Here is a 57,671-nt window from a genome sequence, read left to right as displayed (position 1 = left end):
GATATCTTCGGCGGATTCGTCACGGATGTCCTCGAGCAACGGCAGCTTGCGCGCCAGAAGCAGTTCGGCGATCTTTTCGATCAGCCGCGACTTCTGCACCTGGAACGGAATTTCCGTGATGATGATCTGGTAGCCGCCGCGACCGAGATCCTCGATCTCCCACTTGGACCGGACACGGAAACCGCCGCGGCCGGTCTTATAACTTTCTATGATGCTCTGCCGATCATCGATAATGATGCCGCCGGTCGGAAAGTCGGGACCTGGAATATACAGTTCCACCAGCTTCTCGACCGTCGCATCGCGATCCTTGATCAGATGCAGGGCGGCGTCGCAAAGCTCGTGAGCATTGTGCGGCGGGATAGAGGTCGCCATGCCGACGGCAATGCCAGAAGAGCCGTTGGCGAGCAGATTGGGAAAAGCCCCAGGCAGAACGATCGGCTCGGAATTCGACTCGTCATAGGTGTCGCGGAAATCCACGGCATCCTGGTCGATACCCTCGAGCAGCAGCTCGGAAACCGCCGTCATCTTGGATTCAGTGTAGCGCATCGCGGCCGGGCTATCGCCGTCGATATTGCCGAAATTGCCCTGGCCGTTGACCAGCGTGTAGCGCTGCGAGAAATCCTGCGCCAGGCGCGCCAGCGCATCGTAGATCGATTGGTCGCCATGCGGGTGATAGTTACCCATCACCTCGCCGACAATCTTGGCGCATTTGCGGAAGGCAGCGTTCGGGCGGAGCCCCATCTCGCTCATCGCATAGACGATACGGCGATGCACCGGCTTCAGCCCGTCGCGGACGTCCGGAAGCGCGCGTTGCGTAATCGTCGACAAGGCATAGGCCAGGTAACGCTCTTCGAGCGCGGCCTTCAGATCGACCGGAAGGATGTTGTCGTCGCCGTCACCGGGCGGCGGTGTCAGATTTTTTCCCATGGCCCTTGACTATAAGAGATGACGATTCACAGCAAGAAATCAGCCGAAAGCACCTGTGGATGAAGGCGTTTCAGGCACATTGCAGGATGGCTATCGATACATTTTTGCTGCACTCGCACTCTACATTCATTGTCGTTGGATTTTCACAGAAAGATCAATATAAGTCAGCGCAGTACACGCTCAATCTGTACGTCCCCGCCAATACCACCGGCTCAACGAGGAACGCCATCATGACTTTCTATCGGACCACGCGGCTGATGCTGTGCAGTGCCGCCACCCTGTCTTTCGCCAGCTCCGCCTTTGCGCTCGACGGCAACGATCTGCTGAAGAAGATCAACGACGTCTATAGCCAGCAGGGCGGTTCGATTGCCGCTAGCAGCATCGATGTCGACGGCAGCACAGTGACGCTGAAGGGTGCAAGCGTCAAGGCGGCCGGCATGGAAGACAGCATTCCGCTGGGCGATATCACCCTTGATGGCGTCGAGGAAAACAATGGCGGCTACACGATCGAAGAAATCGATTTTGCGGATGTCGATTTCAAAAAGGACGGTGCCTCCGTTTCCGCCACCGATCTCAAGCTGAGCGGCGTAGAGATCCCGGCCGACGCAAGCAAGGGCGACCTGAGCTCGCTGCTCTACTACAAGAGCGCTCATGCCGGCGCCGTGTCCGTAACGAAGGACGATACCGAGGTGTTCTCGATCGAGGGCGCCGACGCCAACATGAAGAGGCGTGACGACAAGTCGGGCCTCGACTTCGACGCCAAGATCAACGGCATCAAGGCCGATCTCAGCAAGGTCGACGATGCGAAGACCAAGGAAGCGATCGATGCGCTGAAGCTGCAGCAGATCGACGGCACCGTCTCCATGAAGGGCAGCTGGGAAATCGGCCCCGGCACGATCGACATCAGCGAATACTCCTTTGACTTCAGGGACATCGGCAAGCTGAACCTCGCCTTCAGCATTTCCGGCTATACGCCCGCCTTCGCCAAGTCGATGCAGGATGCGCTGAAGACGGTTCGCGCCAATCCGAACCAGCAGGAAGCGCAGCAGTCCGCCGGCCTCGCCATGCTCGGCCTGCTGCAGCAGCTCACCTTCAACAGCGCCCAGATCCGCTTCGACGACGCGTCGATTACGGCACGCGCGCTCGACTTCGCCGGCAAGCAGCAGGGCGTTACCGGCAAGCAGCTCGCCGACACGCTGAAGGCAATGACGCCGATCATGATGGCGCAGCTCAACGTTCCGGAGCTCCAGAATGCCGTCTCCGCAGCGGTCAGCGCCTATCTCGACAATCCGAAGAGCCTGACGGTCACGGCTGCTCCCGGCAAGCCGGTACCTGTGCCGATGATCATCGGCGCCGCCATGGGCGCGCCGACGACAATCCCGCAGGTCATCGGCCTCAAGGTTTCCTCGAACGACTAATCGGTCATTTCCAAAACCATTCTGGAACCCGGCGATCTCGGTCGCCGGGTTTTTCTTTGCCTCGGCTCAGGCTTCCTGCCGCAGTTGATAGGTTTTCAGTTCGTTGAGCGCATGAGACAAGAGGGCGAGCAATTCGTCCGTGGTTGCGCCGTCGCGGGCCTGAACGGACATGCCCTGCACGATCGCGCCCAGAAAACGCGCCAGCGACCGAGCGTCCGCGTCCGGCCGCATATCCCCCTCCGCGATACCGCGCTCGATGCGGGCGGTGAAGATATCCAGCGTCTGCAGACGCATCGATGCGACATGATGGGCGATCGGCTCGTTCTCCTCCGCGCAATTCAGCACCGCGGTGGATATCATGCAGCCTTTCGGGTGTTCCGGCGCCGTGAAGATCTTGGCGGAGTTCGTCAGAAAGCGCTCGAAGGCGGTCACCGTATCCACCTTGTCCTGGAAGGGATTGCCGGGTTCCGGACGGGGCATGCGCCGATATTGATCCAGCGTCTCGCGATAGAGCTCGGCCTTCGAACCGAAGGCGGCATAAAGGCTTTGCGGCGTAATGCCCATCGCCGCCGTCAGGTCGGCAATGGAGGAACCGTCGTAGCCGTGCTGCCAGAAAGTATCCCGCGCGGCGGCAAGAACCGTTTCGCGATCGAAGGCGGGCGGCCGCCCACGCTTGCGTGGCGAAGAATTTTCCTTCTCTTCAATATTTTTCACAATGGTCACTCTAGAATTATTTCCCGACTTGGTTTATTCAGGAATGGTCATTGTGATTATATAAGGTTTTTCCCCATGAGTCTTCCACTGGAAAATTCCGTTCCTCTCAACGACGGCAGCCTTGCTGAAGGTGTCGATGCTGCAATCGATTCCGCGCTAGCGGACAAAAGGCTGGTCGGAACCGTCGTTCTGATCGCTCAGGACGGAGAATTGGTCTACGCCCGTGCCGCCGGCCTGGCGGATCGCGAAAACAAAGTCGCAATGCGGGAAGATACTATTTTCCGTCTTGCTTCCGTCACCAAACCGATCGTCACCATTGCCGCCATGCGGCTCGTCGAACAGGGCCGCATAGGTCTCGACGATCCGATCATCAAATGGCTCCCGGATTTCCGGCCGCGTCTGCCCGATGGCGGCGAAGCCGTTATCCGTATTCGGCATCTTCTCACCCATACCTCCGGGTTGGGCTACACATTCGCCGAGGCGCAAGACGGCCCCTATCACAGGGCTGGCGTATCCGACGGGCTGGACACACCGGGTCGTTCGCTGGCAGACAACCTCCAGCGCCTCGCCAGCGCCCCTCTTCTCTTCGCGCCCGGCCAAAACTGGCAGTATTCGCTGGCGATGGATGTCCTTGGCGGCATCATCGAGAAGGAAACCGGTGGCCGGCTCGGCGATGCGATTGCTGATCTTGTCATGAAGCCGCTAGGCCTTTCCGACACAGGCTTCTACGTGCGCGACCGCAGCCGCCTGGCAGCCGCCTATGTGAATGGTGCTCCCGAGCCGCAACGGATGGGGGACAAGGCTCTCGTTCCGATTTTCGACGGCACGATCCGCTTTTCACCCGACAGGATATTCGACCCCGCTTCCTACCACTCCGGCGGCGCCGGCATGGCCGGAACGGCAAGCGATATCCTTACCATTCTGGACACGATCAGAAAGGGTGGAGCACCGCTGCTGTCGGCCGATACGGTGAAGACCATGATGACAGATCAGGCAGGCGGCCACATGCAGGCCCAGCAGGCCGGCTTCGGCTTCGGTTACGGCTGGTCCGTCGTCCTCGATCCCGTGGTCGCTCAGGTCCCCTTCTCGGCTGGCACGATCAAATGGGGCGGTGTCTATGGGCACAGCTGGTTCGTCGATGCCCAAAAGGGCCTGACGGTGGTCGCGCTGACGAATACAGCGCTCGAAGGCATGTGGGGGCAATTCACGATCGACCTGGCGAAAGCGGTCTATGCCGCAATCTAACTGATATCAGCAGACGAGCAAAAACCCGGCGATTGCGGTCGCCGGGTTTTTGTATTTCATGAAAGTGAGCAACGCGAACATATGTCGCCGCCACAAATGCAACCAATGTTTGCATTTCAATAAAATGTATCCTGTTGCTTGCAATGATAAGCAATTTATTGTTTCAGATGTACACTTTTAATCCGGGACACTCCATCATGATTTTCTATCGGGCAAGGTGGCGGGCGGCGATCAGTGTCGGGCTTCTATTCTCAGCGAGTTCTGCTTTCGCGCTCGACGGTGCCGACGTCCTCAAGAAGCTAAACAACGCCATGGTCGCGCAAATAGGCGACTCAGTCGAAGCCGGAAGCGTCGATGTTAACGGTTCAACCGTCGTTCTGAAAAACGTGAGATATATGCCGCGAGGAAGAACCGCCATTAGCCTCGGAGATGTCGTCATGACCGACGTGACCGAACGGACGGGCGGTTATGCAATCAAGAAGGTGCTCATTCCCGATATTACAATAGAACAAAAGGACTTCAGTGCGAATGCAACGGGGCTAAGGGTGGAAGATCTCGAAATTCCCGCAAATGCGACGTTGAGTGATATCGACTCAGTATTCACTTATCACGCACATGCTGGCCCGGTGTCTGCCCTCAAAGTCGGTGAAAAGTTTTTCTCCATATCCGCTGCCGATTCCGTCGCAACGAAACGTCCAGACGGAAAAGGCGTCGATTCCAGTTTCACAATTGATGGAATTGTTGCCGATCTCTCCCTAGCTCAAATGCCGGTAAGCCCTGAAGCAATTCGATATTTTGGGCTGCAAAATCTGCGCGCGACATTTTCCATGAAAAGCAGCTGGGAGCTTTCGACCGGCAAGTATGATCTGACGGACTACACGATTGATCTGGAGAATATGGGGAAACTGAATGTACAGCTCAGTTTCTCGGGCATCACCCCGGGGCTCTACAGCACCACGGATGCACTTTACTCCTCCTTGACCGGCGCCGAGGACGATGAGAATACCAAGAACGCTAAATATTTGCTGCTTCTCGCGTTCGTTCAGCAGTTGACGTTGAATAGCGCGCAGATTCGCTTTGACGATGCGTCAATCACCAACCGCGCATTCGACTACGTGAGTAAATGGGACCATGTGACGCGCGCGCAATCTGCGAACCGCTTCGCTAAAGAAATGCAGGAGTTAACAGCTGCGCTTGATATTCCCGACCTCCAGCGGATGCTTTCAAGAGCGATTATTGAATACTTCAACAATCCAAGAAGCCTGATGTTTAGCGCCACCCCTGCCCAACCCATTCCGATGTCAGCCGTCCTCGAAGCAGCGAGGAACGCAAAAGAGTCGATCCCGAAGATGATCGACCTGAAAATCACATCAAACGATTAGGTTGGTCGTCTAATCAAGCGCAAAAAACCCGGCATTTCGGTCGCCGGGTTTTGCATTTTGACAAGCTCTTGAAGGACTTAGTCCTTCTTGACTGGCGGCACTGGGCGGATCGCCAATTCGCGCAGCTGCGTCGGCGTTGCGGCCGAAGGAGCGCCCATCAGCAGATCCTGTGCCTGCTGGTTCATCGGGAAGAGCGAGATCTCGCGCAGGTTCTTGGCACCGACCAGCAGCATGACGATACGGTCGATGCCGAAGGCAGCACCACCGTGCGGAGGCGCACCGTACTGGAAGGCACGATAAAGGCCGCCGAAGCGCTCTTCGACGTCCGTCTGGCTAAGGCCGACCTTTTCGAAGGCGGCGACCATGGTTTCCGGCGACTGGTTACGGATCGAGCCCGACGCGATTTCGAAGCCGTTGCAGACGGCGTCGTACTGGAACGCCTTGATCGTCAGGGGATCCTGGTTCTGCAGCGCCTCGAGACCGCCCTGCGGCATCGAGAACGGGTTGTGAGCGAAATCGATCTTCTTTTCTTCCTCGCTCCATTCGAAGAACGGGAAGTCGACGATCCAGCACAGCTCGAAGCGATCGCGATCGATCAGGTTCAGTTCGTCGGCGGCACGGTTACGGGCTTCACCGGCAAACTTGTAGAACTTGGATGGATCGCCGGCGACGAAGAAGCAGGCGTCGCCGTCATCGAGGCCGAGCTGGGTGCGGATCGCATCCGTGCGCTCTTCGCCGATGTTCTTGGCTAGGGGGCCGGCACCTTCGAGCTTCTCGCCTTCCTTGCGCCAGAAGATATAGCCGAGGCCCGGCTGGCCCTGGCTCTGTGCCCAGGCGTTCATGCGGTCGCAGAATGCGCGCGAACCGCCGGTCTTGGCCGGGATGGCCCAGACTTCGACCTTCGGGTTGGAAGCGATCATGTTGGCAAAGACCTTGAAGCCGGAGCCAGCAAAATGCTCGGTAACGGCTTCCATGACGATCGGATTGCGCAGGTCCGGCTTGTCGGAGCCATACTTGCGGATGGCGACGTCATAGGGGATGCGCGGCCATTCCTTGGTGACCGGCTTACCGTCTGCAAACTCTTCGAACACCTGGGTCATGAGCGGACCCATGGTGTTCCAGACGTCTTCCTGCGTGACGAAGCTCATTTCGAGGTCGAGCTGATAGAATTCGCCAGGCAGACGGTCGGCACGCGGGTCTTCATCGCGGAAGCACGGCGCGATCTGGAAGTAGCGGTCGAAACCGGCAACCATCAGCAGCTGCTTATACTGCTGCGGCGCCTGCGGCAGCGCGTAGAAGGTGCCGGGATGGATACGGCTCGGCACCAGGAAGTCGCGCGCGCCTTCCGGCGACGATGCCGTCAGGATCGGGGTCGTATATTCGGTAAAGCCGGCATCGCCCATGTGGCGGCGCATGGAGGAGATGATCTGCGTGCGCTTGACGATGTTCTTGTGCAGCGTTTCGCGGCGCAGATCGAGGAAGCGATACTTCAGGCGCACGTCTTCCGGATAGTCCGGCTCGCCGAAAACAGGCAACGGCAGCTCCTTGGCGGCGGAGAGCACTTCGATCTCCTGAGCATAAAGCTCGATCTCGCCGGTCGGCATGTTCTTGTTGACGGTGTCTTCCGTACGGGCTTTGACCAGGCCGTCGATGCGGATGACCCACTCGCCACGAACGGTTTCGGCGAGCTTGAATGCCGGAGAATCTGGGTCAGCAACGACCTGGGTGATGCCGTAGTGATCGCGCAGATCGATGAACAGCACGCCGCCATGATCTCGGACGCGATGAACCCAGCCGGCAATACGGACGGTCGAACCGACGTCGGACTTGCGCAGGGCGGCGCATGTGTGGCTGCGATAGCGATGCATAGTATATATCCTGGGCTTGGCGGGCGGTGGCGCAAGGACATGCAAACCCCTCGCCCGCCGACGAGAAAATCGGGCGGAAAAGCGCATGGTGCGCCCGATTTGTCAAGGCTCGAACGCCGGAAGTCAGCTTAAAGCTGTTTTCAGTCGCTACCCAAAACAGCATCCGCAAGTAGCTGCTGCGGCAGTTTGGCTACCTCGATGCTATTGCTGAACATTGCGGTCAACTTTAAACAGACATCCATATATCTTCGCCCCCGGAGCCCGACATGCCGATCCTTACCCGCCGCAATCTTTTGAAAGCTTCAGCCGTTGCGGGCGCTTATGGCGTTGGTATCGGGATCGCCGGGAAGTTTGCGGGCAAGGCGGCGGCCGCCGAGCCACTCACGCTGAAGACGGCCAAGATCGAGGCAAACCTTACCGACGGCGGCAAAACCAAGAACGTGCTCACCTATGGGGACGCCGGCATTCCGCCGGTCGTGCGCATGAAGAAGGGGGAACCCTTCGCCGCGCGACTGATCAACGGCATAGACGATCCGACGACCATTCACTGGCACGGCATTCGTCTGCCCAACAATATGGACGGCGTGCCGTTCCTAACTCAGCCTTATATTTATACCGGCGATCATTTCGACTACGCCTTTACGCCGCCGGACGCCGGCACCTTCTGGTATCACCCGCATTGCAATACGCTGGAGCAGATGGGCCACGGCATGACCGGCGTCATCGTGGTCGAGAACCCCAAGGATCCCGCCTTCGATTCGGAAGTAGTGCTCAATCTGCGCGATTGGCGGCTCGGCAGCGACGGACAGTTCATCGCCCAGTTCCGGCCGCGCGATGCGGCCAAATCCGGCACCTATGGCACGGTGCGGACCGCCAATTGGCAGCCGGAGCCGCGATATGACGCGCCTTCCGGCGGGCTGGTGCGGCTGCGCATTGCCATCACCGACGTCACGCGCATCTATTCCTTCCGCATGGACGGCGCCGAGGCGACTGTGATCGCGATCGACGGCAATCCCGTGCCGCAGCGCTTTCCGCTCGATCTTTTGCAGCTCGGACCGGGACAGCGGCTGGAGCTTGCGGTGCGCATGCCCGACAGCGAAGGCGCGGTCGTCAAGCTCGAGGACATCAAAGGGACCAATCCGAAGGTGCTGGCGACGCTACGCGCCGTGGGCGCATCATTGAAGCGAGACATGCGCGATCTGGCGCCGCTTGAAGACAATCCCGTGCAGAAGGCAGATCTCGGTTCCGCCACCCATATTCCGCTGATCCTGAGCTCGACGGCGGAGAATACCGCCGACAACAGCATTTGCGGCTCGCTCGGCTACAGTTTCTGGGCGATCAACAAGGTGCCGTGGCCGGGCGATACGCCCGATCCGACCGCGCCGCTTGCCGAACTCAAGCTCGGCAAGAGCTATATCATAGACATGGAAAACGTCACGCCGCACAGCCATCCGATCCACTTGCACGGAATGAGCTTTACCGTCATCTCCTCTTCGACGCGGCAGGTGCAGCCCTTCGTCTCCGATACCTATCTGATCCAGCCGGATGAAAAGGTGCAGCTTGCCTTCGTTGCCGACAATCCCGGCGACTGGCTACTACATTGCCATATCATCGAACATCAAAAGACCGGCATGACGAGTTACGTGCGGGTGGCCTAGCCGGTTGCGAGCCTCTTCAATTTCCAGTGGCCTTGGTCAAAGCCATCTCTGTTTCCGGCAATTTCAGCGAAAAGCGAAATGCGGCAAGGGCTTTGTCCGCGAAAGTATTGACATATCCGGCTGAAAGGAGAAGGAAGTTAAGAAAGTATTTTACCATTGAATGTGTTGATATGATCGAAACTACCGCCCAATTGGAGGCGGCCTGCCAAGAGCTGGCCAAGTCGGAATTCATCACCATCGATACGGAATTCCTGCGAGAAACGACCTTCTGGCCGGAGCTGTGTTTGATACAGATGGCAAGCCCCACCACCGAAGTGCTGGTGGATCCGCTGGCCAAGGGGCTGGATCTGGCACCCTTCTTCGAACTGATGGCCAATCCATCGGTTTTGAAGGTGTTTCATGCTGCACGCCAGGATATCGAAATCATCTTCCATCGCGGCAATCTCATTCCGCATCCGATCTTCGATACCCAAGTTGCGGCGATGGTCTGCGGCTTCGGCGATTCGGTTTCCTACGATCAGCTCGTCAGCCGCATCAAGAATGTCCATATCGACAAATCCTCGCGCTTTACCGACTGGAGCCGGCGCCCGCTCTCGGAAAAGCAGCTCGACTATGCACTCGCCGACGTGACGCATCTGCGCGACGTCTATCTCTCGCTCAAGGAGCAATTACAGCGCGAAGGGCGCGCCTCCTGGCTGCAGGAGGAGATGGCGATCCTCGAAGCGCGAGAGACCTACGACCTGCATCCGGACGATGCATGGCAGCGGTTGAAGATGCGGCTACGCAAGCCGCAGGAACTGGCCGTCCTCAAGTTCGTGGCCGCCTGGCGCGAACGCGAGGCGCGCGCCCGCAACGTTCCGCGCGCCCGCGTGCTGAAGGATGACGCGATCTATGAGATTGCGCAGCAGCAGCCGAAGGACACCGAGGCGCTGGCGCGGCTGCGCACCATCCCGAAGGGTTGGGAGCGCTCTGCCGCCGGCACTGCGGTGCTTGAAGCGATCAACGCGGCGCTGGCGCTGCCGAAGGCAGAAATGCCGCATCCGCCGCGCCACCAGCAGGCTCCCGAGGGCACGGCAGCGGCTTCCGAACTGTTGAAGGTCCTTTTGAAGCTGATTGCGGAAAAGCATGGCGTTGCGCCGAAGGTCATCGCCAACAGCGACGATCTCGACAAGATCGCCGCCGAGGGCGAGAAGGCCGATGTTGCGGCTCTGACCGGCTGGCGTCGAGATCTTTTCGGCGAGACTGCCCTGCAGCTGATCCAGGGTCAGGTGGCCCTGCGCTTCGTCGGCAAGCGGATCGAGACCATCGCCCTCTAGCCGCTACATTCTCCTTTCCCGCCGTCTTATGATTGCGTATGATTCGTGCATCGAGATGCCGGCTGCCATCACGATTGCGCCGCAAATCTCGTGAAATGAACGTCTTGTGTAATCGTTTTATTCGATGACGTTCCAGTTTGCCGGCGCAATCCCGCGTCGATGACAGGCGTCGCTTCTCGGCGGAAAAGTGAATGGGCATCTTCCATTCGATGCGCAACTGGATCCTGACATCGCTATTCGTCGCTTCGACGGGCGTCATCTACGGCAAGCTATTCTTCCCACAGGCGCCGATGTACATCGGCGCCGTCTTCGCGCTGTTCTGCGGCATGCCGCTGCTGGTCTTCGAACGCCGCATGATCCTGCCGCGGCTGAACGACTGGATGCATCGGCTGCCGACGCCGGCCTTTATCCTTTCGGCCCTGGTCGTCGATTTCCTGCTGATGAGCGTCGGCTACGCCATGGCGGGCAGTATCATGAAGCTTCTGGGGCTGGTCGATGGCTCCTGGGAAGATCTTACGCTGCTGAAGATAGACGTCTATCTTTATGCTGTCGTCGTCACCGCCATTGTCATTTTCATCGGCCGCGTGCGGGAATTGCTTGGGCGCGACGTCTTCTCCAGCCTGTTGACCGGCCGCTACCGCAATCCGGTGCAGGAGGAGCGCGTCTTTCTGTTCATCGATCTCGTCGGCTCGACTGCTTTTGCCGAGGAACATGGCGACCTGAAAACGCAGGAATTCCTCGGTGCGGTATTCGGTTCCATGGCCGAGCCGGTACGGCGGCATAAGGGCGCGATCGACGACTATATCGGCGATGCCGCCATCATCACCTGGCCGCTCCAACGGGGCGTCAAAAATGCCAATTGCGTGCGCTGCGTCTTCAATATCCTCGACGCTATCGAAAAAAACGCCGAAACATGGCTGAAATCCTATGGCAGGGTACCGCGTTTGCGGGCCGCTCTCCACGGCGGCAGCATCGTGACGGCGGAAATCGGCGTCGACCACCACAAGATCGCCTATTTCGGCGACACGGTGAACACGACCGCAAGGCTGGAGTCTCTCTGCAAAACGCTGGAGCGTCAGGTGCTGATTTCAAGCGACCTTGCCAGAAGGATGGAGCTTCCCGAAGGGATCATCAAGGAAGAGCTCGGCGAGCATGCCGTTCGCGGCCGCGATCAGCACCTTGGCGTCATCGCCCTTCACGCGCAGGACCAGCAGGCGCTGAAGACCATTCGCAATATATCGTGAGCAATACACATCGCTAGCTGCAGTCCGATATTGATGCACGCCAGGGCTTCACAGCCTATGGGTTGTCCACAGTCACCAAATCTTCACCTGAGCGTTAATTCACCGACATGGCTCCCCTGTTAAGCGGGATTGTTTTCACCACTTCTCGCCAACAAGGTGACATGATGACCCGAATCCTTTCCGCTTCCACGGCACTTTTCATTCTGCTTGCCGCCTCGGCGCAGGCAGACGAGCAGCAATTCAAGGCAAAGCTCGTCGGCCAGGCGATCCTGCCGGCCAACACCATCACTGCCGCCCCAGCCGATGCGGCAGATTTCTTGAAAACGTCAGGCAAATTCACCACGCCGGATCGCAAGCGCACCGACGCTCTCGGCACCGTGCCGGGCAAGGATGGCGCCCGCGTCACCGACCTGAAGCTGCCCTTCGCCGGCCAGCCGATTCAGGGCTTCTCCGGCATCAAGACCATGCCCGACGGTACCTTCTGGACGCTCTCCGACAACGGCTTCGGCTCCAAACAGAACTCTTCCGACGCGATGCTTTTCCTGCATCAGCTGAAATTCGACTGGGACGGCGGCAAGGTCGAGGTCGTCAAGAATCTGTTCCTGTCCGACCCGAACAAGAAGGCCCCCTTCCCGATCGTTATGGAAGGCGCCGACAAGCGTTACCTGACAGGCGCCGACTTCGACATCGAATCGATCCAACCTGTTGCCGACGGCTTCTGGATCGGCGATGAATTCGGCCCTTACCTGCTGAAATTCGACACGAACGGCCAGCTGACCGACGTCTTCGCAACGACGCTCGACGGCAAGCCGGTCCTGTCTCCTGACAATCCGCTGATCCAGCTGCCCGGCAACCCAACGCAGAAGATGCCGGCCTTCAACCTGAAGCGCTCCGGCGGCTTCGAGGGCCTCGCCATGTCGAAGGACGGCTCCAAGCTCTACGGTCTGCTGGAAGGCCCGATCTACAAGGATGATGGTCAGATGGAGAGCGTCGACGGCAAGACGGCCATCCGTGTCATCGAATTCGATGTTGCGTCGAAGAGCTGGACCGGCCGCAGCTGGCTCTATCCCTTCGCGGATAAGGGTGTGTCGATCGGCGATTTCAACATGCTCGACGAGACGACGGCCCTGGTCATCGAACGCGACAACGGCGCCGGCACGAAGGACAAGGCCTGCGCCGATCCCAAGCAGCCGAAGCCGGATTGCTTCGAGGCTCCGGCCGAGCTGAAGCGCGTCTATAAGATCGAGTTCAGCGACGCCAATGTCGGCAAGTCCGTTCGCAAGATCGGCTATATCGATCTGCTGCGCATCGAAGATCCCGATCACAAGCGTCGCCAGGGCGGCGGCGAAGGCTTTTACGACATGCCCTTCGTCACCATCGAGAATGTCGACCGCGTCGATGCCACACATATCGTCATCGGCAATGACAACAATCTGCCCTTCTCGGCAGGCCGTGCCGTCGATAAGGCTGACGACAACGAGTTCAGCCTTCTTGAAGTGGGCGATTTCCTGAACGCGAAATAAGTCGCGGCGAAACGGCCTCTCCCTGGTTTGCGGGGAGAGGCTTCAAAAAACCTATTCGAAGCGGAAGGCCAAGCGGCGGTTCGTAAGCTTGCCGAGCTGCTGCAGGCGCCCATCCAGTCGCTCGCCCGCAAAATCGTGATACTCGGCGGGGACGACGAATTCGAGGTCTAGATCCGGATTTGTCGAACGGCGGAACGACAGGTTGCGGACAATACCGGGCATTGACGCCGAGAAGAGATAGACGACACGCAACAGGCCGCCGAGCAGCTTGGCCCGCTCGATGTAGAGCGGCGTCGCGATCGTTGCCAGCGGCTCGGTCGCTCCATCGTCGTTCAAACCCTCGAAGCGATAGTAGTTGGCAAGTGCGATGAAGGCGCGGCCGGCATGGGTGATGCCGACGAAGGAGGTGTGGGCGATGATGTTCAGCGCCTGCAGGCCGCGATAATCGGGATGGGCCCGCCAGCTGATGTCGGCAAGCAGGCAGGCTGCCTGGCGATAGCGGCTCTCTTCTTCGGTCTCGGTGATACCGAAAAAGGGCATCATCCGCCCCGTCCAATCGGCAAGCTCGCGGGCATGTTCCGGCGAACGCGCACGCAGGATGGCAAGCTCGCCGGCTGCGGTGAGCAACGGATCGCTGTTGCGCTCCGCCTCCGTCAGCAGCGAATAGAGATAACCTTCACGAACGCCCTGAGCGGAGAAGGAGATGACGGACGGCTTCATAGCGGTCAGTACTTCGCGCATGGCGACCGCGCCGAAAGGCAGCAGCGAACGACGATGCTTGGAAACCGCCTGCAGAGCGGGGTCCTTCGAATCCTTCGATTCGACGATCTGATCCAGAAAGCGGATCATCTCATCGAGCGGCACTTCATAGCCCTGCATCATGTGCAGCGGATATTTGCGGATTTCCATGTGCAGCTTGGCCACGCTTCGCCATGTGCCGCCAACTGCGTAGAATGTCCGGCCCTCGCCCTTGCTCAGGAGCTTCGCGGTCTTGACATGCTTGCGCGCGAAGCTGCGCGCCTTCTCAATCGAGCCGCCAGCATATTCGGAGAGGCGCAGGCCGCCAAGCGGCAGCGTGATGCCCTTGCCGATCTCCCGGTCCTTGATGTCGATCAGCTCCAGCGAGCCGCCACCAAGATCTCCGGCAATGCCATCGGGATGGTAAAAACCGCTGATAATGCCAAGCGCGGAAAAGCGTGCCTCTTCTTCGCCAGACAGCACGCGCACCTTGCGCTGGAGGATGGCTTCTGCCTGATGGATGAACTGCGGACCATTGCTGGCCTCACGCGCTGCGGCTGTCGCCAGCACGTAGATGGTGGATGCGCGCGCCTGATCGGAGAGCGCCTTGAAGCGATGCAGCGCGGCAAGCGCCCGCGCCACGCTTTCCTCGTCCATCTTCCCCGTCAGCGCTATGCCCTTGCCGAGGCCGCACAGCACTTTTTCGTTGAAGAGGATGGTTGGCGACCGCGAATGGCCTTCATAAACGACAAGGCGGACCGAGTTCGACCCGATATCGACAACGGAGACAGGGGCGATGCCCGGAAGACGCCCCTGGGCTTCTGATTCAACCATGCAGGTCCAATTTATTTGTTGCGGCCCGACAGCAGCCCAGCGATGAGTTTCGGTGCGCTGGATTTCAAGGCTTCACCACGGCCGGACAGGCTGGGATTGGTCATGAAATACTGCTGTGCATTGAATGGCTCTTTTCCCTGACGCACTTCCATGCGCCGTGAAGTCCCGTCCGGCAATATCTCGTAGCTTTGCTGATTGTCAATGATATTGCCCAGCATGATCTGTGAAAGCACCTGTTCATGCACGGTCTTGTTGGTGAGCGGCACGAGCGTTTCGACGCGGCGGTCGAGGTTTCTCGGCATCATGTCGGCCGAGCCGATATAGACCAGCGCCTTGTCCGACGGCAGGCCGTGGCCATCGCCGAAGCAGAAGATGCGGCTGTGCTCGAGGAAACGGCCGACGATGGACTTGACGCGGATCCTTTCCGAAAGCCCGGGAATCTGCGGGCGCAGGCAGCAAATGCCGCGCACGACAAGCTCGATATCGACGCCGGCGTTGCTGGCGCGATACAGAGCGTCGATGATCTCGGGATCGACGAGCGAATTCATCTTCATCCAGATCGCCGCCGGACGGCCGTTCCTGGCATGTTCGATCTCGCCTTCGATATGCTGAAGGATGCGAGGACGCAGTGTATAGGGCGAAACCGCGATCTTCATGCCCTGTTCCGGCTCACCGTAACCGGTAATGAAGTTGAAGATGTTCGCCATGTCATGGGCGATCGTCGGATCACAGGTGAAGTAGGAAAGATCGGTGTAAATCTTGGCGGTCACCGGATGATAGTTGCCGGTGCCGAGATGGCAATAGGTCCGCAACTTGCCATCTTCGCGGCGCACAACCATGGACATCTTCGAGTGCGTCTTGAGCTCGATGAAGCCGAAGACGACCTGCACGCCGGCGCGCTCCAGATCGCGCGCCCAGCGGATGTTGGCTTCTTCGTCAAATCGAGCCTTCAGTTCCACCAACGCGGTAACTGATTTGCCGAGATCGGCTGCATCGATCAGCGCGCGGACGATGGGGCTGTCATTTGACGTGCGGTAAAGCGTCTGTTTTATCGCCAGAACATCAGGATCCCTAGCAGCCTGGAGAAGGAACTGGACCACCACGTCGAAGGATTCATAGGGGTGGTGGACGACCATGTCCTTTTCACGGATCGCGGCGAAGCAATCGCCGGCATGTTCGCGGACGCGCTCAGGAAATCGGGCATTGTAGGGCTCGAAACGCAGATCGTCGCGCGGCGCCTTGCAGATTTCGGAAAGCGTGTTGAGCGCGAGAAGGCCGGGCAGAACCGCGATGCGGTTTCCCGGAACGTTCAGCGACTCCACCACGAACTGGCGAAGCTCGAGCGGCATTTCGGAGTCCGTCTCGATGCGGATCACAGAACCGCGGCGGCGGCGTTTCAGCGCGGTTTCGAAGAAGCGCACCAGATCCTCGGCCTCTTCCTCGACTTCGATGTCGCTGTCTCGAATGATGCGGAAGGTACCGGAGCCCTGCACTTCGTAACCCGGATAAAGCCGGTGGATGAAGATGTTCACCACATCTTCGAGCGTGATGTAGCGGATGACGTTGCTAGCGTCAGGCAGGCGCACGAAACGGTCAAGCGCCGGCGGCAGGCGCAACAGCGCCGTCATCGGCTCGCGGCCATTCATGCTCTTCAGCTGCAGCGCGATCGAGAAGCCGAGGTTCGGAATGAACGGGAACGGATGGGCCGGATCGATGGAGAGCGGCGTCAGGACCGGGAAGATCGCCTGTTCGAATTCGGTATGGAGCCACTGTCGGTCGGCATCGGAAAGGGCGGCCGGGCGTACGATCAGAATATCTTCCTTGGCGAGATATTGCTGCAGGACGGCGAGCGAAGCCTGCTGCTCCATCTGCAGATTGTCGATCTCGCGCAGGATATCATCGAGCTGTTCGGCCGGCGTCTTGCCATCTGGGGTGCGCACGAGAATCTTCTGGCGGACCTGGCCCTCAAGACCGGCAACGCGCACCATGAAGAACTCATCGAGGTTCGCGGCGGAAATCGAAAGGAAGCGGACGCGTTCCAGCAGCGGATGGGCGGTGTTCAGCGTCTCTTCAAGGACGCGGCGGTTGAACTGCAGCCAGGAGAATTCGCGGTTGATGAAGCGCTCGGGGCTGGTCAGCAATTCGCTGACCGCAGGTGCGGTCTCTGGATTTTCCTGGTTGGCGTCCTGATGTTCCGTGAGTGCCGAGTCCATGTTCCACCTACCCTCTTTCCAATCCTGTGCCACGTATATCAGTTTGACGACGGAACTGTGACAGTCGATGTCAGCTCAATCCGGCTGACCGGAGCCACCCAGTTCGTTCAAGACCTCGGCTGCCAACAGGCGCGTGATCCTTGTTCCTCGCGCCAATGCCAGCCGGTCCAGCCTGTCGACGATCAGCTGCGCTGCGTTCAGGGAACGCTCCATGCGATTGACGATATAGAGGACGAGTTTGTCATCGATATAAAGCTGGCGATCGGCGAATAGCTTGACGATCACCTGCGACAGCAATTCCTCGTCCGGCTCACCGATCTCGACCACCGTCGCCGCCTTCAGGCGCGAGCGCAGGTCGGGCAGCGTCACCGGCCACGACATCGGCCAGAGCCGGCTCGTCATCAGAAGACTGGTGCCGTTTTCGCGCACACTATTGATGACATGAAAGAGTTCGGTATCGTCAAAACCGAGACGATCCACGTCTTCGAAGATGACGGGCCCGTTCGCCGCGGCAACGGCAGTATCGGAGCCGGCCACCGGGTGAATGTGGACTGCCCCGCATCGCTCTGCCCAGATGCTGGCAAGATGCGATTTGCCGGAGCCGACGGGACCGGCCAGGATGACGACCGGCGACGGCCAGTGCGGCCAGGAATCGACGATCTTCACCGCCGCGCTCAAGGGATCGGCGACGAGCAGATCGTCGCGTCCGTTTGCGGGATCATGCGTAAAGGCCAAGGGCAGCTGCTCGGCGGCCTTGCGCCTTAGATCAGCGTTCTTTGCGTCGGTCATGTCTAGCTATTCTCGGTCTTGCCGGCCTTGGCTCTGCGCGCCTTGCCCGCTTCCGAGCGTCCATAATAGAGATCGCTCTGAAGGTAGCGCGAAAGGGCGAAGCGGACAAGAACGCCGCAGGCGGCAGCGGCCGGGACGGCTATCAGCAGCCCGACGAAGCCGAAGAGCGCGCCAAAGGCAAAAAGGGCGAACATCAGCCAGACCGGATGGAGGCCCACGCTTTCGCCGACAAGCTTCGGCTGCAGCACATTGCCTTCCAGAAACTGGCCGGTGAAGAAGACGACGAGCGTCAGGCCGACCCAGAGATAATCCGGCCAGAACTGAACCAGTGCGACGCCGACGGCCAGAACGAGGCCGACCATCGAGCCGACATAGGGAATGAAGCTGATCATGCCGGCGAAGAGGCCGATCAGCAGACCGAAATTCAGGCCGACCAGCGAGAGACCGACGCCGTAATAGACGCCGAGAATAATGCAGAGCGAACCCTGCCCTCGAATGAAGCCGGCGATTGCCTGGTCGATCTCGCGAGCGATCTGGCGAACGGTGGCGACATGATCGCGCGGGATCCAGTCGTCCACCTTGGCGACCATCCGATCCCAGTCGAGCAGCATATAGAAGGCGACGACGGGTGTGACGACCATCAGCGAGATGATGTTGACCAGCGCCTTGCCAGAGCTCCAGAGCTGCGCGAACAGGCCGCCGACGAAGCTCAAACCTTCGGACATGATGCTGGAGAAATTGTCCTTGATCGCGCCGAGCTGGTTGCGGATCCAATCCGGCAGCACCATCGTCTGCGCCTTGGCGATCAGCTGCTGGATCTGCTGCACATAGGTCGGAATGTGCTGAATGAAATCGTTGAACTGATTGACGATGATCGGGATGAAAATCGTCAGCGCCAGCGCGAAGATCAGTATGAAGGAAACGAGGATCACCACCGTCGCCATCAGGCGGCTGAGGCCGATCCGCTCCAGCCGGTCGGCGACCGGATCGAGAAAATAGGCTACCGCCATGCCAGCGATAAACGGCAGCAGGATCGTGCTGAAGATATAGATAAAGGCGATGAAGACGACGAGCACGATCACCCAGAAGGTGACTTGACGCTTGAGGCTCGCCCCGCTGACCTTTTGCTCCATCGTCTTCCCCGTTGTTTCGCGCCCGTTTGCCGTGTGCTTAGGACATAGGATGATGCCGCAATTATGGTCAAGCCTGCGGCCGGAAATCTGCCTTGAGCAATGGGAAGCGGGGAAAATCGAAGGGTTTGCGGCGCTTGCGCCTTGCATAAAGGCCCCTATCATGCAATGGCGAGCCGATCAAAGCCCTGTCATAATGGACGGGCGGCCATCGGAGGCGGAAGCATGAGCCAGTCTGGAAAAAACGGTCTGACCTATAGCGACGCGGGCGTCGATATCGATGCCGGCAACCTGCTGGTCGAAAAGATCAAGCCTGCCGTCCGTTCGACGCGCCGGCCGGGTGCCGATGGTGAAATCGGCGGCTTCGGCGGCCTGTTCGATCTCAAGGCCGCCGGCTTTACCGATCCGGTGCTGGTGGCCGCCAATGACGGCGTCGGAACCAAGCTGAAAATCGCGATCGATGCCAACTATCACGACACTGTCGGCATCGATCTCGTTGCCATGTGCGTGAACGATCTGGTCGTCCAGGGCGCTGAGCCGCTCTTTTTCCTAGATTACTTTGCCACCGGCAAGCTCGACCCGGATCAAGGTGCGGCGATCGTGGGCGGCATCGCGGCCGGCTGCCGTGATGCAGGCTGTGCGCTGATCGGCGGCGAGACCGCGGAAATGCCAGGCATGTATTCCCATGGCGATTACGATCTGGCGGGCTTTGCCGTCGGTGCGGCTGAGCGCGGCCAGCTGCTGCCCTCGGGCGACATTGCCGAAGGCGACATCATTCTCGGCCTCGCTTCGTCAGGCGTTCATTCCAACGGCTTCTCGCTCGTGCGCAAGATCGTCGAGCTTTCCGGCCTTGGCTGGGATGCACCGGCTCCCTTCGCCGAAGGCAAGGCGCTGGGCGAAGCGCTGCTGACACCGACGCGCATCTATGTGAAGCCACTGCTCAAGGCCATCCGCGAAACCCATGCCCTGAAGGCACTCGCACACATCACCGGCGGCGGCTTTCCGGAGAATATTCCGCGCGTACTGCCGAAGCATCTTGCCGCTGAAATCGATCTTGCCGCGGTGAAGGTGCCGCCGGTCTTCTCCTGGCTTGCCAAGACGGGCGGCGTCGAAGCGAAGGAAATGCTGCGCACCTTCAACTGCGGCATCGGCATGATCGTGGTGGTTGCTGCCGAGAACGTTGAGCCCGTGAAGGCCGTGCTTGAGGCAGAAGGCGAAGCCGTCGTTACGCTCGGCTGCATGGTCGCTCGCGAAGAAGGCGCTCCCGGCACCGTCTACAAGGGCACGCTCGCTCTATGACCACGCCGCGCAAACGCGTCGTCGTCTTCATCTCGGGCGGCGGCTCCAACATGCTGGCTCTTCTGAAGGCCACGAAGGCAGCGGACTACCCGGCCGAGATCGTCGGTGTCATCTCCGACAAGGCGGATGCCGGCGGGCTGGCAAAGGCTGCGGCGGAAGGCGTTGCGACCTTCGCTTTCGTCCGCAAGGAATTTCCCAGCAAGGAAGCCCATGAAGAGGCGATCCTTTCGCAGCTGGAAGCCCTCTCGCCCGATATCATCTGCCTTGCCGGCTATATGCGGCTGCTCTCCGGCCGCTTCATCCAGGCCTACAAGGGCCGGATCATCAACATCCATCCCTCCCTGCTGCCGCTTTTCCCCGGCCTGCACACGCATCAGCGCGCCATCGACGCCGGCATGCGCATTGCCGGCTGCACCGTGCATTTTGTTACCGAGGGCATGGATGAAGGCCCAGTCGTCGGCCAGGCCGCCGTGCCCGTCTTAACCGACGATACCGCCGACAGCCTTGCCGCCCGCGTGCTGACGGTCGAGCATCAGCTCTATCCGCAGTCGCTGCAGCTGCTGGCGGAAGGCAAGGTCAGGATGGAAGACGGCAAGGCCGTGAGCTTTGGCAAAACCCCTACTGTCGATGGGCGGCAGATTTTGTCGCTGCTTGGTGACGCAGGCTAAATAGGGAATTGCAGCGGCAAACAGCCCCCTCATCCGCCCTTCGGGCACCTTCTCCCCGCGGGGAGAAGGGGAGCGTTTCTGGTGGCCTTCGTTTTGTTGACGGCAAGACAGACGGTATCGGCAACTTTCCCTTGGATGCCAAAGTTTCCCTTATAAGGCACTTTTACCGGGATAGATGCGGCTTGCAAAAAACCCTTCTCCCCTCGGGGAGAAGGTGGCCCGAAGGGCCGGATGAGGGGGGGCGGAGCGCCGACCTCCCCCTTCAATTGTCCTCCCTCAAGCAGCCATTGCCATCAGCGGATGCAGCGTGCCGTCGCTATAGACGATGCGGCCGCCGCGGAAGGTGGCGCGGATGCGGTGAACCGAGCCGGGTTCGACGGCGACCAGATCGGCAAGCTGGCCAACAGCAATCTCACCTCGATCCGTCAGACCGGCGGAACGGGCGGCATTGGAGGTTGCCGTCGCAACGGCCGCCGGCAGACCGCCAGCGACAACATCAGCAATCTTGAAAATAGCCGGCACGAAGGCGGCCGGGTGATAATCGGCCGCGATGATGCCGAGCAGGCCGGAGCGAGCCGCGTCCAGGGCGCTGAGATTGCCGGACATGGACTGGCCGCGCAGCGCGTTTGGTGCGCCCATTAGTGTCCAGAGACCGCGGCGGCAGGCTTCCTCCGCCGCCGGTCCGGTCACCGGAAATTCGCTGATCGTCACGCCGAGATCGTGCATCGCCGCCACCTTCTCGGGGCTGTCGTCATCATGAGAGGCGAGCGACAGCTTGTGCTTCAGCGCAAGGTCGACCACTTCATGGAGCTTGCGCTCGATCTCAGGATCCTCGCGCTGCGCAATGCGCTTTGCCACGACTTCCTCGGCCGCCTCACGCGACATGGACCGGCGCTCGGACATGCTGCGGATGTAGCTTTCGATGTCGTTGTACTGCCCCTGCCCCGGTGTATGGTCGGTGAGCGAAACCATATCGACGGAGCCCTCTTCCAGGAGCCGCTCCAGGGTCGGAGCCGCGCCGAGATTGGTGATTTCGTAGCGGGCATGGACGCGATGATCGATCAGGAGCTCCTCGCGCAGCAGGCTGCCGATGCCGCGAATGACAGCCGAAGTGGTTTCGAGCGAACGGACGTGGCCGTAGACGCTTTCGGTCGCAAAGGAGAGCGCTGCAAAGGCAGTGGTGACGCCTGCCGCCGCCAGCTTCTTGTCCAGCTCGTGAATGCCGAAATCGATCGGCATCATCGCATTCGGCCGTGGCGCAATCTCGCGCTCCACCATGTCGCAGTGCAGATCGACGAAGCCCGGCATCAGCAAACGGCCGCCGCCATCAAACGTCGGCTGCTCCACAGGCTCCGAGCGGATTTCGGCAATCACGCCGTCTTCGATGCGCACGGCGCCTCTCTCGACAACTTCATTGGGAAGAACGAGCGTGAAATTGCTGAGCCACATCGGCTTTCTCCTGAAACAGCGTCCATGATCGAAGGAGGCTCGGAAACATTCGAATGTTTCCGGCCAGCACGCCCCGGTAAGCTCGATTCGTGACATTGTGATGAATGGCGAGCAGAGTCTTTACAAAGCTCCCGCTCACCCGTTGGTCTATCTCAAGCTGGCGACATTCAAAGCCGCCCATTGAAGCAGCATGATCGTCTTGGCGTCATAGATATCGCCCTTCTCGATCATCGCCATTGCATCGGACAGGCGAACTTCCAGCACCTCGATATCCTCATGCTCCTCCGCAAGGCCGCCACCATCGGCTACACGGTCGGACGTATCGATCACCGCGGCGAAGAAATGGATAACCTCGGTCGAGGAACCGGGCGACGTCATCGATTTGAAGAGGAAGCGGACGTCGCGCACGCGAAAGCCGGTCTCTTCCATGGCTTCGCGGCGGATCGCGGCCTCTGGATCGTCACCATCGAGCAGGCCGGCGGGCACCTCGATCATCCGGTCGGGAAGACCGACAAGATGGGACGGAAGACGGTATTGCCGGACGAGTATCACCGTTTCGCGCCTGGGATCATAAAGCAGGATGCAGGCCGCCGGTGTGCGATGATAGACCTCGCGCTTCAGCCGATGCTTTTCGCCCTGCGAATCCGTGTAGTCGACCTCAAATGTGCTCAGCCGCGTCCATTGATCCGCCAGCGTCCTTTCGCTGACGATTTCGGCTTTCGCCTTTTCGAATTTACTCATACCACGTCCTTGCGAAGCCATACCTTGTTATCGTGGACAGCCGCACCGCCATAGGGCGCGACGGGATCCGCGCCGGTGAGCACATTGATGCCCTCACCATCGACGTGAGCCTTGTTCGGCCAGAGGCCCTCGGCAATCAGCACACCCGGCTTCACTTCCGCTGTCACGCGGGCGTGGAGGCGAATATCGCCGCGTGTATTGCCGATGCGAACCAGCTCGCCATGAACAATATCAAGCCGTTCGGCATCGGCCGGGTTGACCATCACTTCGGGGCGCCCCTCCTTCTGCCGCGACGTCTTCGTCTCCGCGAAACTCGAATTCAGGAAGTTGCGCGATGGCGAGGTCGCAAGCCGGAACGGATGCTCGGGATCTGCGACCTCGATCACATCGACCTGATCCGGAAACTCCGGCAGCTCGACATGCGGCCCGAGCAATCCGACCGACGCTGGCGGACGGTTCGGCGCCGGCTGGTTGGTCCAATCGGGGCGAAAGCGGAACTTGCCGTCGGGATGGGCAAAACCCTTGATGAAATGGGCCTCCTCGAAATCCGGCTGGCGATCGAACCATTTGTGTTCGAGGAAATAATCATAGTCCGGTAGGCCGCTTCTGGACAGAACCCGGTCGATCATTTCGCGAACGGAGAAGCCGAAGCCGGGGCGATCCGAAACGCCGAGACGCTTCGCCAGCTCCTCGATCACGAAAAGATTGCTGCGAACGGTCGGCGGCGGCTCGACCAGCTTCGGGCCGAGCAGAATGTGGTTCTGACCGCCGGCGCGATAGATGTCGTCATGCTCGACAAACATGGTTGCGGGGATGACGATATCGGCCATGTCAGCCGTATCGGTCATGAACTGCTCGTGCACGGCGACGAAAAGGTCCGAGCGGGCAAAGCCGCGCTTCACCAGCCGCTGCTCTGGCGCGATATTCACCGGATTGGTGTTCTGGATCAGCATGGCGGTCACGGGACCGCGATGACGCAGCGCCACGGCATCACCGGTCAAGGCGCGGCCGATCTGCGACTGGTCGATCATGCGGATATCCATATCCTTCATGGCGCGGCCGGTCAGCTCGCTCGCATCCATGCGGAAGATATCGCTGTTCGAATGGAAGGCGCCGCCGCCCTCATATTGCCAAGAGCCGAGCACCGTCGCGATCGACGCTGCCGCGTGCATGGCGATCGCGCCATTGCGCTGACGGGTAAAGCCGTAGCCGAGCCGGAAATAGGTCTTCTTCGTCGTCCCCACGAGCTTGGCGAAGGCTTCGATCTCATCGACCGAGAGGCCGGTTATGGCCGCGGCCCATGCCGGGGTTTTCGATTTCAGGTGCTCTTCGAGGCCGGCGGGATCGTCGGCATATTTGGCCATGTAATCGCGGTCGGCATGGCCGTCGCGGAAGGCGATGTGCATGACGGCGCAGGCAAGCGCCGCATCCGTGCCCGGCTTGACGATCAGCGCCATATCGGCCTGCTTCATCGTCGGATTGTCATAGATATCGACGACGACGATCTTGGCGCCGCGTTCCTTGCGGGATTTCACCGCATGGGTCATGACGTTGACCTGGGTGGCAACCGCATTGGTGCCCCAGATGACGACGCAATCGGTACGGCCCATCTCGCGCGGATCGGGACCGCGCAGCACTCCCGTCGCCATGGTGAAGCCGGTCCAGGCCGGATTGGTGCAGATCGACGAGAAGAAACCGGAATAGCGCTTGGCATGGCGCAGCCGCTCGATGGAATCGCGCTGCACCCAGCCCATCGTGCCGGCATAGAAATAGGGCCAGATCGCCTCGCTGCCGTCCTTCGCTTCAGCCTTGATGAAGGCTTCGGCGATTTCGTCCAGCGCATCGTCCCAGGAGAGCTCCTGCCAGCGCCCCTCACCCTTGGCGCCGGCACGGCGGAGCGGTTTCATCAGACGATCGGGGTGATAAAGCCGTTCGGCATATCGGGCGACCTTGGCGCAGATGACGCCGGCGGTATAGGAATGATCGTTGGCGCCGCGAACCCGGCCGATTCTGCCGTCTTCAGTCAGATCGACCTCCAGCGCGCAGGTGGAGGGACAGTCATGCGGACAGGCTGTGTGCCCGATGCGCGATTTGGCTTGGATAGGGGTCGCAATGTTCATGAGGTTTGTATATTTCAAGCGGAGACCGGCCACTAGAGACAATCCGGCCCATCTCAACAATTCATGCGGACTTCACCGACAATGAACTATCGGCACATCTACCACGCGGGCAATTTTGCCGATGTCTTGAAACACGCAATCCTCGCGCGCCTCGTCCGCTACATGCAGAACAAGGACAAGGCCTTTCGCGTTCTCGATACCCATGCCGGCATCGGGCTTTACGATCTCTCCTCCGAAGAAGCGCAGAAGACCGGCGAATGGCGAGATGGTATCGGCAGGGTGCTGGAGGCGGAATTGGTGCCGCAAGTGGCGGACCTGCTGGGGCCTTATCTTGCCACCATCCGCGAGCTGAACCCCGAGGGCGGCGTCAGGCTCTATCCCGGCTCGCCGAAGCTTGCCCGCATGCTGTTTCGCCCGCAAGACCGGCTTTCGGCGATGGAACTGCATCCCGACGATTTCCAGCGATTGCATCGGCTGTTCGAGGGCGATCACCATGCCCGCGTTACCGAGCTGGACGGCTGGCTGGCGCTCGGCGCTCATCTGCCGCCGAAGGAGAAGCGCGGCATCGTGCTCGTCGACCCGCCTTTCGAAGAGGAAGGCGAATATGAGCGGCTGATCGAAGGCTTGGCCAAAGCCTGGCGCCGCTTTCCCGGCGGCACCTATTGCCTCTGGTATCCGATCAAGAAGGACGCGCCGATCAAGCCATTTCACGAGGCGCTACAGGCGCTGGAAATTCCGAAAATGCTCTGCGCCGAGCTGATCGTCAAAAGCGATCGCGGCTTCACCGGGCTTACCGGCTCCGGCCTCATCATCGTCAACCCGCCCTTCACGCTGAAGGATGAGTTGCATGCGCTGCTGCCGGCCTTGAAGGATATTCTGGCGCAGGACCGTTTCGCCTCGCAGCGCGCATTCTGGCTGCGTGGCGAACATTGAGATTTCTCACATACACATCTCGCAGGTGATTTCATGAGACTTCTTTGCTCGCCCACCTCCCCCTTTTCCAGCAAGGTGCGCATGGCGGCACGCCATCTCGGCATCAAGCTGGAGGAGATCCATGTCGATACGAATGCCGGTCCGACGCTGCTGATCGACAACAACCCGCTCGGCAAGATCCCGACATTGCTGACCGCCGACGGCGAGGCGATTTTCGACAGCCGCGCCATCATGCATTATTTCGATCGTCGCGAGGGCGGGCTTTACCCTTCGAAGAAGAGCAAGCGGACCGAAATCGAGGTTCTGGAAGCGCTGATCGACGGCACCAGCGAGTGTCTGCTGTCGATCGTCTACGAGCGCCGCCTTCGCGAGCCCGAGAAGCAGCATCAGCCCTGGATCGACCGGCAGTGGACGAAGGTCAGCCGCGCCCTCACCCATCTTGACGCCGAGCCGCCGAAGATCGGCAAGAAGCTGCATGCGGGTCATTTCGCGCTTGCCTCCCTTGTCGGCTATCTGCAGCTCCGCTTCGAAGGGCAGTGGGAAGCGGACCATGCGGGATTGATAGACTGGGCGCGCAAGTTCGAGAAGCATTTCCCCGATTTTCCAGCGATGAAGCCGCAGGTCTAACGCTGTTCGGCTCAGCTCTGGCGAGCAGTCTCGGCCTTTACAAAATCGATAAAGGCGCGCAAAGCCGTCGGCAGCTGCCGGCGGCTCGGATAATAGAGGAAGAAGCCGGGATAATAGGGGCACCAGTCCTCCAGCACGCGGATCAGCCGGCCATCCTGCAAAGCCGGCAGCGCGTGATCCTCGAACAAGAAGGCTAGACCGGAACCATTGATGGCGGCGTCCAGCATGATGTCGAGATCGCCAAGCGTGAGCGGCCCCTGCACCTCGATCTCCAGCTCGATGCCTCCTCGCTCGAACTCCCAGCGATAATAGGTGCCGCTCGCAAAACGGTAGCGGATACAGCGGTGGTCCTTCAGATCATGAGGAGTGACCGGTTTAGGGAAACGCTGAAAATATTCCGGCGAGCCGACGATCGCCGTGCGCTGACGAGGGCCAATAGGAATAGCGATCATGTCGGCCGCGATGCTTTCTCCGAACCGTATGCCGGCATCGAAACCGGCGGAAACCGTGTCCACGAGCGCATCGTCCACGACGATTTCCATTTCGATGGCCGGATAAGCCCTCAAGAACCGTGACACGATTGGCAGCAGCACCATCCTGGCGGCGGGTCGCGGGGCGTTGATGCGCAGCTTGCCGTAGGGCTGGCCGCGGAATTTATCGAGATCTTCGAGAGCATCGTCGATATCGAGGAAAGCGGGGCGGATGCGATCGAACAGGCGCTCTCCGGCCTCCGTCAACCCGACACCGCGCGTGGTGCGATTAACCAGCCGCACATCCAACCTCTCCTCGATCGCGCGCAACGAATGGCTGAGCGCTGAAGGCGTCACGCCGAGCTCCACCGCCGCCTTGCGAAAACTGCGGTGTTGGGCAATCGCCAGGAAGATAGCTAGATCGGTCGAACGGATACGCCGCATTGATGAGAATTTCTCAGCACTTTATGGAAGAGAAAGTAGATTATCTCAACGATGCCATCAAGCTACCTTTCTCCTGCAAGCGAATTCCACCCCTGGAATTGCCAACCCACGAAGGAGAAAATCATGCGTGTTTGGTTCATCACGGGCGCATCCCGCGGCTTTGGCGCCCTCATCGCCCAAGAAGCCCTCGCCGCCGGCGACGCCGTTGTCGCTACGGCCCGCAATCCCGCCGGTCTGGCAGAGAAGTTCGGCAACCATCCGAACCTCCTGCCCGTCGCCCTCGACGTCTCGAACGAAGCGCAGGCTCATGAGGCCGCCGCGGCCGCCGTCAAGCGCTTCGGAAAGATCGATATCCTTGTCAACAATGCCGGTTACGGGCTGCTCGGCGCCGTGGAAGAAGCAACGGCCGAGGAGATCGAGAAGCTCTATGCCACCAACGTCTTTGGCCTGCTGAAGGTGACGCGCGCCATCCTGCCGCATATGCGCCGGCAGCGCTCGGGCCATGTCATCAACATGTCCTCGGTCGGCGGCTACCAGAGCCATGCCGGCTGGGGCGTCTACTGCTCGACAAAGTTCGCGGTCGAAGGCCTGTCGGAGGCAATGGCGGCGGAACTCAAGCCGCTTGGCATCAAGGTCACTGTTGTCGAACCCGGCTTCTTCCGCACCGACTTCCTTGATGAGAGCTCGCTTGCCGTCAGCCCGAGCTCGATTGCCGACTACAGGGACACGCCGGCCGGCGTCATGCGCGATTTCGCCGCCGGTCACAATCACGCCCAGCCCGGCGATCCCAAACGCCTTGCAAAATCGATGATCACGCTTGCCCATTCGGCGAACCCACCGCTGCGCATGCCCTTCGGCTCCGATACAGTTGGCGCGATCGAGGCCAAGAACGAGTATGTCGCCAAGGAACTGGCCGACTGGCGCGAACTGGCCGTCTCGACGGACTTCCCGACGGATGCCGCCTAAACACTCAGAGGCATAACGCAAAAAAGCCGGGGCAAAACCCCGGCTTTTTCTTCAGGCTTAAGCCTTCGGATAATCAGAACTTGACGCCGATACCGACCTTGACGCTCTGTTCGTCGTAGCCGCGAGAGAACCGACCGGAGTCGAGGTCGAAGTTCTTCTTGCCGTAGTCCGTGTAACGGTACTCGAGACGAGCCGTGATGTTGTTGGTGATGAAGGTTTCAGCACCTGCACCGACCGTGTAACCAACAGCCGTCTTGCTGTCAGAGGAGGTGTCGTCGGAGAGCTTGTTCTGGCCGAGTGCCAGACCGGCCGTGCCGTACAGCATGAACGGGTTGAAGTCGTAACCGAGGCGACCGCGAACCGAGCCGTTGACACCGTTCTTGGCGGTCAGGCCGTTGCGGGTGCTGTCGGCGCCGGAGTAGCCGAGGTCAGCTTCGATACCATATACGATCTGGCCCTGCTGCCAGTTGTAGCCGGTGAAGGCCTGGCCGCCCCAGGCGTAAGCGTCGCCGTTGCGGTTGAAGTGACCGGCGTTCCAGTCGCCAGCGCCACCGATGTAGAAGCCGGACCAGTTGTTGACGGCCGGAGCTGCTTCCTGAGCGACGGGCGGCTGCGGAATCTGCTCAACAGCGTCAGCAGCCTGAGCTGCGGTGTAACCGCCGAGAGCGAAAGCGGAGACCATGAGGGTCGTGATAAGAGTACGCATACTTTTCTCCTTTCAGTCCCGTGTGCCCCGCTTACTGTCCTTGACTTCGAAGCGCCACGAGCAATTAAAACATATCCCTCCCGGATCGAGGTTGAAATTGGAATGCAAATGAGGAATTGGAAGAGCCAAAATATGATATCATTGTGGCACAGACGTGGCTGAATTTCGATGTTGCTTCATCGCAACAGAGGAATTGTTAACCCTAATCATCGGTTAAACTGTGTATACTTATTTTAAACTAAATATATCTCAAGTTTTACATAAGAAACCCCAAAGCGCATCATTCGCTCATGCATCTTTTCATATGGTGTATCGACGCCCTATATGAGCATCGATTGGGTAACGACGAGCAAAAGGCGATCTCTTGAGCCAGGAAAAACTACGTACGGCGCTGATAACCGGCGCTTCCAAAAGAATAGGCCTGGCAATTGCCGAGGATTTGTCGGCTAATGGCTTCGCCGTGGCGTTGCATGCCAATCAGTCGCTCGCCGAGGCCGAGGAAATTGCGGCGAAACTGCGGCAAATGGGCCGGAGAGCCATTGCGATCAAGGCGGATCTGCAGAATTTGGGCGAGACTTCAACCCTTGTCGAAAGGGTTGCGGATTCTCTCGGCCCGCTCGATCTTCTGGTGAATAATGCCTCAGCCTTCCTCGGCGATTCCGCCGATCATTTTGACGAAGAAGCCTTCGAGGCGCATTTCGCAATCCACGTGCGGGCGCCGTCGATTCTGGCTGCCGATTTCGTCCGGCAGCTTCCCGAACCGCATCCGGGCCTGATCGTTAACATGGTCGATCAGCGGGTCTGGGCACTCAATCCGCGCTTCTATTCCTATACACTGTCGAAAGCCGCCCTCTGGACGGCGACTCAGACGATGGCGCAGAGCTTTGCGCCGCGTATCCGCGTCAACGCGATCGGCCCAGGCCCGACGGTGCGCAGCGTGCGGCAGACCGAAGAGGACTTTCAAGCGCAGATCGACGGCCTCATATTAAAGGCGGCGCCCGGGCTCGAAGAATTCGGCCGGACCATCCGCTTTCTTTTTGACACGCCCTCGATCACGGGCCAAATGATAGCGCTCGATGGCGGCCAGCACCTTGCCTGGGAAACGCCAGACGTGTCGGAGAGTGCAGAATGAATGGAAGAAAGCTGCCTGACGGCGGCGTTCTCTATGACGAATCAGAGGATATCGAAGACGACATCGAGGTGGAAGGCGATGCCGCAGCCTCCCCTATTGCGCCTGTCGACTGGAACGAAGGCGGAAAGAACGAGACGGGACTGCGCGGCGCCGAGCTGATCGCCGAATTCGTCAAGCGGCTGCCTAACAATCCCGGCGTCTACCGCATGTTCAACGAGGCCGGCGACGTGCTTTACGTCGGCAAGGCCAGGAACCTGAAGAAGCGCGTTTCCAACTATGCCTTGGGCAAGGTGCACTCCAACCGCATCGCCCGCATGGTGCGCGAAACCGCCAATATGGAATTCGTGACCACGCGGACGGAGACGGAAGCGCTGCTGCTGGAAGCGAATCTCATCAAGCGCTTGCGTCCGCGCTTTAACGTTCTGCTGCGCGACGACAAATCCTTTCCCTATATTCTGATTACGGGCGATCATCGCGCGCCGGCGATCTTCAAGCATCGCGGCGCCCGCGCCCGCAAGGGCGACTATTTCGGCCCCTTCGCTTCGGCGGGCGCCGTCGGGCGCACCATCAATTCGCTGCAGCGCGCGTTCCTGATCCGCACCTGCACCGATAGCGTCTTCGAGACGCGCACGCGTCCCTGTCTGCTCTATCAGATCAAGCGCTGTTCCGGCCCCTGCACGCATGAGATCAGCGATGCAGGCTATGCTGAACTGGTACAGGAGGCGAAGGACTTCCTTTCCGGCAAGAGCCAGAACGTCAAGGCGCATATGGCCGAGGCGATGAATGCTGCCGCCGAAGATCTGGATTTCGAACGCGCCGCCATTTTCCGCGACCGTCTGGCGGCGCTCTCGCATGTGCAGAGCCATCAGGGCATCAACCCGGCCGGCGTCGAGGAAGCCGATGTCTTTGCCATCCACCACGAGGGCGGCATTTCCTGCATTCAGGTCTTCTTCTTCCGAACCGGACAGAACTGGGGCAACCGTGCCTATTTCCCGAAGGCCGATCCATCGCTCTCGGGTGCTGAAGTGCTGAACGCTTTCCTCGCGCAATTCTATGACGACAAGCCGGTGCCGCGGCAGATCCTGCTGTCGGAGACGGTCGAGGAAATCGAACTGCTGGCAGCGGCCCTCAGCGAGAAGGCCGGTCATAAGGTTATGATCCTCGTGCCGCAACGCGGCGAGAAGCGCGATCTGGTCGAACATGTCATTGCCAACGCGCGTGAGGCGCATGGCCGCAAGCTCGCGGAAACCGCCTCGCAATCGCGGCTGCTCGAAGGCTTCAAGGAAACCTTCAAGCTTCCCTACACGCCGCAGCGCATCGAGATTTACGACAACTCCCACATCATGGGCACGAATGCGGTCGGGGGCATGGTCGTGGCCGGGCCGGAAGGCTTCGTCAAAAACCAGTACCGCAAGTTCAACATCAAATCGACCGACATCACGCCGGGCGACGACTTCGGCATGATGCGCGAAGTCATGACCCGCCGTTTCTCTCGTCTCCTGAAGGAGGAAGGCAAGCCCGACCGCAGCGGCGAGACCGACGCCAGCGTCGATGCCGCCGATCGCGCCTTCCCCGCCTGGCCCGATGTCATCCTCATCGACGGCGGCCAAGGGCAAATGACGGCCGTGCGCGCCATTCTCGATGAGCTCGGGATCACCGACAGTGTCATCGCCATCGGCGTCGCCAAGGGCGTCGACCGCGAAGCCGGGCGTGAGCGCTTCTTTGCCCCTTCGCGCGAAAGCTTCTCGCTCCCGCCGCGCGATCCCGTGCTCTATTTCATCCAGCGCATGCGCGACGAGGCACACCGCTTCGCGATCGGCTCCCATCGCGCCCGGCGCAAGAAGGAGATGGTGAAGAACCCGCTCGACGAGATCGGTGGCATCGGCCCTTCGCGCAAGCGCGCGCTTCTCCAGCATTTCGGCACCGCGAAGGCCGTGTCGCGCGCCGCGCTTTCCGACCTGATGGCGGTCGAGGGCATTTCCGAAGCGGTGGCGCGTCAGGTCTATAACCATTTCCACGAGGACGCCGCGAAATAGGGAAAGCTCGTCGCAAATTCCACGCAATAGCGGTGAAAAAACAGAAACAATATTGACGATAAACTGACCAAACCATCATCTAGGGTGTGACCATCAAAAAGTGCGGAGCGGTTTTTGGGATCACACTCCATCAGACGACTTCAGCGGGATGGGATCAACAGTGCCCAATCCGGTTCGGTCGAGACAACAGAAACGAAACGATTTCCATGGCTTCGCGCGCTTACAGCATCCCCAATCTGCTCACCTACGGCCGCATTATCTGCGTACCCCTGATCGTTCTTTGCTTCTTCATCGAGGGTAAGCTGGAGGGCTCCGATTTTGCGCGCTGGGTCGCGCTCTGGATCTTCATCATCGCCTCGATCACCGATTTCCTCGACGGCTATCTCGCGCGCATCTGGAACCAGACCTCGAATATCGGCCGAATGCTCGATCCGATCGCCGACAAACTGCTGGTCTCCGCGATCCTGCTTCTAGTCGCCGCCGACGGCACCATTGCCGGCTGGTCGCTCTGGGCCGCCATCATCATCCTTTGCCGCGAAATCCTGGTTTCGGGCCTGCGTGAGTATCTGGCGGCGTTGAAGGTCAGCGTTCCCGTGACGCGCATCGCAAAATGGAAGACGACGGCCCAGCTCGTCGCCATCGCCTTCCTTCTGGCTGGGCCGGCAGGCGACAAGGTGCTACCCTACACGACAGAGATGGGCATCGTCCTGCTCTGGGTCGCAGCGCTTTTGACCATCTATACCGGCTATGATTATTTCCGGGCCGGGCTAAAGCATGTCGTGGATGAGGAATGATGACGAAACTCGTCTATTTCGCCTGGGTGCGCGAGCGGATCGGCAAAGCGGAAGAGGAGATTTCCCTGCCCGCCGATGTCGTCACCGTCGGCGATCTCCTGAGTCATTTGAAGGGCTTGGGCGAGGAATACGAGGCGGCACTTCAATTCCCCCAGGCGATCCGCGTCGCTATCAACATGGAACATGCGGAGCACGATGAGCCGATCGCCGGAGCGCGGGAGATCGGGCTCTTCCCGCCGATGACCGGGGGGTGAGGAGCGGTCGGGCGAAGCCCGAGCATTCGATCCAGTGAATCGATTGCAGCGACGAACGCCCTGAGCCTTAGCGAGGGGTCGGGAGGCACCTCAGCATGTTTGCGAAGCCGATCAAGGAAATTGCGATGATCTCACCATTCGTCAAAGTCCAGCGCGAGGATTTCGATCTCCAGGCGGAGATCGATCGGCTAGCCGCCGGGCGGCGCGATATCGGCGCTGTCGTGACCTTCTCGGGCCTCTGCCGTGACGAAGGGGGCGCGCTCGGTGCCCTCGAACTCGAACATTATCCCGGCATGGCGGAAGCGGAGATCACCCGCATCGCCAATCTCGCCATCGAGCGTTTCGAGCTTCTCGGCCTGACCGCCATCCATCGCTACGGCAAGATCACGCCCGGCGAGAACATCGTTCTCGTCATTGCGGCCGCACCACATCGGCAGGCCGCCTTCGACGGCGCCAATTTCGTCATGGATTTTCTGAAGACCTCTGCTCCCTTCTGGAAGAAGGAGCACGGCAAGGATGGTACCGAAGGCGGCTGGGTTTTGGCCAGGGATGCCGACGATGCCGCGCGAGCCAGGTGGGCCGGCAACAAATAGGCTTCAGGGAACCACTCTTTCACGACGGCTCATGACCAGCAGCAGGACGAGCAGCGAGAAGATGACGAAGTCGCGCCACAGGAACGGGCCGTAGGCACCCCACATCGTCTCCGTCAAGCCAAGGAGCGCTGCCCCGCCCGCTGACTTCAGCGGATCGGAATAGCCGCCGACGGCCGCGATCATCAGCACCTTGAGCCCGAACATTAGCCCTGCCCCGAAATCCATCGTTCCATAGTAGGAAGTAGCCAGCAGGCCGCAGATGGTTGCGACGAGGGCTGACGCAACATAGGCTAGCAGGAAGACGCGGTTGGCGCTGGCGCCGCAAAGCTCAGCGGCAAGGGAATCGTCCGTCACCGCCCGCCAGATACGCCCCCAGCCGGTGCATTTCAGCACATAGGCGCCCGCGAGGATGACAAGGATCATCAGGGCCGTATTGAGCAGCTGGATTTCCGTCAGCGTCACGCGGAAATCGCCGCTATCCCAGAAGACGACAGCATCGTTCAGGAAGGGTGGCAGCCAGATGCCACGCGTATTCGAGGCAAGCCGCGCCGTTTCCATCAGGATGATCATCATGCCGAGTGCCGCGACGATGACCGTATTCGGTGACTTGCGCGACAGCGGCAGCATGATTGCACGGCCGACGAGGAAGCTGGTGCCGATCGTGTAGCCGACGGCGACGACGGCACCGAAGGCAAAGGCGGCCGGCAGAACCAGATACATCTTGGTGTAGCCGACATCGGTAAAGAGCACGAGCATCTGGCCGGCAAAGGCGAACAGCGCGCCATAGGTGATATCGGCCCGCTTCATGACCCCGAAGGCAATGGAATAGCCGAAGGCCAGCGTCGCATACAGTGCAGCGAGCGGAACGGCATTCGCCAGTTGCTGCAGAAGATAAGCCATTCCATCTCTCCGAAGAACCAGCAAATAGTAACTGGCAAAATGAATTTTACCAGTTATAATTTTCGCCATGAGTTTTTCCTGGACCCCACATCGCTTCTCCGGTGGCGCGCTCGCGCTCGATGTCGCCAATAGCGTGATCCTGCGCCATGACGACGGGCGTCGGATCGACCGTTTCGAGGCAGTGGGACAGATGGATAGCTTTCCGAAGGCGGCTGCGAATTTCTGCGCGGAGCGGGCGCTCTTCGGCGATATCCTGCCTATAAAGCGGGAAAACCGGGCCGATTTCATCGCCCTCCGCGAGTTGATCGACCGCTATTTCCGGGCACGCGTTCTTGGCGAGGCTGCAGATCTGCTGCTTGCGGATCTGCTTGCGGCATTGGCGAAAGTTCTGAAACGAGCCTCATCCGGTGGGCTCGATGCCGCCACCGTGCATTCGACGCTGCGCCTCATCGCCATGCCCGATCCCAAACGAATGAAAATATGCCGCAACTGCGGCTGGCTCTTCATCGACCGCAGCAAGAACAAAAGCCGCGCCTGGTGCGACATGGCGGTTTGCGGCAACCGAGCCAAGGCTAGCCGGCACTACCGGCGCAAGAAGGAGGAGACTGCGCCATGAGATTGCGAAGGATCATGCTGACAATGATGAGCGCCGGGATCATCGCCGGCCTGGCGCTGGCCGGCTGCCAGAGGAAAGACGACGAAGGCCCGACCCAGCTCACCGGCCGCCTCTTCGTCTTCAACTATCGGGTGGCGAGCGCGAGCTATATGATCACGCTCAAGAAGATCGCCCCGATCCCGGAGGGAACGACTGCCGTTGCAGAATTCGAAAATCCGGCCGGCGGCGATCCGCTAGTCGTCAACCAGAAGATCTATACGTTCTGGGACAAGATCACGCTGGAAAGCCCGGATCTGCGCTGCGTGCGCAAGGACCGTCCCTACTCGGTCTCGATCAAGCTGGTGGATGCTAGCGACAAGACGATCCAGACGATCAAGACCGAGGTCAAATCCGATCTCGACCAGACCGTGCTGCCGACGAAACCGCTGGTCGTCGGCCCGGTCTATACCGCCAATCCAGATGTCTTCAAGGGCGATGGCAGCGCCGATTACGGGAAGGATATGGCCTGCCCGGCTTGAGAGGCAGCAGCGGGATAGTCTCCTCTTCCCACTCGCGGTAGGACAATCACATATGGGGTGATCAGCGCCGGAAATCCCTTCTCCCCTCGGGGAGAAGGTGGCCCGAAGGGTCGGATGAGGGGGTTACGATTTGAATTCATGAATTTTGGTGGTCTTGGCGGGCACCCCCTCATCCGCCTTGCGGCACCTTCTCCCTAAGGGGAGAAGGAGGACGGCGGCGATTTCAGTTCATATGCGATACCCCCTGCCGCCCACGGGGAGAGGGAGTCTAATTTGACGGCACGAAAAAGCCGGGAGGCGAAGTCCCGGCTTTCATGAGTCATTTCAAATCGTTCAGCGTTAAAGCTGAAAGGCTGATTCAGCCGACGATTTCAGTTTCGGAGAACCAGTAGGCGATTTCGACGGCAGCCGTTTCCGGAGCGTCCGAGCCGTGAACGGAGTTTTCGCCGATCGACAGAGCGAAGATCTTGCGGATCGTGCCTTCGGCAGCGTTGGCCGGGTTGGTCGCGCCCATGATTTCGCGGTTCTTCAGGATGGCGTTTTCGCCTTCCAGAACCTGAACGACGGTCGGGCCGGAGGTCATGCCTTCGACGAGTTCGCCGAAGAACGGGCGTTCCTTGTGAACGGCGTAGAAGCCTTCAGCTTCGCGCTTGCTCATCCAGACGCGCTTGGAGGCGATGACGCGCAGGCCGTTGTCTTCAAAAACCTTGGTGATGGCGCCGGTCAGGTTGCGCTTCGTCGCATCCGGCTTGATCATCGAGAAAGTACGTTCAATCGCCATGGGTCCATTCCTTGTAATCAGAGAAAAGTGGGCGGTCTTTACCTGCCCCAAGGCCCGAAAACAAGGGGGATCGGCCAATTTCACGCCGCTGTCACAGTCCGAGCAGCTGATTCGCGATCCGCTGGGTGGCGAAGCGGCTGTCCGCCACCAAACTTCGCGATAAAATCACCACCACTATAAGAGGAGACGCATATGCTCAAACATTTCAAGATGCTTGCCGACTATAATCGCTGGGCCAATGTCCAGGTCTACAATGCCGCAGCAGACCTCAGCGACGCCGAATTTCACGAAGACCGCGGCGCCTTCTTCGGCTCGCTCCACGGAACGCTCAATCATCTGCTGATAGCGGACCGGCTGTGGATGCACCGTTTCAACGGCACTGGCGGCGTACCTGCGTCACTCGATACCGTCCTACATGACACCCTTGAAGGCCTTTACAGCTTACGGGAGGCGGAAGATCGAAATATCATTACTTGGTTGGAAACGCTCGATGCCGATGCACTTGCCTCCGACATCACCTATACCTCGATCCTGCGCCCGGGCGCCATCACCGTTCCCCTCCATGCGGCGGTATCCCATATGTTCAACCATCACACCCATCACCGCGGCCAGTGCCACGCTATCCTCACATCCATGGGCAAGCCGTCACTGGTGCTGGACCTCCTGCATTTTCTGCGCAGTGAAGGACAGCACTGGATGTAGCCAAGGGGAGAACCGTCGTTTCCCATCTTCGCCCAGACGTTGATCACATGCCTCATTTTGTTGCGCTGCGGCGAGGATCGGCCGTCTTGTTCATGTTCCCTTAACCTGCCGACCTGCAGATTGATAAGATATATCAGCTCACGGTCCAAAGGCAGGCATGAAGAACTCGCAGACAAGCGTTTCGGCATATTCCATCGATGACGATGAAACGGAAACCGAGCTTGAGGTTATCGGCCGCTTCATGACGCGGCTGAAGGTGAAAAACCTGCCGCGCAACTATCAGCTCTTCTATGAAGCGCTCTATGGCCAGGACCGCTGTCTTGCCGAAGAGATCGAGGCGCTTGGCCCCCTTCCCCCGCAAAGCGGGCTCGACGAGATTGGCCTGAAGCATCGCCTTGTCAGCCATTGCGGGCTGGTGGCGCGCAAATCCGAGAGCGACGCGGCCGAGATGCTGCGCGAAGTCGCCGATCAGCTCGCCAAGGGGCTGATGAAAAAGCAGCATTTTGCCCGCGAGATCGACACGACTCCGCATGCCAATGCTGCACTCGACAGCCTCAATGCCTCGCTCAGCAATCTCATGCTCTATGAAACGGAGCTGACCGAGCGGCTGCGTAACTGCGCCAATCTCTCGAAATCCTCGCAGAAGGCCGGCGCCTAAGCGCCGTCCCGCTCTTGCCTTCAGCGTCGAGTTCGGCCAAAACCGCGCCATGATTTCGATTTCAGACCTTTCCGCCCGCATTGCCGGCCGCCTTCTTATCGACCATGCCAGCGTGACGCTTCCGGCGGGCACGAAGGCTGGCCTCGTCGGCAAGAACGGTGCTGGCAAATCCACGCTGTTCAGGATCATCACCGGCGATCTCGCTGCCGAGAGCGGCTCGGTCTCGATCCCCCGCAATGCCCGCATCGGCCAGGTGGCGCAGGAGGCACCCGGCACCGAGGAGCCTTTGATCGATATCGTCCTGGCAGCCGACAAGGAACGCTCCGCATTGCTTGCGGAAGCCGAGACCGCAACCGATCCGCACCGCATCGCCGATATCCAGACGCGGCTTGCCGATATCGATGCGCATTCGGCTGAAGCGCGCGCCGCCAGTATCCTTGCCGGCCTCGGCTTCGACCATGAGGCGCAGAAGCGCCCCGCCTCCTCCTTCTCCGGTGGCTGGCGCATGCGCGTTGCGCTCGCGGCCGTCTTGTTTTCCGAGCCGGATCTGTTGCTGCTCGACGAACCGACGAACTATCTCGACCTTGAAGGCACGCTCTGGCTGGAGGACTACATCCGCCGCTATCCGCACACGGTCATCATCATTTCGCACGACCGCGATCTGCTGAATACGGCCGTTAATTCCATCGTGCATCTCGACCAGAAGAAGCTCACCTTCTATCGCGGCTCCTACGATCAGTTCGAGCGGCAGAAGGCTGAGGCCGACGAGTTGCAGATGAAGGCGAAGGCGAAGAACGATGCAGCCCGCAAGCACCTGCAGAGCTTCATCGACCGCTTCAAGGCCAAGGCCTCGAAGGCGCGGCAGGCGCAATCGCGCATCAAGGCACTGGAGCGCATGGGAACGGTCGCCGCCGTCATCGAAGACCATGTGATGGGCTTCAGTTTTCCGGAACCTGAAAAGCAGCCCGCCTCGCCGATCATCGCAATCAGCGGCGGCGCCGTCGGCTATGAGCCGGGCAAGCCGATCCTGAAACGGCTGAACCTGCGCATCGATGCCGACGACCGCATCGCGCTGCTCGGCTCCAACGGCAACGGCAAATCGACCTTCGCGAAGTTCATTTCCGGGCGGCTGGGCGCAGAAAGCGGCGAAGTCAGGCTCGCACCGAACCTGAAGATCGGCTTCTTCGCCCAACACCAGCTCGACGATCTCATCCCCAACCAGACGGCCGTCGAGCATGTCCGCCGCCGCATGCCCGAAACGCCGGAAGCGAAGGTGCGCGCCCGCGTCGCGCAGATGGGGCTTGCGACGGAGAAGATGGACACGCAGGTCAAGGATCTCTCCGGCGGCGAGAAGGCACGGCTTCTCATGGGCCTTGCCGCCTTCGACGCACCGAACTTGCTAATCCTCGACGAACCGACGAACCATCTCGATATCGACAGCCGCAACGCGCTGATCCAGGCGCTGAACGATTATTCCGGCGCCGTCATCCTGATCTCGCACGACCGTCACCTGATCGAAGCCACCGTCGATCGGCTGTGGCTGGTGCGCGACGGCACCGTCTCGACCTTCGACGGCGATCTTGAAGAATATCGCAGCCTCGTCGTCGCCAGCCCGAAAGCTAAGGACGACAAGGCCAAGCCGAGCACCGGTGACGATTCCGTTTCCAAAGCCGACCAGCGCAAGCTCAATGCCGATCGGCGCGCCTCGCTGGCGCCGCTCAAGAAGAAGATCAATGAAATCGAATCCTTGACCGGCAAGCTTGAGAAACTGATTCAGGCTCTTGACGCAGAACTTGCGGACCCCGCCCTCTATGAGAAGGCACCGGCCAAGGCTGCGGAAAAGGCAAAACAGCGTGCCGATGCGGCAGAAAAGCTCGCGGCGGCCGAGGAGCAGTGGCTGGAACTTTCATCGGAATATGAGAGCGGTATGGCCAGCTGAAGCTGACCGCTTGTTAAGGAATTCGCGGCCGCTCCTAACCGATCATTAACCATAACTGCAGAATATGCGCTCAACTTTCATAGACATAGTGTTGAGCGATTCTGATGAACTACCGTGTGTTGCTGGCTGGCCTCGCCGTGTCCCTGGCTCTCGGAGGATGTGCCACGAAACCAGGCAATGAAGCGTCGCTCAAGAGCAGCTATGCCGCCGAAGAGCCGCGTCACAAGCCGCTGAAGGCCAACGATCCCATCGAGATGGAGCCGAAGAAATGGCTCGTCGCCGATCTCGAAACAAGGAGTGACCTGGCGGGCATGAATGGCCCGCACAGTCTCGCCGGCCGGACGCTGGAGGTCTCGTCGCTCAAAGATATCAGGCTCGCCGACAAGGAGGTCATCCTGACCTTCGATGACGGCCCGGCTCCCGGCAAGACGGAACGCATTCTCGCCACGCTCGACAAATTCGGCGTCAAGGCCGCCTTCATGATGGTCGGCGAAATGGCGCAGGCACACCCGGCGACGGCACGCGAGGTGCTTGCGCATGGCGATGCGATCGGCAGCCACACCTTCCGCCATCCCGATCTCGACAAGATGACCTTCGACGCGGCGATGACCGAGATCGCCCGCGGCAAGGATGCCGTCACCAAGGCGATCGGCACGGACGTTCCCTTCTTCCGCTTCCCCTATCTTGCCGACTCCAAACGCCTGCGCACGGCGATTGCCGCTCGCGACATGATCGTCATGGATGTCGATATCGACAGCAAGGATTACTTCACTTCGACCCCAGCCTCAGTGGTCGATCGCACCATGAAGCAGCTCCATCAGCGCGGCCGCGGCATCGTTCTGATGCACGACATCCACCAGCGCACGGTTAGGATGCTGCCCGTTCTCCTCAGCCGACTGGAGAATGAGGGCTACAAGGTCGTCACGCTGAAATACAAGCGCGAACCGGCCCCGGCGAGCAATATGGTCGCACAGGCCGACACAAAGATGGTCCGCTAAGGCGGGTCGACACCGAAAAATCTATGACCGATACGGGCGCGGAAGCATAGTTGCTTCAGCGCCCGTATTTTGGTTTGCTGAGGGCGACCACCACCAACAATGGAATGGCGAGCCCCATGCACCTTCACCTTGAACGCGACGACGACCCACAAACTCTGCAGTTCGTCGCAGAGAAGGATACCGAATCCGAGCGGCTGCTGATGACGCCGGAATTCGAGGCGGATCGCAACGCGATCAAGGAGATGATCGAACGCGAGGATCGGCTGATCGCCACGACCCGGCGCGGCAGCTGGCTGTTCGATTTTCATCGCAGCGCCGATCATCCGCTCGGTTGCTGGTATCGGCTGCCGGCCGATCTTACCCCTCTGCCCGACGCTCCCTGGGAACCAATCTTCGATCTCGACGCCTTCTGCGCCAAGGAGGGCAGAAAATGGCTCTGGCGCGGTGCGCTCACCTGCCCCTGGGAGCCGATGCGCGTGCTGCTTTGCCTTTCCGATGGCGGCTCCGATCCCATTCGGATGCTCGAATTCGATTGCGAGACGAAGAGCATCGTCGAAGGCGGCTTCGACACACCGGCCGTGCGCAGTCACGCGACCTGGCTCAGCCGGGACGAAATCGCCTATTTCGGCTCCATCGACCGCGAATCCTCCACTCGCTCAGGCTGGCCGCGTCTCGGCCGCCGCCTGAGGCGTGGCCAGGTGCCGTCCGATGCACCCGTACTCTATGCCGCCGATGACAGCGACATTTATGGCTCCTGTTCGATCTTCGATCCGCAGCTCGCCGATCTGGCGACGGGAGATGCGGCCAGGCCGATCCGTATTTTCAGCGCGGGTCACGAAATCGGCAGCGCCAGCCATTTCATCGAGGATGGGGACGGTTCGCTACGACGGATCGACCTGCCGAAGGATGCCGAGTTCGGGTTCAACCACTCCCATCTGATCTGGCTTGCCAAGACAGACGAACGGATCCCGGGCGGCAGCCTGGCCCTGCAACCCCTGCCTCGAGAGCCCAGCAAGACCGGTATCGATGCAAGACGCATCCTGTTTTCGCCCAATGACCGACAATCGGTTTCGCAATTCCTTTTGATGCGCGAATGGTGCGTCTTCATCGTCTCGGACAATATGCAACCGCATCTCTTCGTTCTCGACCTGACGAGCGCCGATGCCGAAATCCGCGAAATCGCACTGCCTGATGATGTTCAGACGGTGTCGGTCGCCCCGCTCTATTCCGATCTGCATCTCGGTGACGACACGCTGCAGGTCTATGGCGCGGGCTTTCTGCAGCCGCCCTCCTCCTACCGGCTGGATCTTGGCGATCGCAAGGCCCCGCTTGAACTCAAGCACATTGCCAGTTCGCCGACCTATTTCGACAGCGAAGGCATGACGTCCCTCCTGCTGGAAGCTACCTCCGAGGACGGGACGAAGGTGCCCTATCATATCGTACTGCCGAAGGCCTGGACCAAGGGCGAACTGCCGGTGCTGCAATATGGCTACGGCGGCTTCGACGTCCCGCTCGGCCCATATTATTCCGGGGTCATCGGCCGCTGGCTGGAACAGGGCAACGCCTTTGTGACGGCCTATATTCGCGGCGGAGGCGAATTCGGGCCGAACTGGCATCGCGTCGCAAAAGGCCAGGGTCGCCACAGGGCATTCGCGGACTTTGCCGCCGTCGCCCGCGACCTCGTCGCCCGCGGCTATACCAAGCCATCGCGCATTGCCGGCAATGGCGGCAGCAATGGAGGTTTGCTGACTGGCGTCATGGCGACACGCTATCCGCAGGATTTCGGCGCGATCTGGTGCCAGGTGCCTGTCCTGGATATGACCCGCTTCCATGTCTTCCCGGCCGGAAAAGCCTGGATCGACGAATATGGCGATCCCGACAATCCGGCTGATCGCGATTACCTGCTGAGCTATTCGCCGCTGCACAATGTCAAGCCTACCTCCGAGATCACGTATCCGTCGATCTACATCGAAAGCTCGAGCAATGACGACCGAGTTCATCCCTCGCATGCCCGGCGGTTTGCGGCCCAGTTGGAAGCGCTCGGCCATCATCCGCTGTTCCACGAATTCGGCTCGGGTGGCCATGGCGGTGACGGCGCATCAATCGAGCTCGCGACGCGCACGGCTCTGGGCTACAGTTTTTTGCGGGAGACGATCGTGAAGGGCAAAAGCCTTTAGATCCACGCTTACGGCTCGCAGCAAAAATCAATGGTTGCACCAGCTTCCGATACGCTTGAAACGCGCCGAACGGCATGATTAGCTGCGGCTGTGATCACGAAGAGCGGGCGAGTCCGCCCGCTCGTATCCGGGGGGAGTAATAGATGGATCGTCGTTCATTTCTGCGGAAAGCCGGCGTCGCCGGCGCCGGGTCGGTGGCAGCGGCTGCAACGCTTGCAGCACCGGCCATTGCGCAGAGCAATCCGAAAATCAACTGGCGCCTGACGTCATCGTTTCCGAAGTCGCTCGATACGATCTATGGTGGCGGTGAAGTGCTGTCGAAGTATGTTTCCGAGGCTACCGACGGCAATTTCAACATCCAGGTGTTTGCAGCCGGCGAAATCGTGCCTGGCCTGCAGGCTGCAGACGCAACTTCGGCCGGAACCGTCGAGGCCTGTCATTCGGTCGCCTATTATTATTGGGGCAAGGATCCGGTCTGGGCATTGGGAGCTGCCGTTCCTTTCGCGCTCAATGCCCGTGGCATGAACGCCTGGCAATATCACGGCGGCGGCATCGATCTCTTCAATGAATTCCTGGCGACGCAGGGGCTGATCGGCTTCCCGGCCGGCAATACCGGCGTGCAGATGGGCGGCTGGTTCCGCAAGGAAATCAACACCGTTGCCGATCTCAAGGGTCTGAAGATGCGTATCGGCGGCTTTGCCGGCAAGGTGGTCGAACGCCTCGGCGTCGTGCCCCAGCAGCTCGCCGGCGGAGATATCTACCCGGCGCTCGAGAAAGGCACGATCGATGCGGCCGAATGGGTCGGCCCCTATGACGACGAGAAGCTCGGCTTCTACAAGGTAGCACCCTATTACTATTATCCCGGCTGGTGGGAAGGCGGCCCGACCGTGCATGTCATGTTCAACAAGGCGGCTTATGAAGGCCTCCCGAAGGCTTATCAATCGCTGCTGCGCACAGCCGCGCAGGCGACCGACGCCAACATGCTGCAGAAATACGACTACCTGAACCCCGCCGCCATCAAGCGGGTCGTCGCCGAAGGGGCGAAGCTCAGGCCCTTCAGCACCGAGATCCTGAATGCCTGCTTCGACAAGGCCAACGAGGTCTATGCCGAAATGGAAGCCAACAACCCGACCTTCAAAAAGATCTGGGAATCGATCAAGGGCTTCCGCGGCCAGCATTATCTCTACACTCAGGTCGCCGAATACAGCTACGACGTCTACATGATGACGCTGCAGCGCTCCGGGAAGATTTGAGCAACCGGTAGGTCCAAAAGAGAAAACCCCGGAGCGATGCTCCGGGGTTTTTCGTTGCGTCAGATCGACAAGCAGGCCGATGCAGACCGTATGCCTCAATTAAACGACGGTGGCTGGCTGAGATCGTTGGCCGGCGGGTTTGACGCGCCGCCGCCCTTATCGGCCGGCTTGCTATCAAGCGGATTGCCGCCTGGAAGCTGCAGGCCCGGCAGGCCGAGGCCGCCGCCATTATCCTGGCCGGGTGCGCCGAAGCCGGGGACCTCGATCTTGATCGTGTTGGGATCGACGCCGGTGCCGGCTCCCTTGTAATGCATGACCATCTGCGGGAACATGATCGTCAACGCCACCATCAGGACCTGGATGCCGACGAAGGGCACGGATCCCCAGTAGATCTGCCCGGTCGTGACGGGCGCGATCTGCTTGCCGGTCACCCTGTCGAGATAGGGCACGCGCGCGGCCACCGAGCGGAGATAGAACAGCGCGAAGCCGAAGGGCGGATGCATGAAGCTCGTCTGCATGTTGACGCCGAGCAGCACGCCAAACCAGATGAGATCGATGCCGAGCTTTTCGGCAGCAGGTGCCAACAACGGTACGATGATGAAGGCAAGCTCGAAGAAATCGAGAAAGAAGGCCAGCACGAAGACAAGGATGTTGACGGCAATCAGGAAGCCGACCTCCCCGCCGGGCAGCGATACCAGCAGATGCTCGACCCAGACATGGCCGTTGACGCCGTAGAAGGTCAGCGAAAAGACGCGCGATCCGATGAGGATGAACAACACGAAGGCCGAAAGCCGGGTGGTCGAGGTCAGTGCCGAACGGATGACCTCCATGTTCAGCCGGCCTTTCGCAGCGGCCATTATGAGCGCGCCCACTGCCCCCATTGCGCCGCCTTCCGTCGGCGTCGCGATGCCGAGAAAGATCGTGCCAAGCACGAGGAAGATCAGCGCCAGCGGTGGAATGAGGACGATGATGACCTGCTGGGCCAGCCGCGACATCACGTTGAGCTTCATCCTCTTATCGAGCACGGCGATCGCGTAGATGAAGGCGACGCCAACCGTTGCACCGAGAATATCGGCGTTTTCGCCATAGGCGGGCGTCAGGTACACGTGGGCGGCATAGGCCACGCCGGCGCATATCAGCAATGCGATCAGCAAGGACGTGACGCCGGAGCCAAGCGAGCGAGCTTCCTTCGGCAATGCCGGCATGGAGTTCGGCTTCACGATCGACATAATCAATACATAGAGCATGTAGAGACCGGTCAGCACCAGGCCGGGAATGAGGGCACCGGCATACATGTCACCGACCGAACGGCCGAGCTGGTCGGCAAGCACGATCAGGACGAGCGACGGCGGAATGATCTGCGCCAGCGTGCCGGAAGCGGCGATGACGCCGGAGGCGACCCGCCGGTCATAGCCATAGCGCAACATGATCGGTAGCGAGATCAGACCCATGGCAATGACCGAAGCGGCAACGACGCCGGTGGTGGCCGCCAGCAGCGCTCCGACGAAAATCACCGCATAGGCAAGCCCCCCGCGGATCGGCCCGAACAGCTGGCCGATCGTGTCGAGCAGGTCTTCGGCCATGCCGGATCGCTCCAGCACGATGCCCATGAAGGTGAAGAACGGGATCGCCAGCAGCGTGTCGTTCGACATCACCCCCCAGAATCGATCCGGCAACGCGTTGAGAAGCGGCCATGAGAGATTGATGGTCCCGCCCGAATAGGGTGCGAGCTCGACACCGATCCAGAAGAACAGCAGTCCGTTCGCAGCAAGCGCGAAGGCGACGGGATAGCCCAGAAGCAGGAAAATGATCAGCGAGGCGAACATGATCGGCGCCATGTTCCCAGCAATGAATTCGAGCATCAGCGCGCCTCCCCGGTCGGGGTTTCGACATCGAGCGGCGCATGCGTCGGCACATAGGGAGTCGGATCATCCATATCGCCGCGCATGACGGCGATCTTCTTGATGATTTCGGAGATCCCCTGCAGCGCCAGCAGAAAGAAGCCCGCCAGCAACAAGGCCTTGCCCGGCCAGATGATCAGGCCGCCGGCACTCGAGGAAACTTCCCCTGATAGGAAGGAGATGCGGACATAGGGCACGAGATCGTAGACCATCAGCAGCACGAAAGGCATCAGGAACAGGCAGTGGCCGATGAGATCGATCCAGTGCTGCACGCGGCGCGGCAGGGAGCCGTAGATGATATCGATGCGGATATGCTCGTTCTGGCGCAGCGTATAGGCGGCGGCGAGCATGAAGGCGGCGCCGAACAGATACCATTGCGCTTCCAGCCAGGCATTGGACGATGTGTTGAAGACCTTGCGGACAACGGCATTTCCGGCGCTGACCAAGACAGCGACCAGAATAAGCCATGAGACTGATTTTCCGATGATCTCAGTCACATAGTCGACGATTCGGCTGAAGCCGAGCAATGTTTTCATGATTTCCCCCCGCAGCGATTCTTCCCGGATCTTTTGGCTGCGCAGAGGAAGAGTGCCGATTTCAGGCTGTGAATCAAGAGCCGGCACCCGTTTTCCAAGCATCAAGATTGGACCTGACGGCTGCATTTGCGATTTGCCGCCCTTGCCCGCATGCGGCATTCTGATAAAGATCGCATCAATAATCATACTAATCGAGAGACACCCATGTCCCCCATCAACCTCGCTATCGTCGGTGTCGGCAAAATCGTCCGCGACCAGCATCTTCCGTCCATCGCGAACAATGCGGATTTCAAACTGATCGCTACGGCAAGCCGTCATGGCACTGTCGAAGGGATCCCGGCCTTCACGACCATCGAAACCATGCTCGACGCTGTACCGGAGATCGATGCCGTTTCTCTCTGCATGCCGCCGCAATACCGCTATGAAGCCGCATACAAGGCGCTTTCGGCCGGCAAGCATGTTTTCCTGGAGAAGCCGCCGGGCGCGACGCTCAGCGAAGTGGCCGATCTCGAGAACCTGGCAAAAGGTAAGGGCGTCTCGCTCTTTGCAAGCTGGCACTCGCGCTATGCGCCGGCCGTGGAGGCTGCAAAGAGCTTCCTCGCCAGCACAAATATCCGCAGCGCTCATGTGATCTGGAAGGAAGATGTCCGTCACTGGCATCCGAACCAGGAATGGATCTGGCAGGCTGGCGGTCTCGGCGTCTTCGATCCCGGCATCAATGCGCTGTCGATCGTCACCCACATTCTGCCGCCGCTCTTCCTGACCGGCGCGACGCTCGAATTCCCGGAAAACCGTGATTCGCCGATCGCGGCCGATCTGCGCTTCAAGAGCGGAACCGGCCTTCCCGTCCACGCCGAGTTCGACTGGCGCCAGACCGGCAAGCAGAGCTGGGATATCGTCGCCGAAACGGACGCCGGCCAGATGCTTCTTGCCGAAGGCGGTTCCAAGCTTTCCGTCAATGGCGAGCTGAAATTCTCGGCGCCCGAGGCAGAATATCCCTCGCTCTATCGCCGCTTTGCCGAAATCGTCAAAGCCAGTACATCCGACGTCGACGTTTCGCCGCTGCGCCACGTCGCCGATGCCTTCATGCTCGGCAAGCGCAAATTCGTTGAAGCATTTTACGATTGATGAGGCTTTCCCGGTGAAGACAATGCCGCCCACGGCGTGCTAGCGTGGCGCATCGTCTTCACTGGAGAGATGCCTATGGCATCGGAGCATGAACAATCTTTTGGCCTCGGCGTCGGCAACAAGTCCGTCAAGCTCGCCGACCCGAACCAGAGCTGGCACGAAGCCTATTTGCTGGAGGAAGCTGCCATTCGCAAGGCTCTCGGCGACCTTGCCGTCGATGTCCAGCATTTCGGCAGCACGTCGATCCCAACGATAAAAGCCAAGCCGATCATCGATATTGCCGTTGGCGTGCGGCGCTTCGAGGATGGGCTTGCCTGTGTCGAGCCCATGGCCTCCATCGGCTACGTCTATGCCGGCAGCAATATCGTCCCGGACGACCATATTTTCGGCCGAGACATAGAAGGGGATACCCGCACGCATCTCGTGCATGTGGTCGAATATAATGGCCCGACCTGGCGCAACTTCCTCATCTTTCGCGACCGGTTGCGCAGAGAACCGGATCTGGCGCATGCCTACGAAGCGCTGAAGATCGAGCTTGCGGCAAAATATGCCAATGATCGCGCATCCTATACGGCAGCGAAGAAGGATTTCATTCAGAAGATCCTGTCGGAAGGCGCGTAGCTCTTCACGAGCGGAAAAAGGTCAGGCCTTCTTCTCCCACCGACCGTCCTGCGTCTGCTGCCAATAGGTAAGGTTATGCCCCTCGCCTTTCAGGCGTTTCCATTGGGCCCGCGCGCTTTCCAACTGTTCCTGATCGTAGCCGTCGAACATCAGCACGACGCGCTGATAGGCTCCGACATCCGTCACCTCAGCGCCGTCGATGAAGAAACGTACGGTGGCATCATTTATATTATCAGGCGAAATCGTCAGCAGCACGGGCTGGCGACTTGCCATCTCATCTTCATCGGTGCCATGCGGCAGAAAGCTGTCCTCCCGATAGGTCCAGAGATGGCTGTCAAGGAGATCGCGCCTGGCCGGCTCGCGCATCTGCACAGCGACCTGCCAGCCACGTTCGACACTCTTGTCGATCAGCGGCGGCAGGGCGTCTTCAAGCTTCGATTCCGTCAGATGATAAAAGAGAACGTCGGTCATGACGCCTCTTCTAAAGCAATTCCAGGAAAAGTGCGAAGCGGTTTTCCGTTCGGAATTGCGTCGGAAAAAAGGATAGAGCGTTTTCGCGATTCGAAGAAAAGTGGAAAGGCTCTATCTCACAAAATCCGGCTGGTCACGATTCGTAATTGGAACGGACCAGTTCATCGAGCAGGCGCACGCCGAAGCCCGAACCCCAGGACTGATTGATCTCATCCTGAACCGAGCCCATCGCCGTGCCGGCGATATCGAGATGCGCCCAGGGCGTGTCGCCGACAAAGCGCTTGAGGAACTGGGCAGCGGTGATCGAACCTGCGTGGCGTCCACCGGTATTCTTCATATCGGCGAACTTGCTGTCGATCATCTTGTCATAGTCCTTGCCGAGCGGCATGCGCCAAAGGCGCTCGTCGGTCACAAGGCCTGCCGTCGTCAGCTCGCCCGCCAGCTTGTCGTCATTGCAGAACAGGCCGGCTTGCAAATTGCCGAGCGCGACGAGGATCGCGCCGGTCAACGTCGCCAGATTGATCATGAACTGCGGCTTGAAACGGTCGTTGGTGTACCAGAGTGCGTCGCAGAGAACGAGCCGGCCCTCGGCATCCGTGTTGATGATCTCGATCGTCTGGCCGGACATGGAGGTGACGATATCGCCCGGGCGCTGTGCATTGCCGTCGGGCATGTTTTCCACAAGACCGATGACGCCGATGGCGTTGACCTTGGCTTCGCGCGCGGCAAGCGTATGCATGAGGCCGGTAACGGCGGCCGCCCCGCCCATATCGCCCTTCATCTCCTCCATGCCGGCAGCCGGCTTGATAGAGATACCACCGGTGTCGAAAACGACGCCCTTGCCGATGAAGGCGACCGGCTTGTCTTTCGCCTTGCCGCCCTTCCATTGCATGACCACCAGCCGCGGCGGACGGGCGGACCCTTGCGCGACGCCCAGCAGGGCCGCCATGCCGAGCCGGCGCATTTCCCGCTCCGTCAGGATTTCGATCTCGACGCCAAGTTTTTCCAGTTCCTTGGCCTTGGCCGCAAATTCGACGGGACCGAGAACATTCGGCGGCTCGTTGACGAGATCGCGCGCGAGAATCACGCCGCCGGCCACGGCTTCGGAGGTCGCATAGAGTTTCTTGGCCGCAGCCGCTTCCTGGGTAACGATCGTCACCTTCACCGCCTTGCGGGAGGCCCCCTTCTCGTCCTCATCGCCCTTCTTCGTCTTGTAGGTATCGAAGCTGTAGGCACGCAGAAGCATGCCCAGGGCAAAATCGGCCGCTTCCTTTGGCCCGACTTCGACACTGGGTGCATCGAGGAAAATCGCGACCTTCTCCGTGTTGCGGATTTTTGCAGCGGCGGTGCCGCCAAGCTTCAGCCAGTCGTGCGCGGTCAGGTCCTTGGCCTTGCCGGCACCGATGACGATGATCCGGTCGACGGGCGAGGCCTCGGGCGCGATGATATCCAGACTGCTCAACGCTTTGCTCTTGAAGCCGGATACCGGCGCCGCCTTGGCGAAAATATTCGCCGGATCGGCGCTTTCGGCACCAGCCGGCAGCTCACTGTCCGTTCCTTTCAGGAGAATGGCCAGACCGCCGCTGAGACGAGCCGACTTGGCGAAGGAAATCTCGAATTTCACAGACATTTCTGCTCCGATAATATGCGTCGTAGTGAGAGAACTTTGCACAACCATCATTCAAGGTCTGGCTAAGGAATACAAGCGTTTGGCAAAGCATTCCCCGTTCCTTCGATTTCAAATCCCTGTCATTTAACGTAGATAGGCTATACGCTATGGTGTTTTGTCCGTCCTCAGTGGCGGCTTGATCTTTTGCCGGAAAGCCGCCTTGATCTTAGATTTCAACAGTTTCAACCGTGAAGACCGCTTCCCCGAGATTCTGCGACCGCGCACTGCGGGCGATGCCTTCATCGTCCTCTTCTGTCTCTGGTGGGCGCTGCTCGGCCTCTTCTCGGCTTTTCCACAGATCGACCTTACCGTCGCGAATATGTTTTTTCTGCCGCAGCAATGTCCGGCAGGCGCTCGCCTGGATCGGATATGCGGCATCTTCCCCTACAGTGCCGACACGCATATGCGGCTGCTGCGGGAGATATTCTTCCAGCTTCCCTATATCGTCGCCGCCGTTCTCGTCTGGATGCTGTTTCAGTGCTGGCAGCATCACGGTGCGACCTTCAACAAGCTGCGGGCGCGCAATCTCAAGATCGCCCTCGGTTCGCTGCTGATCGGTCCGGTGCTGGTCGTCAATCTGTGGCTGAAGGCTTTTTCGGGGCGTCCGCGTCCGAGGCAGACCGACCTCTTCGGCGGCACGCTCGACTTCGTCCATGCGGGATCCTTCGCCGGAAAATGTGTCAGCAACTGTTCGTTCATTTCAGGCGAAGCGGCGGCTGCGGGCTGGCTGTTCTGCCTGATCCTCATCATCCCGCAGCCGTACCGATCGGCTGCCGCATTGCCGATCGCGGCCGTTTCGATCCTCATCCCCGCGCTTCGGGTCGCTTTTGGCGGACACTATCTTTCCGATGCCGTCCTCGGCTGGCTTTCCTCGCTTGTCATATTCGCCGCGCTGCTCGCTTTATCCCAAACGACACACGACAGAAGAATCTCGGAAAATTAACGAATTTTTTTCGAGTTGGTTGTCGCCAAAAAAACGTAAACAGCGTAGAGGAGGGTGAATCTCTGTCGGCTCGTTCGGCAGCTGTTGCGTTTAAGGGCCGGCATGAAGTTATTCGAGACATATATCGTACGGCGTGTCGGTATGATGTTCCTGGTAGCGCTGCTGCCAGTGCTCGCCATTATTTGGACCACCCAGGTCCTGCAACGCATCAATCTCGTGACCGATAGCGGCCAGTCGATGGGCTCGTTTGCGAAGCTCGCGACGCTCATTCTGCCGACGATCATCCCGATCGTTCTGCCTTTCGCATTGGTCATCGGCATCACGCAGACCTTGACGGCGATGAACAGCGATTCCGAGCTGACCGTCATGGAAGCTGCCGGCGCGAAGCGCAGCATCATCATCCGCCCGATCATGATTCTCGCCATTGCGATTAGCGTCTTCTCCTTTTTCGTCGACAATGTCGTCGAGCCGAGAGCGCGCGTCGCCGCCCGCCAGATGGTGGCCGAAGCCTATGCCGATCTTCTGTCCACCGTGATCGAAGAGAAGAACTTCCGGCGCATCGAGGATGGGCTCTATGTGCAGATCTCGCAGCGCCTTTCGGGACGAATCCTGAAGGGGCTGTTCGTCGTCGATTCCCGCGACCCAGCCTTTGACCTCATCTATTATGCCAAGGAAGGCGCCGTCGATCCGAGCGGTACGTCGCTGCTGATGAAGGATGGCGAGGTGCACCGCAAGACGCCCGATGGTAGCGTCTCGGTCATCAAGTTCGATTCCTACTCCTTCGACTTGTCGGATATGACGCAAAGCCGCGGCCAGGCAAATGCGCGCGCCAGCGACCGCAGCCTCGGCTTCCTGTTCAATCCGGATACGAACGATCCGGACTACAAGCAAAGACCTGGCGATTACCGCGCCGAATTGCATCGCCGCCTCAACGACTGGGCGCTGCCGGCAATCTTTGCGCTGATATCGCTTGTTATCGCCGGTGATGCGCGATCACATCGCGAGGCGCGGCTACATCCGATGGTATCGGCGCTGACCCTATCCTTCGCGTTGCGCTGGGCGGATTTCTACGCTGCCAACCAGATCGACCATTCAGCCAAATTCATCGGCGTTCTCTACGCAATCAATATCATTGCGGCGCTTATCGCGATCATCCTCTTGCTGCGGAACCGGAAGATGACGATGCCCGTCTCGATCCGCAACCGCCTCAGCAACTGGCGGCAAAGAGTTCAGGACCGCATGCCGACCGCACCAGGCAGCTCGAACGGGGGCGGTGCATGATTTTCGGCACGCTCGGGCGCTACTTCTTCACGCGTTACATCGTGACGACGTTCTGGTTCTTCCTCGGCGTCCTCTCGATCGTTTATCTCGTCGATTTCAGCGAGACCGCTGGGCGGCTTGCCGGCCTGCCCGGATATACCGTCTCCATCGGCTTGCTGATGACGGCGGTCAGACTGCCATTCATCCTGCAGCAGACGGTGCCGTTCATCGCGCTCTTCGTGGGCATGACGGTACTGATCGCCCTCAATCGCCGCCGCGAGCTGGTTATCGCACGCGCTGCCGGCATTTCCGTCTGGCAGTTCATGACGCCCTTTCTGATGGGGGCTTTCTGCGTCGGGCTTCTGACCATGCTTGCCCTCAATCCGGTAGCAGCATGGGGCCAGCGACATGCCGAAGCGATCGAAGCCGATCTGCGCGGCGACCCGTCCTATCGCAATACACTTTCGATTCCGTGGCTGCGCCAGTCCAACGGAAAAGACGACACGATCATTGGTGCAAAGGCCATTCTGAATAACGGAACGACCCTGACGGGCGTCGTGTTTATCCACTTCGATTCACAGGGAAATATCGTCCTGCGACAGGATGCGGACTCGGCAAAGTTGGAAGATGGTTACTGGCTTCTTAACAATGTTGTCGAACGGCGGCCGGGCGAAATTCCGGATCACAAAAATTCGATACAGGTCCGTACGAATCTGAAACAGGATTTCGTCTCGCAACGTTTGGCGCAACCGGAAACCATTGCTTTTTATGATCTTTCTAATCGAATAAAGGTCGCACGCTCCTTCGGCATCTCGACCAACGCACTTGAGACACAGTTTCATTCGCTGCTGTCACAGCCATTCCTTCTCGTGGCAATGACTCTGATTGCGGCAACCGTGTCCCTAAAATTCAGTAGATTCAATCAATCGCGCTCTGTGATTCTGGGTGGAATCCTCTCCGGCTTCGTGCTTTATGTTGTCACCGTGCTTGTAAAGGCATTCGGGAGCAGCGGAGTGGTTCCTCCCTACGTGGCGGCATGGATACCCGTGATCGTCGCATTGGCATTCGGGGCAACGATCCTGCTTCATCAGGAGGACGGCTAAGTGGCGGCAGGCAACCGCAAGAGTATCAGAAAGTATGTGGCTGCCCTCGTTACGGGCACGGCCGCGTGTGCATATATTTTGAGTCCGGTCGTCGCTTACGCCCAGGCCAATAATAATAATGCCAACACCAACAATGGCGGCACCGGCGCTGCGACCTCCCCTATCAAGGTGAAGGTGCCGGAAGGCTCTAAGCTAGTCCTTTCGTCCAACGAATTGGTCTATAACAAGGATACGCAGATCGTCACGGCGACGGGTGCGGTCCAGATCAACTATGGCGGCTATAGAATGGTCGCCCAGAAGGTTGAATATAATCAGAAATCCGGGCGGATGACGGCTCTCGGCAATGTCGAGCTGATCACCCCGGACGGCAATCGCATGTACGGTGACAAAATGGACGTCACCGACAGCTTCTCCGACGGTTTCGTCAACGCTCTGCGCATCGAAATGCCGGACAACACCCGTATGGTCGCCGAAAAGGGCGAGCGGGTCGGCGGCAATCAGCTGATTCTCACAAAAGGCGTCTATACCGCTTGCATGGCCTGTTCCGAGCAAGGCCGCGCGCCACTGTGGCAGGTCAAAGCACAGCGTGTCGTCCAGAACGGCGTGACACACACGATTCGTCTCGAGCACGCCCGTTTCGAGTTGTTCGGACAGCCGATCGCCTATGTTCCGTGGATTACGGTTCCCGACAATACGGTCAAGCGCAAGTCCGGCTTCCTGTTCCCGTCGGTGACTGTTTCCCAGCGTCTCGGTGTCGGTGTAACGGTTCCTTATTATTACGTCATCTCGCCGAGCATGGATGCTACGGTCACCGCAACGGGCTACAGCAATCAGGGTCTGCTGCTTCAAGGTGAATTCCGCCAGCGCTTCGAGAACGGCACTCACACCCTGCGTGTTGCCGGCATCAGCCAGATGAATCCGGACGCCTTCACGGCCGGTACGACCGATGCCGAGCACAAAACACGCGGCATGATCAGCTCCAAGGCAGATTTCAGGATCAATCCTCGCTGGACTTTCGGCTGGGATGTCATGGCGCAGAGCGATAATAACTTCTCGCGCACCTATGGCCTGGATGGTCTCAACCAGAGCACCCATACGAACCAAGCCTATCTGACCGGCATCGGAAAGCGCAATTTCTTCGATATGCGCGCCTTCTACTATAACGTGCAGGACACAGACGATAACGCCACGGCGCAGAAGCAGCAGGCATATGTCTATCCGAGCGTCGATTATCACTATGTCGATCCGAACTCGGTTTACGGAGGCGAGCTGTCGGCAACGATGAATTTCACGCATCTGTCGCGTGATAAGACGTCTGTGCTCGATAATGTCGCAAATCTCGGCGACGCCAGTCTGAATGACCGCTACCTCGGTCTTTCCGGAGATTATACGCGTCTGAGCACCGAGCTGCAGTGGCAGCGTACCTTCACCACGGATCAGGGTCTGGTTTTGACGCCGCTGGCAGCACTTCGCGGCGACGTCTACGGCCTGGACATGAACGGGCCGGCGGCCAACACCTACTCCGGCAATTATGACAACAGCGACTATGCCGCGCGCGGCATGGCGACCCTGGGTCTCGAAGCCAAGTATCCGTTCCTCATTACGACAAGCAATAGCACCCACGTGTTCGAGCCGATCGCACAGATCTATGTGCGCCCGGACGAGCAACTTGCCGGACGGCTGCCGAATGAAGACGCGCAGAGCTTTGTCTTCGATGCGACCAACCTGTTTGATCGTGACAAGTTCTCGGGCTTCGACCGCATTGAAGGCGGCACGCGTGCCAATGTCGGGTGGCGCTACACCGCCAGCTTCGACAGCGGTTACAAACTGCAGCATATTTTCGGACAGTCCTATCAGCTCGCGGGACGCAACTCCTTTGCGACCGACGATCTGGTCGGTGCAGGTTCGGATTCGGGACTTGAAACCACCCGTTCTGACTATGTCACCATGTTCGGCTTGACGACGCCGCAGGGCATTTCGCTGTCGCAGTCCTACCGCTTCGACGAGAAGGATTTCGCCTTCCGTCGCGGGGATACGGCAGTCGGCTTCTCGAACGATGTGTTCCAGACATCCTTGATCTACACGCATATTGCGGCCCAGCCGCAATATGGTTTCACCAGCAATCAGGACGAAATCCAGTCGCGCGCGCAGATCAAGTTCAAGGAATACTGGTCCGTCTTCGGCACGGTCAGCTATGATCTCAACAGCAATGAGATCACTCGCCAGGGCGTCGGTCTTTCCTATGAGGACGAATGCACGATCTTCACCGTGTCATTCCTCGACAAGAAGGATTCGACAGCCAGCTCGGCCACCAATTGGTCGATCGGCGCTCGCCTGACCTTCCGTACGCTTGGCGACGTCAACCTCGGCAGCGTTCAGGACGCAACATTCTGATCTGAATCGAAACTGCAGAGAGCCGGCTTTATCGCCGGCTCTTTTGCATGGATGCGGTTGGCCGCTGCCTACCGCGCAATTCCTTAAATCTGGATCGATTTAAGGAATTGCGCGGCAGATTTAAAATACTACAACGACCTTTGCGCGTCACATATGACGCGCGGCGCTGTCGTGTCATTGTTTCGCCGCAAGGATTTTGCAATTCATCGCGCTTGATGTAGACATGTGGCGCGAAGTTGCCGTATTGCGCCGACAGACGCACCAAAACGGCGCCATGCTGGCAGGAAATACCTTTGGGAAGGGGTAATTGATGTTTTCTGGAAAGACACCGATGCGCGCTCTGTTGTTCGGAGCCGCGGCCTTGGTTATGGCGAGCTTCGCCGTGCCGAGCAGCGATGTTGCTTTCGCAGCAAGCGAAGTGAAAGTCCTCGTCAATAGCCAGGTAATCACATCCGGCGACATAGCCAGGCGCGTCGCCTTCCTCAAATTGCAGCGCCAGAAAGGCGATCTGAACAAGCTTGCCAAAGAGCAGCTTGTTGACGAAACGCTGAAGCGCGCGGAGATCTCCCGCCTGCGCATGTCCGTTTCGACGACGGACGTCGATGCCGCCTTCGGCCGTTTCGCCTCCAGCAACAAGATGACACCGGCACAGCTTAGCCAGATTCTCGAAAAGGCCGGCGTCGGCGTCGATCACTTCAAATCCTATATCGCCGTTTCCATGAGCTGGCCGCGGGTCGTCAATGCACGTTTCGGCGCAAGAAGCCGCATGTCGAACGACGATCTCGTGACGCGCATGACGGAAAACAAGACGAAGCCGGTCACGACGGAATATTTCCTGAAGCAGATCGTCTTCGTCGTTCCGGCTGCGAAGC

General features: G+C 59.6%; 50 protein-coding genes (2 of these 50 cut by a window edge). 32 read left to right on the top strand and 18 right to left on the bottom strand.

The annotated features are described in order from the left end of the window. Positions 1-927 carry the 5' end (the start) of a DNA topoisomerase IV subunit A gene (gene parC, locus FBZ97_RS14520; RefSeq protein ID WP_145320488.1) on the bottom strand. It extends 1,332 nt beyond the left edge of the window, so 927 of the gene's 2,259 nt are visible here — the first part of the coding sequence; its start codon is at positions 925-927; its stop codon lies beyond the left edge, outside the window. A 230-nt stretch (positions 928-1,157) separates the two neighbouring features. On the opposite strand from parC, the gene FBZ97_RS14515 reads away from it, so the two are divergent. Next, positions 1,158-2,345 (top strand): hypothetical protein, encoded by a 1,188-nt coding sequence (locus FBZ97_RS14515; RefSeq protein ID WP_145320490.1) that lies wholly within the window; start codon positions 1,158-1,160, stop codon positions 2,343-2,345. 66 nt (positions 2,346-2,411) lie between these two features. Here FBZ97_RS14515 and FBZ97_RS14510 read toward each other — a convergent pair whose 3' ends face one another. After that, positions 2,412-3,068, bottom strand: coding sequence for a TetR/AcrR family transcriptional regulator (locus FBZ97_RS14510; protein ID WP_186449499.1), 657 nt, complete (start codon positions 3,066-3,068; stop codon positions 2,412-2,414). A gap of 66 nt (positions 3,069-3,134) precedes the next feature. On the opposite strand from FBZ97_RS14510, the gene FBZ97_RS14505 reads away from it, so the two are divergent. After that, positions 3,135-4,304, top strand: a complete 1,170-nt coding sequence (locus tag FBZ97_RS14505) for a serine hydrolase domain-containing protein (protein ID WP_145320492.1) — start codon at positions 3,135-3,137, stop codon at positions 4,302-4,304. 197 nt (positions 4,305-4,501) lie between these two features. Then, positions 4,502-5,686: a hypothetical protein gene (locus FBZ97_RS14500; protein ID WP_145320494.1), complete on the top strand. Its 1,185-nt coding sequence runs from the start codon at positions 4,502-4,504 to the stop codon at positions 5,684-5,686. Positions 5,687-5,763: 77 nt separating this feature from the next. Here FBZ97_RS14500 and aspS read toward each other — a convergent pair whose 3' ends face one another. Continuing rightward, a complete protein-coding gene (gene aspS / locus FBZ97_RS14495; protein ID WP_145320495.1) occupies positions 5,764-7,554 on the bottom strand; it encodes an aspartate--tRNA ligase in 1,791 nt (596 codons plus the stop codon). 266 nt (positions 7,555-7,820) lie between these two features. On the opposite strand from aspS, the gene FBZ97_RS14490 reads away from it, so the two are divergent. The 4 genes from FBZ97_RS14490 to FBZ97_RS14475 all read left to right on the top strand — a co-directional run bounded on the left by FBZ97_RS14490 (position 7,821) and on the right by FBZ97_RS14475 (position 13,295). After that, positions 7,821-9,212, top strand: coding sequence for a multicopper oxidase family protein (locus tag FBZ97_RS14490; RefSeq protein ID WP_145320498.1), 1,392 nt, complete (start codon positions 7,821-7,823; stop codon positions 9,210-9,212). A 170-nt stretch (positions 9,213-9,382) separates the two neighbouring features. After that, a complete protein-coding gene (gene rnd, locus FBZ97_RS14485; RefSeq protein ID WP_113354701.1) occupies positions 9,383-10,528 on the top strand; it encodes a ribonuclease D in 1,146 nt (381 codons plus the stop codon). Between the two features lie 191 nt (positions 10,529-10,719). After that, on the top strand, positions 10,720-11,772 hold the full coding sequence (locus tag FBZ97_RS14480; RefSeq protein WP_145320500.1) for an adenylate/guanylate cyclase domain-containing protein: 1,053 nt from the start codon (positions 10,720-10,722) through the stop codon (positions 11,770-11,772). Between the two features lie 164 nt (positions 11,773-11,936). Then, a complete protein-coding gene (locus tag FBZ97_RS14475; protein ID WP_113354734.1) occupies positions 11,937-13,295 on the top strand; it encodes an esterase-like activity of phytase family protein in 1,359 nt (452 codons plus the stop codon). 51 nt (positions 13,296-13,346) lie between these two features. Here FBZ97_RS14475 and ppx read toward each other — a convergent pair whose 3' ends face one another. From ppx to FBZ97_RS14455, 4 genes are all read right to left on the bottom strand, one after another. After that, positions 13,347-14,867: an exopolyphosphatase gene (ppx, locus tag FBZ97_RS14470; protein ID WP_113329049.1), complete on the bottom strand. Its 1,521-nt coding sequence runs from the start codon at positions 14,865-14,867 to the stop codon at positions 13,347-13,349. 11 nt (positions 14,868-14,878) lie between these two features. Then, complete coding sequence (locus FBZ97_RS14465) at positions 14,879-17,080, bottom strand: RNA degradosome polyphosphate kinase (RefSeq protein ID WP_145320502.1); 2,202 nt, start codon at positions 17,078-17,080, stop codon at positions 14,879-14,881. Positions 17,081-17,155: 75 nt separating this feature from the next. Further along, positions 17,156-17,869 carry a DnaA regulatory inactivator HdaA gene (hdaA, locus tag FBZ97_RS14460; protein ID WP_145320504.1) on the bottom strand — a complete coding sequence of 238 codons (714 nt, stop codon included), beginning with the start codon at positions 17,867-17,869 and terminating at the stop codon, positions 17,156-17,158. Positions 17,870-17,871: 2 nt separating this feature from the next. Further along, positions 17,872-19,002 carry an AI-2E family transporter gene (locus tag FBZ97_RS14455; RefSeq protein WP_113329052.1) on the bottom strand — a complete coding sequence of 377 codons (1,131 nt, stop codon included), beginning with the start codon at positions 19,000-19,002 and terminating at the stop codon, positions 17,872-17,874. Positions 19,003-19,224: 222 nt separating this feature from the next. On the opposite strand from FBZ97_RS14455, the gene purM reads away from it, so the two are divergent. Then, positions 19,225-20,298, top strand: coding sequence for a phosphoribosylformylglycinamidine cyclo-ligase (purM, locus tag FBZ97_RS14450; protein WP_145320506.1), 1,074 nt, complete (start codon positions 19,225-19,227; stop codon positions 20,296-20,298). Next, positions 20,295-20,966, top strand: a complete 672-nt coding sequence (purN, locus tag FBZ97_RS14445; RefSeq protein ID WP_145320508.1) for a phosphoribosylglycinamide formyltransferase — start codon at positions 20,295-20,297, stop codon at positions 20,964-20,966. The genes purM and purN overlap by 4 nt, the downstream gene beginning before the upstream one ends. Before the next feature lie 276 nt (positions 20,967-21,242). Here purN and FBZ97_RS14440 read toward each other — a convergent pair whose 3' ends face one another. The 3 genes from FBZ97_RS14440 to FBZ97_RS14430 all read right to left on the bottom strand — a co-directional run bounded on the left by FBZ97_RS14440 (position 21,243) and on the right by FBZ97_RS14430 (position 25,276). After that, the gene (locus FBZ97_RS14440; RefSeq protein WP_145320510.1) at positions 21,243-22,415 is read right to left on the bottom strand and encodes an alpha-D-ribose 1-methylphosphonate 5-triphosphate diphosphatase; all 1,173 of its coding nucleotides are present in this window, start codon (positions 22,413-22,415) and stop codon (positions 21,243-21,245) included. Between the two features lie 147 nt (positions 22,416-22,562). Continuing rightward, positions 22,563-23,156 (bottom strand): NUDIX domain-containing protein, encoded by a 594-nt coding sequence (locus tag FBZ97_RS14435; RefSeq protein ID WP_145320512.1) that lies wholly within the window; start codon positions 23,154-23,156, stop codon positions 22,563-22,565. Beyond that, positions 23,153-25,276, bottom strand: a complete 2,124-nt coding sequence (locus tag FBZ97_RS14430) for a molybdopterin oxidoreductase family protein (RefSeq protein ID WP_246661769.1) — start codon at positions 25,274-25,276, stop codon at positions 23,153-23,155. Before FBZ97_RS14430 ends, FBZ97_RS14435 begins: the two co-directional genes overlap by 4 nt. Before the next feature lie 81 nt (positions 25,277-25,357). Here FBZ97_RS14430 and FBZ97_RS14425 point away from each other — a divergent pair, with 81 nt between their 5' ends. Beyond that, entirely contained in the window at positions 25,358-26,209 is an 852-nt protein-coding gene (locus FBZ97_RS14425) for a 23S rRNA (adenine(2030)-N(6))-methyltransferase RlmJ (protein ID WP_145320516.1), read from the top strand. Between the two features lie 33 nt (positions 26,210-26,242). Further along, the gene (locus tag FBZ97_RS14420; RefSeq protein ID WP_145320518.1) at positions 26,243-26,836 is read left to right on the top strand and encodes a glutathione S-transferase; all 594 of its coding nucleotides are present in this window, start codon (positions 26,243-26,245) and stop codon (positions 26,834-26,836) included. 11 nt (positions 26,837-26,847) lie between these two features. On the opposite strand, the gene FBZ97_RS14415 is transcribed toward FBZ97_RS14420, so the two are convergent. After that, positions 26,848-27,750: a LysR family transcriptional regulator gene (locus tag FBZ97_RS14415; protein ID WP_145320520.1), complete on the bottom strand. Its 903-nt coding sequence runs from the start codon at positions 27,748-27,750 to the stop codon at positions 26,848-26,850. Between the two features lie 123 nt (positions 27,751-27,873). On the opposite strand from FBZ97_RS14415, the gene FBZ97_RS14410 reads away from it, so the two are divergent. Next, complete coding sequence (locus FBZ97_RS14410; RefSeq protein WP_145320522.1) at positions 27,874-28,716, top strand: oxidoreductase; 843 nt, start codon at positions 27,874-27,876, stop codon at positions 28,714-28,716. Between the two features lie 73 nt (positions 28,717-28,789). Here the strand turns inward: FBZ97_RS14410 and FBZ97_RS14405 are convergent, their stop codons facing one another. Continuing rightward, positions 28,790-29,422, bottom strand: a complete 633-nt coding sequence (locus FBZ97_RS14405; protein WP_113329062.1) for an outer membrane protein — start codon at positions 29,420-29,422, stop codon at positions 28,790-28,792. A 364-nt stretch (positions 29,423-29,786) separates the two neighbouring features. On the opposite strand from FBZ97_RS14405, the gene FBZ97_RS14400 reads away from it, so the two are divergent. The 5 genes from FBZ97_RS14400 to FBZ97_RS14380 all read left to right on the top strand — a co-directional run bounded on the left by FBZ97_RS14400 (position 29,787) and on the right by FBZ97_RS14380 (position 34,231). After that, complete coding sequence (locus FBZ97_RS14400; RefSeq protein WP_113354690.1) at positions 29,787-30,554, top strand: SDR family oxidoreductase; 768 nt, start codon at positions 29,787-29,789, stop codon at positions 30,552-30,554. Then, positions 30,551-32,590: an excinuclease ABC subunit UvrC gene (uvrC, locus tag FBZ97_RS14395; protein WP_145320524.1), complete on the top strand. Its 2,040-nt coding sequence runs from the start codon at positions 30,551-30,553 to the stop codon at positions 32,588-32,590. Before FBZ97_RS14400 ends, uvrC begins: the two co-directional genes overlap by 4 nt. A 206-nt stretch (positions 32,591-32,796) precedes the next feature. After that, positions 32,797-33,384 (top strand): CDP-diacylglycerol--glycerol-3-phosphate 3-phosphatidyltransferase, encoded by a 588-nt coding sequence (gene pgsA, locus FBZ97_RS14390; RefSeq protein ID WP_069616214.1) that lies wholly within the window; start codon positions 32,797-32,799, stop codon positions 33,382-33,384. Continuing rightward, positions 33,384-33,638, top strand: a complete 255-nt coding sequence (gene moaD / locus FBZ97_RS14385) for a molybdopterin converting factor subunit 1 (protein WP_069616328.1) — start codon at positions 33,384-33,386, stop codon at positions 33,636-33,638. Before pgsA ends, moaD begins: the two co-directional genes overlap by 1 nt. A 125-nt stretch (positions 33,639-33,763) precedes the next feature. Further along, positions 33,764-34,231, top strand: a complete 468-nt coding sequence (locus tag FBZ97_RS14380; protein WP_145320952.1) for a molybdenum cofactor biosynthesis protein MoaE — start codon at positions 33,764-33,766, stop codon at positions 34,229-34,231. A 3-nt stretch (positions 34,232-34,234) separates the two neighbouring features. On the opposite strand, the gene FBZ97_RS14375 is transcribed toward FBZ97_RS14380, so the two are convergent. After that, on the bottom strand, positions 34,235-35,131 hold the full coding sequence (locus FBZ97_RS14375) for a branched-chain amino acid ABC transporter permease (RefSeq protein ID WP_145320527.1): 897 nt from the start codon (positions 35,129-35,131) through the stop codon (positions 34,235-34,237). 67 nt (positions 35,132-35,198) lie between these two features. Between FBZ97_RS14375 and FBZ97_RS14370 the strand changes: the two genes are divergently transcribed. Together FBZ97_RS14370 and FBZ97_RS14365 are read left to right on the top strand one after the other, a co-directional pair. Further along, the gene (locus FBZ97_RS14370) at positions 35,199-35,747 is read left to right on the top strand and encodes a CGNR zinc finger domain-containing protein (protein WP_145320529.1); all 549 of its coding nucleotides are present in this window, start codon (positions 35,199-35,201) and stop codon (positions 35,745-35,747) included. Beyond that, positions 35,744-36,265 (top strand): hypothetical protein, encoded by a 522-nt coding sequence (locus FBZ97_RS14365; protein ID WP_145320531.1) that lies wholly within the window; start codon positions 35,744-35,746, stop codon positions 36,263-36,265. Before FBZ97_RS14370 ends, FBZ97_RS14365 begins: the two co-directional genes overlap by 4 nt. A gap of 358 nt (positions 36,266-36,623) precedes the next feature. Here the strand turns inward: FBZ97_RS14365 and ndk are convergent, their stop codons facing one another. Beyond that, positions 36,624-37,046 (bottom strand): nucleoside-diphosphate kinase, encoded by a 423-nt coding sequence (gene ndk, locus FBZ97_RS14360; RefSeq protein WP_106997454.1) that lies wholly within the window; start codon positions 37,044-37,046, stop codon positions 36,624-36,626. A gap of 192 nt (positions 37,047-37,238) precedes the next feature. On the opposite strand from ndk, the gene FBZ97_RS14355 reads away from it, so the two are divergent. The 6 genes from FBZ97_RS14355 (at position 37,239) to FBZ97_RS14330 (ending at position 44,773) form a co-directional block, all read left to right on the top strand. After that, positions 37,239-37,748 (top strand): DinB family protein, encoded by a 510-nt coding sequence (locus tag FBZ97_RS14355; RefSeq protein ID WP_145320533.1) that lies wholly within the window; start codon positions 37,239-37,241, stop codon positions 37,746-37,748. A gap of 157 nt (positions 37,749-37,905) precedes the next feature. Further along, on the top strand, positions 37,906-38,406 hold the full coding sequence (locus tag FBZ97_RS14350) for a hypothetical protein (protein WP_113351709.1): 501 nt from the start codon (positions 37,906-37,908) through the stop codon (positions 38,404-38,406). Between the two features lie 49 nt (positions 38,407-38,455). Next, positions 38,456-40,345 carry an ABC-F family ATP-binding cassette domain-containing protein gene (locus FBZ97_RS14345; RefSeq protein ID WP_145320535.1) on the top strand — a complete coding sequence of 630 codons (1,890 nt, stop codon included), beginning with the start codon at positions 38,456-38,458 and terminating at the stop codon, positions 40,343-40,345. 104 nt (positions 40,346-40,449) lie between these two features. Then, positions 40,450-41,343 (top strand): polysaccharide deacetylase family protein, encoded by an 894-nt coding sequence (locus tag FBZ97_RS14340; RefSeq protein ID WP_145320536.1) that lies wholly within the window; start codon positions 40,450-40,452, stop codon positions 41,341-41,343. Positions 41,344-41,459: 116 nt separating this feature from the next. Next, the gene (locus tag FBZ97_RS14335) at positions 41,460-43,520 is read left to right on the top strand and encodes a prolyl oligopeptidase family serine peptidase (RefSeq protein WP_145320538.1); all 2,061 of its coding nucleotides are present in this window, start codon (positions 41,460-41,462) and stop codon (positions 43,518-43,520) included. A gap of 143 nt (positions 43,521-43,663) precedes the next feature. After that, positions 43,664-44,773, top strand: coding sequence for a TRAP transporter substrate-binding protein (locus FBZ97_RS14330; protein ID WP_069616205.1), 1,110 nt, complete (start codon positions 43,664-43,666; stop codon positions 44,771-44,773). Positions 44,774-44,868: 95 nt separating this feature from the next. Here the strand turns inward: FBZ97_RS14330 and FBZ97_RS14325 are convergent, their stop codons facing one another. Together FBZ97_RS14325 and FBZ97_RS14320 are read right to left on the bottom strand one after the other, a co-directional pair. After that, positions 44,869-46,635, bottom strand: coding sequence for a TRAP transporter large permease subunit (locus FBZ97_RS14325; protein ID WP_145320540.1), 1,767 nt, complete (start codon positions 46,633-46,635; stop codon positions 44,869-44,871). Then, positions 46,635-47,210 carry a TRAP transporter small permease subunit gene (locus FBZ97_RS14320; RefSeq protein ID WP_145320542.1) on the bottom strand — a complete coding sequence of 192 codons (576 nt, stop codon included), beginning with the start codon at positions 47,208-47,210 and terminating at the stop codon, positions 46,635-46,637. Before FBZ97_RS14320 ends, FBZ97_RS14325 begins: the two co-directional genes overlap by 1 nt. Positions 47,211-47,414: 204 nt before the next feature. Between FBZ97_RS14320 and FBZ97_RS14315 the strand changes: the two genes are divergently transcribed. Both FBZ97_RS14315 and FBZ97_RS14310 read left to right on the top strand, forming a co-directional pair. Then, entirely contained in the window at positions 47,415-48,338 is a 924-nt protein-coding gene (locus FBZ97_RS14315) for a Gfo/Idh/MocA family oxidoreductase (protein ID WP_145320544.1), read from the top strand. A 75-nt stretch (positions 48,339-48,413) separates the two neighbouring features. After that, on the top strand, positions 48,414-48,959 hold the full coding sequence (locus FBZ97_RS14310) for a GrpB family protein (protein ID WP_113351705.1): 546 nt from the start codon (positions 48,414-48,416) through the stop codon (positions 48,957-48,959). Between the two features lie 21 nt (positions 48,960-48,980). On the opposite strand, the gene FBZ97_RS14305 is transcribed toward FBZ97_RS14310, so the two are convergent. After that, entirely contained in the window at positions 48,981-49,430 is a 450-nt protein-coding gene (locus tag FBZ97_RS14305) for a DNA polymerase III subunit chi (protein ID WP_095434413.1), read from the bottom strand. A gap of 133 nt (positions 49,431-49,563) precedes the next feature. Further along, complete coding sequence (locus FBZ97_RS14300) at positions 49,564-51,060, bottom strand: leucyl aminopeptidase (RefSeq protein ID WP_145320546.1); 1,497 nt, start codon at positions 51,058-51,060, stop codon at positions 49,564-49,566. 199 nt (positions 51,061-51,259) lie between these two features. On the opposite strand from FBZ97_RS14300, the gene FBZ97_RS14295 reads away from it, so the two are divergent. The 5 genes from FBZ97_RS14295 to FBZ97_RS14275 all read left to right on the top strand — a co-directional run. Then, positions 51,260-52,042: a phosphatase PAP2 family protein gene (locus tag FBZ97_RS14295; protein WP_145320549.1), complete on the top strand. Its 783-nt coding sequence runs from the start codon at positions 51,260-51,262 to the stop codon at positions 52,040-52,042. A gap of 102 nt (positions 52,043-52,144) precedes the next feature. Beyond that, positions 52,145-53,323, top strand: a complete 1,179-nt coding sequence (gene lptF / locus FBZ97_RS14290) for an LPS export ABC transporter permease LptF (RefSeq protein WP_113329079.1) — start codon at positions 52,145-52,147, stop codon at positions 53,321-53,323. Next, entirely contained in the window at positions 53,320-54,405 is a 1,086-nt protein-coding gene (lptG, locus tag FBZ97_RS14285) for an LPS export ABC transporter permease LptG (RefSeq protein ID WP_113329080.1), read from the top strand. Before lptF ends, lptG begins: the two co-directional genes overlap by 4 nt. Continuing rightward, positions 54,406-56,799, top strand: coding sequence for an LPS-assembly protein LptD (locus FBZ97_RS14280; RefSeq protein ID WP_145320551.1), 2,394 nt, complete (start codon positions 54,406-54,408; stop codon positions 56,797-56,799). It abuts the gene before it with no gap. Between the two features lie 367 nt (positions 56,800-57,166). After that, on the top strand, positions 57,167-57,671 hold the 5' portion of the coding sequence (locus FBZ97_RS14275; RefSeq protein ID WP_229002101.1) for a peptidylprolyl isomerase. 383 nt of this gene lie beyond the right edge of the window; 505 of the gene's 888 nt are visible here — the first part of the coding sequence; the start codon lies at positions 57,167-57,169; its stop codon lies off the right edge, out of view.

Source organism: Rhizobium sp. ERR 942 (assembly GCF_007828395.1).
In the GTDB taxonomy this organism is placed as follows: Bacteria; Pseudomonadota; Alphaproteobacteria; order Rhizobiales; family Rhizobiaceae; genus Rhizobium; species Rhizobium dioscoreae.
Note: the sequence above shows the minus strand (reverse complement) of the source record. Positions and strands in the feature narration are given on the sequence as shown.

Bases quoted from the DNA above. Each gene is read 5' to 3' on its own strand.
- FBZ97_RS14515 (WP_145320490.1), top strand. From the start codon at position 1,158: ATGACTTTCTATCGGACCACGCGGCTGATGCTGTGCAGTGCCGCCACC.
- FBZ97_RS14505 (WP_145320492.1), top strand. From the start codon at position 3,135: ATGAGTCTTCCACTGGAAAATTCCGTTCCTCTCAACGACGGCAGCCTT.
- FBZ97_RS14500 (WP_145320494.1), top strand. From the start codon at position 4,502: ATGATTTTCTATCGGGCAAGGTGGCGGGCGGCGATCAGTGTCGGGCTT.
- aspS (WP_145320495.1), bottom strand. From the start codon at position 7,554: ATGCATCGCTATCGCAGCCACACATGCGCCGCCCTGCGCAAGTCCGAC.
- FBZ97_RS14490 (WP_145320498.1), top strand. From the start codon at position 7,821: ATGCCGATCCTTACCCGCCGCAATCTTTTGAAAGCTTCAGCCGTTGCG.
- rnd (WP_113354701.1), top strand. From the start codon at position 9,383: ATGATCGAAACTACCGCCCAATTGGAGGCGGCCTGCCAAGAGCTGGCC.
- FBZ97_RS14480 (WP_145320500.1), top strand. From the start codon at position 10,720: ATGGGCATCTTCCATTCGATGCGCAACTGGATCCTGACATCGCTATTC.
- FBZ97_RS14475 (WP_113354734.1), top strand. From the start codon at position 11,937: ATGACCCGAATCCTTTCCGCTTCCACGGCACTTTTCATTCTGCTTGCC.
- ppx (WP_113329049.1), bottom strand. From the start codon at position 14,867: ATGGTTGAATCAGAAGCCCAGGGGCGTCTTCCGGGCATCGCCCCTGTC.
- FBZ97_RS14465 (WP_145320502.1), bottom strand. From the start codon at position 17,080: ATGGACTCGGCACTCACGGAACATCAGGACGCCAACCAGGAAAATCCA.
- hdaA (WP_145320504.1), bottom strand. From the start codon at position 17,869: ATGACCGACGCAAAGAACGCTGATCTAAGGCGCAAGGCCGCCGAGCAG.
- FBZ97_RS14455 (WP_113329052.1), bottom strand. From the start codon at position 19,002: ATGGAGCAAAAGGTCAGCGGGGCGAGCCTCAAGCGTCAAGTCACCTTC.
- purM (WP_145320506.1), top strand. From the start codon at position 19,225: ATGAGCCAGTCTGGAAAAAACGGTCTGACCTATAGCGACGCGGGCGTC.
- purN (WP_145320508.1), top strand. From the start codon at position 20,295: ATGACCACGCCGCGCAAACGCGTCGTCGTCTTCATCTCGGGCGGCGGC.
- FBZ97_RS14440 (WP_145320510.1), bottom strand. From the start codon at position 22,415: ATGTGGCTCAGCAATTTCACGCTCGTTCTTCCCAATGAAGTTGTCGAG.
- FBZ97_RS14435 (WP_145320512.1), bottom strand. From the start codon at position 23,156: ATGAGTAAATTCGAAAAGGCGAAAGCCGAAATCGTCAGCGAAAGGACG.
- FBZ97_RS14430 (WP_246661769.1), bottom strand. From the start codon at position 25,276: ATGAACATTGCGACCCCTATCCAAGCCAAATCGCGCATCGGGCACACA.
- FBZ97_RS14425 (WP_145320516.1), top strand. From the start codon at position 25,358: ATGAACTATCGGCACATCTACCACGCGGGCAATTTTGCCGATGTCTTG.
- FBZ97_RS14420 (WP_145320518.1), top strand. From the start codon at position 26,243: ATGAGACTTCTTTGCTCGCCCACCTCCCCCTTTTCCAGCAAGGTGCGC.
- FBZ97_RS14415 (WP_145320520.1), bottom strand. From the start codon at position 27,750: ATGCGGCGTATCCGTTCGACCGATCTAGCTATCTTCCTGGCGATTGCC.
- FBZ97_RS14410 (WP_145320522.1), top strand. From the start codon at position 27,874: ATGCGTGTTTGGTTCATCACGGGCGCATCCCGCGGCTTTGGCGCCCTC.
- FBZ97_RS14405 (WP_113329062.1), bottom strand. From the start codon at position 29,422: ATGCGTACTCTTATCACGACCCTCATGGTCTCCGCTTTCGCTCTCGGC.
- uvrC (WP_145320524.1), top strand. From the start codon at position 30,551: ATGAATGGAAGAAAGCTGCCTGACGGCGGCGTTCTCTATGACGAATCA.
- pgsA (WP_069616214.1), top strand. From the start codon at position 32,797: ATGGCTTCGCGCGCTTACAGCATCCCCAATCTGCTCACCTACGGCCGC.
- moaD (WP_069616328.1), top strand. From the start codon at position 33,384: ATGACGAAACTCGTCTATTTCGCCTGGGTGCGCGAGCGGATCGGCAAA.
- FBZ97_RS14380 (WP_145320952.1), top strand. From the start codon at position 33,764: ATGATCTCACCATTCGTCAAAGTCCAGCGCGAGGATTTCGATCTCCAG.
- FBZ97_RS14375 (WP_145320527.1), bottom strand. From the start codon at position 35,131: ATGGCTTATCTTCTGCAGCAACTGGCGAATGCCGTTCCGCTCGCTGCA.
- FBZ97_RS14370 (WP_145320529.1), top strand. From the start codon at position 35,199: ATGAGTTTTTCCTGGACCCCACATCGCTTCTCCGGTGGCGCGCTCGCG.
- FBZ97_RS14365 (WP_145320531.1), top strand. From the start codon at position 35,744: ATGAGATTGCGAAGGATCATGCTGACAATGATGAGCGCCGGGATCATC.
- ndk (WP_106997454.1), bottom strand. From the start codon at position 37,046: ATGGCGATTGAACGTACTTTCTCGATGATCAAGCCGGATGCGACGAAG.
- FBZ97_RS14355 (WP_145320533.1), top strand. From the start codon at position 37,239: ATGCTCAAACATTTCAAGATGCTTGCCGACTATAATCGCTGGGCCAAT.
- FBZ97_RS14350 (WP_113351709.1), top strand. From the start codon at position 37,906: ATGAAGAACTCGCAGACAAGCGTTTCGGCATATTCCATCGATGACGAT.
- FBZ97_RS14345 (WP_145320535.1), top strand. From the start codon at position 38,456: ATGATTTCGATTTCAGACCTTTCCGCCCGCATTGCCGGCCGCCTTCTT.
- FBZ97_RS14340 (WP_145320536.1), top strand. From the start codon at position 40,450: ATGAACTACCGTGTGTTGCTGGCTGGCCTCGCCGTGTCCCTGGCTCTC.
- FBZ97_RS14335 (WP_145320538.1), top strand. From the start codon at position 41,460: ATGCACCTTCACCTTGAACGCGACGACGACCCACAAACTCTGCAGTTC.
- FBZ97_RS14330 (WP_069616205.1), top strand. From the start codon at position 43,664: ATGGATCGTCGTTCATTTCTGCGGAAAGCCGGCGTCGCCGGCGCCGGG.
- FBZ97_RS14325 (WP_145320540.1), bottom strand. From the start codon at position 46,635: ATGCTCGAATTCATTGCTGGGAACATGGCGCCGATCATGTTCGCCTCG.
- FBZ97_RS14320 (WP_145320542.1), bottom strand. From the start codon at position 47,210: ATGAAAACATTGCTCGGCTTCAGCCGAATCGTCGACTATGTGACTGAG.
- FBZ97_RS14315 (WP_145320544.1), top strand. From the start codon at position 47,415: ATGTCCCCCATCAACCTCGCTATCGTCGGTGTCGGCAAAATCGTCCGC.
- FBZ97_RS14310 (WP_113351705.1), top strand. From the start codon at position 48,414: ATGGCATCGGAGCATGAACAATCTTTTGGCCTCGGCGTCGGCAACAAG.
- FBZ97_RS14305 (WP_095434413.1), bottom strand. From the start codon at position 49,430: ATGACCGACGTTCTCTTTTATCATCTGACGGAATCGAAGCTTGAAGAC.
- FBZ97_RS14300 (WP_145320546.1), bottom strand. From the start codon at position 51,060: ATGTCTGTGAAATTCGAGATTTCCTTCGCCAAGTCGGCTCGTCTCAGC.
- lptF (WP_113329079.1), top strand. From the start codon at position 52,145: ATGAAGTTATTCGAGACATATATCGTACGGCGTGTCGGTATGATGTTC.
- lptG (WP_113329080.1), top strand. From the start codon at position 53,320: ATGATTTTCGGCACGCTCGGGCGCTACTTCTTCACGCGTTACATCGTG.